The following is a 55,142-nucleotide window of genomic DNA, read 5'->3' on the forward strand; positions in this document are numbered from 1 at the left end:
CCCGGGTGGCCGAGTAGGCGGCCGTTCGCGCCTTCTCGCGGGTTGCGGGGCCGTGTCCGCCGGCGTCGAACTCGAGCGACAGGATGGCGATGCGCCGGTGGCCGAGGCCGGTGAGGTGGCGGGCGGCGAGGCGCGCGCCGGCGACGTCGTCGACGCCGAGCGCGGCGATCGTCGGGTCGTCCTGGCCGAAACTGAGCGCGACGAAGGGAAGGCCGCGCTCGCGGGCCAGGTCGACCAGGCGCGATCCGTCTTCGAGGCAGAACACGACGAAGCCGTCCACCAGCGCGCTCCGCACGTTCCAGGCCAGCTGTTCGCCATTGGCGGCCGAGACCAGCGAGATGCCGGCGCCGGTCCTGTCGCAGGCCTCGCTGACGCCCGACATGACCGCGCGCGCGAACGGGTCGTCGAAGAAATAGGAGAGGGGCTCGGCGGTGGCGACGCCGATCGCATTGACCTTGCCGGCGCGCAGCATGCGGCCACGCGGGTCCGGCCCGGCGTAGCCAAGCGTTTCGGCCGCGGCCATGACGCGTTCGCGCACCTCGTCGCGGACGACCTCCGGCCGGGAGAACACGTTCGAGGCGGTGCCGTGCGAAACGCCCGCCGCCCTGGCGACATCCGCCAGCCTTACCGGTTTGGTCTTCGATCCCACCTGAACCACCGTCAGCCTTGCCCGACCGGACCATAGCACTGTGATTGGATCGGTTCAAATTTGCTTGACGCGGTCTTTTTCAGCGCTAAAATTGAATCGATTCAAGATGCGAGAGCCGCGATGCACCCCGTCAATTTCCTGTTCGACGAAATCATGCGCAAATACTGGGGGATCCACCCCGTGCCGGAACGCCCCGAGCGGCAAAGGCGCGAGCGCCCGTTCTGGCGCCTGCCGCGCCGGCGCGGGGGCAACGAAAAGCGCTAGCGCCGCGGGCTGACGAGACAAGACCGCTTTCATCCCGCAGCGAATTGGGCCTAGATGCAGGGCGGGAGGACGGCCCGCCGGGCGGGCCGGCGACAGGCCATGGACAACGAACTGCCACGCCAGATGCGCCAGGGGCCGCTTTCGGCCAACGAGTTCGTCACCACCGTTTCGCATTTCCACCGTGCCGAGATCGCCCGCATGGCCGGGTGGCGCGACCGCATCGACCGCACCACGAACTGGGCGATCACGGTCGTCGCGGCGATGCTGTCTGTGTCGCTCTCGACGTCGAGCGCGCATCACGGCGTGCTGATCTTCGCGATGCTGCTGGTGCTTTTGCTGCTGTGGATCGAGGCGCGACGCTATCGCTTCTTCGACGTCTACCGGGCCCGCGTCCGGCAGTTCGAGCGGCACTATTTCGCGCAGATATTCTCGCCGCAGGAGGACCATGCGGCGAACTGGCTGGCCATCGTGGGCGAAAGCCTGCGCACGCCGCGGTTCCACGTCTCGCACGGCACCGCCTTCGCCCGCAGGCTGCGCCGCAACTACATCCACATGTTCACGATCCTGGTCATCGCCTGGGTGCTGAAGATCTCGACGCCGAGCCTGCAGCAAGCGACCGCCGGCGCCGGCCTCGTGCACTCGGCGGCCGAAAGCGTGAAGAACGCGACGCTGGGCCCGCTGCCGGGATGGCTGGTGGTGGCGATGACGGCGACGTTCTACCTCGCGCTGCTGGTTTCCGCCTTCGCGTTCGGACGCACCGACACCGACATCTCGGAAGGCGACGTGCACGTCTGACCGGTCAGGTCAGCGGCCACACCAGCAGGAGCGCGGGAACCGCGACGACGACGACGAGGACGGACAGCGGCAGGCCGAGCCTGGGGTAGTCCGAGAAGCGGTAGCCGCCCGGTCCCATGACCAGCGTGTTGCTCTGGTGGCCGATCGGCGTCAGGAAGTCGGAGCCGGCGCCGATTGCCACCGCCATCAGGAAGGCTTCCGGCCGGTAGCCGAGCGTCGCGGCGAAGCCGGCGGCGATCGGCGCCATCACCAGCACGGTGGCGGCGTTGTTGAGGAACGGCGTCACCGCCATGGCGGCGACCAGGATGAGCGCCAGCGCGCCGTAGCCGGGCAGCGCGCCACCGAGGTCGGCCAGCACGCCCGCGATGACGTCTGTCGCGCCGGTGCTGCGCAGCGAATCGCTGACCGGGATGAGGGCGGCCAGCATGACCAGGATCGGCCCGTCGATGGACGCGTAGAACTCGCGGACCGGGACGACCCGGAACAATAGCATCGCCACGGCCGCCGCGAAGAAGGCGATCTGCACCGGCACGAGGCCGAGTGCTGTCGCGCCCATGGCGGCGACCAGGATCAGCACGGGAACGACGCCGCGCCGCACGCTGCCGAGCCTCACCGAGCGCTCGACAAGCGGCAGCAGGCCGAAGTCGCGAAGAAACTGCGGCAGGTTGAGTTCGCTGCCCTGCAGAACGACGACGTCGCCGACCCGCAGCCGGACGCTGCTCACCTTCTGGTCGAGGCGTTCGTTGGTCCGGCTGACCGCAAGCAGGTTGATGTTGAAGCGGTCGTAGAGGAGCAGGTCCTGCGCCGACCAGCCGACGAGGCTGGAGCTCTCGCCGATGACCGCCTCGGTCGCGATGGTCTCGACGCCGCCGCCCTCGGCGACCTTGCGGTCGCCGCTGATGCTGAGCTTGGTCTGCGCCACCATGCTGTCCAGCGACTCGTGGTCGCCCTCGACCAGCAGCGTGTCGCCGACATGCAGCACCGCGTCGGGAAGCGGCGTGATGCGCAGGCTGTCGGACCGGATGATCGACGTGACGGCGACGTCGGCGCCGGTGATCTTGAGCAGGTCGGCGACCGTCTTGCCGACGATGGTGGACCCTTCGACGACCCTTGCTTCGGCGACGTAGTTCTTGATGTCCAGCGCTTCGCTGAGCGCGGCATCCTTGCGGGTGCGCTGCGGCAGGATCCAGTAGAACAGGATGAGGAAGATGCAGCCGGCGGCGGTGAGCGCCAGCCCGACCGGCGTGAAATCGAACATGGTGAAGGGCTCGCCGGTCAGGTCCTGGCGCAGGCTCGAGACGACAACGTTGGGCGACGTCCCGATCTGCGTCATCAGCCCGCCGAGCAGCGAGGCGAACGCCATCGGCATGAGAAAGGTCGACGGCGAGACCTTGGAGCGCTCGCCGAACTTGAAGGCGATCGGGATCATGATCGCCAGCGCGCCGATGTTCTTGACGAAGGCGGACAGCACAGCAACGACGATCACCAGGATCGCCAGTTGTGCGCGCACGGACGTCAGTTCCGGCAGGTATCGGTTGAGGACGTACTCCATGATGCCGCTGCGCGCGACGCCGGCGCTGACCAGCAGCGCGCTGCCGACGATGATGACGATGTCGTTGCTGAAGCCGGAAAAGGCCTCGTCGAGCGGAACCACGCCGACGGCGAGCGCGGCGAGCAGCGCGAGTGCTGCGATGAGATCATAGCGCAGCCGGCCCCACACGAACGCCGCCATCATCAGGACGATGACGGAAAACGAGAGAATCTGGGGCAATGTGAGCATGGGCACTCTTGGTTGGCGCGCCTAGAAACGCGCAACGGGCGGATTGTTTCCCTGCCGGCGTCGGTTTGCCGACGTGAACTCCGGCCGCCCTAGCCGAACAGGCGGCGCGGGAAAAGCGCGGCCAGGGCGATGCCGACCCAGCCGACGATCATCAGCAGGCCGCCTGTCGGCGCGGCCATGGCGAACAGCCGCGTGTCGAAATAGTCGCGGCTGATCATGTCGGAGGCGAATAGGGCGAGCCCGACGAAGAGGATGGCGGCGGACCAGCGCAGCACGGCGTTGAAGTCGACCATGCCGGCGACCATGAAGACCGGGGCATGCACCACCAGCAAGGTCGCGGCGTTCGCCGTGTTGGGTGAACCGCCGTGCGCGGCAACGGCCGACAGGCCGACGCCTGCCGCGCCGCAGACGCCTGCCGCAAAGATCAACAGGCGGTTGGGCATGGGCGGCGTGACCGATCGGAATGCAAACGTCTACCCCTTCAGCATCTCGGCGACCTTCGGCGCGAAATAGGTCAGGATGCCGTCGCAGCCAGCGCGCTTGAAGGCGAGCAGCGATTCCAGCATCGCCTTGTCGCCGTCGATCCAGCCGTTGCGGGCGGCGGCGGCGATCATCGCATATTCGCCGGACACCTGGTAGGCGAAGGTCGGCATCCGGAATTCGTCCTTCAGCCGGCAAATGATGTCGAGATAGGGCAGGCCGGGCTTGACCATCAGCATGTCGGCGCCTTCGGCCAGATCCTGCTCGGCCTCGCGGACGGCCTCGTCGGAATTGGCGTGGTCGAGATAGTAGGTCTTCTTGTCGCCCTTGAGCAGGCCCTGCGTGCCGATCGCCTCGCGGTACGGACCATAGAAGGCCGACGCGAACTTGGTGGCGTAGGACATGATGGCGACGTCCTGGTAGCCGGCGGCGTCGAGCTGGTCGCGGATGGCGCCGATGCGCCCGTCCATCATGTCGGAGGGCGCGATGATGTCGGCGCCCGCCTGCGCCTGCAGCACCGCGGCGGCGGCGACCTGGGCGACCGTCTCGTCGTTGACGATGATGCCGTCGCGCAGGATGCCGTCATGGCCATGGCTGGTGAACGGGTCGAGCGCGACGTCGGTGATCACGCCGACCTCGGGCGCCGCCGCCTTGATGGCGCGGGTGGTGCGGTTGATGAGATTGTCGGCGTCGAGGATGTGCGAGCCGGTCTCGTCGCGCCGCTGGATATCGACGTTCGGGAAGGTGGCGATCGCCGGAATGCCAAGCCGGGCGGCCCTTTCCGCCTCGATGGCGGCGAGGTCGGCGGTGATGCGGAAGACGCCTGGCATCGCCGCGATTTCCTCGCGCCGGTTCTCGCCCTCCATCACGAAGATCGGCCAGATGAGGTCGTCGACGGTCAGGCGATTCTCCTGCACGAGGCGGCGCGACCAGTCGGCCTTGCGCATGCGGCGCAGCCGGCGCGAGCCGGTGATTTCGTCGACCGTGCGCGCCGTGGCCTGGCGGGGAGGGGTGAACTTGTTCATGTGCTGGTCTCCGGGTAGGGCGGCTTTTACCACGCCGGCCGGTGATGACCAATGCGGCGATTTGGAGGAGGGTGGGCGGCCCGGTCGGCCGCCCAGGCCGGCGGGCGGGCCGTGACCAAGCCGCGCAAGGAGCAACCATGACCGTAAGACGCATCGTCGCCAACATCGCCACGCCAGATCCCGGCCGCGCCCGCGTCTTCTATGAGGGGCTGCTGGGTCTCGAGGTCGTCATGGACCAGGGCTGGATCCTCACCCTGGCCGGCAATGGCAAGGCTCCGCCGCAGTTGAGCTTCGCCAGCGAAGGCGGCTCCGGGACGCCGGTTCCCGACCTTTCCATCGAGGTGGACGACGTCGATGCGGTCCACGCGCGTGCCGTCGCAGCGGGCTTCGAGGTTACCTATGCGCTGACCGCCGAGCCCTGGGGCGTCCGGCGATTCTTCGTCCGCGACCCGTTCGGCAGGATCGTCAACATACTTTCCCACTAGAAGCCGGCCAACTCGGGCGACCCGGCATTGACGCGCCCATCCGCCAGCCTTTAGCACTTCAGTCCCGGGGTGGACCGGGGGAGGGATTCTGGCAGGATGGATTTCGGGGGCGGCGATCAGATCCGGTTCGAGCGGCACGGCGTCGCTGGAATCGTCACGCTGACGCGGCCGACCGCGCTGAACGCCCTGACCCACCAGATGGTGCGGGCACTGAGCGCGGCGCTGACCGCATGGGCGGACGACGTGGCGGTGCGGGTCGTCATCCTGAAGGCCGAAGGCCGCGCGTTCTGCGCCGGCGGCGACATCATGGACGTCTACCGGGCTCGCCAGGAGGGGCGCCGGCTGACCGAGTTCTTCGCCGACGAATACCGGCTCAACGCCCAGATCAACCGCTTCCCAAAACCCTACGTCTCGCTGATCGACGGCATCTGCATGGGCGGCGGCATGGGCATCTCCGCGCATGGCTCGCACCGCGTGATGACGGAAAACGCCGTCTTCGCCATGCCGGAGGTCGGCATCGGCTTCTTTCCCGATGTCGGCGCAAGCTACGTGCTGCCCAATCTGGGCGGGTGCTTCGGCATCTATCTCGGGCTGACCGGCAACAAGATCGGCCACGGGGACGCCCTGTGGTCGGGCATCGCGACGCATACGGTCGAGGCCGCCTACTTGCCGGCCCTGGTCGACGAGATCGCCGAAAGCGGCGATCCGGGCACGGAGCTGCGCGAGTTCTTCAGGGCGGCGCCGCGCAAGACCGACGAGGCGGCGCTGCATGCGATCGCACGGCATTTCTCGCTGGGGTCGCTGCCGGACGTCTTCACCAGCCTGGAGCGGGCGGCCGACGACGACGAGTTCTGTGCGGCGACGCTGGCTACGCTGCGCTCGCGCTCGCCGACCAGCCTGCACGTGGCGTTCCGCGAAATGTCCATCGGGTCGACGATGTCGATGGACGAATGCATGAAGATGGAATTCCGCATCCTCAACCGGATGCTGGAAAGCCATGACCTCTACGAGGGAATCCGCGCCGCCCTGGTCGAAAAGGGCTCGCCGCCACGCTGGGAGCCGGCGCGGCTTGCCGACGTCAGCGCACAGGTCGTCGATGCGTTCTTCGCGCCGCTGCCGGGCGGGGATCTCGCGCCATGAGCGATCTTGCAGACCGCGGCATGATGCGGCCGACGCTGGCGGAATCTGGCTTCGTCTGGTTCCAGCGCCTGATCGCCGGCTACTGCCTGCTGTTCGGCATCCTCTACTGGGTGCGGCTGATCGGCTTTTACGAGGGGCCGCTGTGGCGCTTCGACCTGATGCCGGTGCACTGGCAGATCGCCGCGGTGACGCTGGCGGTCTTCTTTCCCTTCGCGGCGATAGGCCTTTGGATGCTGTCGTCCTGGGGGCCGGTGATCTGGGCGATCTGCGCGGTCACCGAGACCGTCATGTATCTCGTGTTTCCCAGTCTCTACGGACATCGGGAACTGATCGTCGTCAGCCATCTCGTGGTTGCGCTGCTCTACACGGCCTTCCGGGTGCTCATTCACTGGCAGCACCGCAAGGCGGAGCAATACGGTTAATTTTAGCTCCGCGGGTGACCGTTCATTAAGCGTCTTGCCAAACCTATTCGGCTTAACCCCTTGTTAGTCTTGGCGTTTAAGTCGAATTTTATGCGCATTCGATAGTGTCGCGACCAAGGTGAGAAACAAAACAATCACCGGGCGACAAACGAGAGGCAAGACCATGATCAATTCGCGTCAGGCGGCGAAGACCGCCACCGTTTCCGACGATCGCCGCGAGGCGATCCGCTCGCTCTACCTGGAATCGCTCCAGCTTGTGGAACGGCTGCACCGGCGCCTGCTGGACGTCATCAAGGACGAGTTCGACCGCAACGGCCGCTCGGACATCAACGCCATCCAGGCGCTGCTGCTGTTCAACATCGGCAATGCCGAACTGACCGCCGGCGAACTGCGCTCGCGCGGCTACTATCTCGGCTCGAACGTCTCCTACAACCTGAAGAAGCTGGTCGATCTCGGCTTCATCAACCACCAGCGGTCGCGCATCGACCGCCGCTCTGTTCGCGTCAGCCTGACGCCGAAGGGGCAGGAAGTGGCGGAAGTGGTCGGCGGCCTCTACGAGCGCCACATCGGCTCGATCGAGCAGGTCGGCGGCATCAACCAGGACGAATTCAAGCAGATGAACCGCGCGCTGCAGAGGCTCGACCGGTTCTGGAACGACAGCATCGCCTACCGCATGTAGTCGCTTCGACAGGCTGCTGAACGGCCGCTGCCCGGAGGGGCGGCGGCCGTCCGCCATTTCGGATTTCACGCTCTCGTGTGTGGCCAAGGCCATGCTGCCGCCATATTCCGATGGATTACCGGTCCAGGGACGGGTCATCCGACACCCCGGATACACCCTACGCAGTCGGAGCGCCGGCCGATGCATCGGCCGGCTGCGATCGTGATGGTGGCTAATTGTTAAGCATAGCCCCATAGACTTTCGGGCGACGGGCCCGTGGCCCAGCAATGACGAGACGAGTATCCGCGATGACGATCAAGACGAGCCGACGCTCCTTCCTTTCCGGCGCTAGCACGTTCGCCGCAGCGGCGATGCTGGCCGGCCCGGCCGGCGCGCAGGACGTGATCTCCGAAATCCTGCAGTCTGAGCGCCGCGGCAACTGGGACGACACGTTCGACGCGCGCGCGAGCCAGGGCGACAAGGTCGCCTCGCACCTGCCGATCTTCTCGCCTCAGACCGTGCTGTACATCGAGCAGGCCGTTGCCCAGTACTCGAACATCGTCGCGCAGGGCGGCTGGCCGATGGTTCCGGCGACCAAGAAGCTGCAGCTTGGCGTCGTCGATCCCGATGTGATCGCGCTTCGCAAGCGCCTGATGATCTCCGGCGACCTGTCGACGAGCGCCGGCATCTCCCAGTCCTTCGACACCTATGTCGATGCAGCGGTGAAGCGCTTCCAGGCACGCCACGGCCTGCCGGTCGATGGCGTCCTGGGCAAGTACACCTATGCGGCGATGAACGTGTCGGCCGAGGTGCGCCTTGGCCAGCTCGAGACCAACCTGGTGCGGCTACGCTCGATGTCGGGCTTCCTCGGCGGCCGCTATGTCATGGTGAACGTGCCGGCGGCGCAGATCGAGGCGGTGGAGAACGACCGCGTCGTGCTTCGCCATACCGCCATCGTCGGCAAGGTGGACCGGCAGACGCCGATCCTGAACTCGGCGATCAACGAAATCATCGTCAATCCGTACTGGAACGCGCCGGAATCGATCGTCCGCAAGGACATCATCCCGCTGATGCGCAAGAACCCGCAGTACCTCACCGAAAATTCGATCCGCATCCTCGGACCGGACGGGGTCGAGATCGACCCGGCGACGATCGACTGGTCGACGGAAGACGCCGCGAAGTTCCGCTTCCGGCAGGACCCCGGCAAGATCAACGCGATGGCCTCGGTCAAGATCAACTTCCCGAATCCGCACGCGACCTACATGCACGACACGCCTTCGCAGGGCCTGTTCAACAAGCTGATGCGATTCGATTCCTCGGGGTGCGTGCGCGTCCAGAACGTGCGCGACCTGGTGACCTGGCTGCTGCGCGACACGCCCGGCTGGGACCGCCAGCATTTCGAGGCGACCATCAAGAGCGGCGAGAGCGTGCCGGTGCGCCTGGCGGAGCCGGTGCCGGTCTATTTCACCTACATCTCGGCATGGTCGACGGGTGACGGCGTGGCGCATTTCCGCGACGACATCTACGGCCGCGACGGCGTCGACGAACTGCAGCTCAGCCAGGCACTGTGACGGCCGCAGGAGGCCGGTCACCGAGTGATCTTTCGCGCGAATTAGACGCCACAAAACATTGATATAAAAGCGAAAAGGCAGCGCTCGCTCTGAAATTTCGGGCGGACGAGTGCTTGACGTCGCCCTTGACTCTGCCTGCCGATGTGAAAGAGTTCCGGCGTCTGAAACAGGTTAGGTCGGTGCGGTTGGCCCGGCCCCCGCAATGCGGGTCCTTCCATCGGTTTCGCGATGGCCCAAGACCTTGAACGCCGCGCAATCCCGCGCAGCGCATATGAGGACTTGGACATGCAGCAGCAAATCTCCGTGATCACCCTCGGCGTCGGCGACCTTGCCGTTTCACGCAGGTTCTATGTCACAGGCTTCGGCTGGACGCCGGTTTTCGAAAACGACGAGATCGTCTTCTACCAGATGAACGGCTTCGTGCTCGGCACGTTCTGGAAGCCGTCGCTGGAGAAGGACATGGGCAGGACCGGCCTCGTGGCCCCCGGCGCCGTCTCGCTCGCCCACAACGTGCCCGCGCAGGACGACGTGGCGGCCGTGATGGAGCGGCTGGTCGAGGCGGGCGGCCGGCTGATCCGGCCGGCAGATGCGCCGCCGCATGGCGGCTTTCGCGGCTATGTGGCCGATCCCGACGACCATGCCTGGGAGATCGCCTGGAACCCGGCCTGGGCGATCGACGACCGCGGTCACGTGACGTTTGGACTGTAGCCCGAGGCGCGGCCGCCCCGTCGCCCGCAGACCGGCGCATAGCGCAACCAGACGACGCCCTGCGGCGTGATACCGCTATGAATGCCCCGGGGTGATCGTGGCGACGCAGCGTCAGTTGTGTTAAGGCCGCGCCGAACCACCTTCGTTGAACACCAGCAGCATCAAGGATCGACCGCCATGGCATCAGCAACGGCCACCGCGAACCATTCCGCTTCGTTCTTCGGGACGACGCTCGCAGACGCGGACCCCGAAATCTTCGGGGCGATCGGTTCTGAACTCGGTCGCCAGCGCCATGAGATCGAACTGATCGCGTCGGAAAACATCGTTTCGCGCGCCGTGCTCGAAGCCCAGGGCTCGATCATGACCAACAAATACGCCGAGGGCTATCCGGGCAAGCGCTACTACGGCGGCTGCCAGTTCGTCGACGTCGCCGAGGAACTGGCGATCGAGCGCGCGAAAAAGCTGTTCGACTGCAAGTTCGCCAACGTGCAGCCGAATTCGGGCAGCCAGATGAACCAGGCGGTGTTCCTGGCGCTGCTGCAGCCGGGCGACACCTTCATGGGCCTGGACCTGAACTCGGGCGGCCACCTGACGCACGGCTCGCCGGTCAACATGTCCGGCAAATGGTTCAAGCCGGTGTCCTACGGCGTGCGCAAGGACGACCACCTGCTCGACATGGACGAGATCGAGCGCCTGGCCCACACACACAATCCCAAGCTGATCCTCGCCGGCGGCACGGCCTATTCGCGCATCTGGGACTGGAAGCGCTTCCGCGAGATCGCCGACGCCATCGGCGCCTACCTGATGGTCGACATGGCGCACATCGCCGGCCTCGTGGCGGGCGGCCAGCATCCGTCGCCGCTGCCGCATGCCCATGTCGTCACGACGACGACGCACAAGTCGCTGCGCGGCCCGCGCGGCGGCATGATCCTGACCAACGACGAGGACATCGCCAAGAAGGTCAATTCGGCGGTGTTCCCGGGCCTGCAGGGCGGGCCGCTCATGCACGTCATCGCGGCCAAGGCGGTGGCGCTGCGCGAGGCGCTGCAGCCCGAGTTCACGACCTATGCGGCCAACGTGGTGGCCAACGCCCGGGCGCTGGCCGACAGCCTGAAGGAAACCGGGCTCGACATCGTGTCGGGCGGCACCGACAACCACCTGATGCTCGTCGACCTCAGGCCGAAGAACGCCACCGGCAAGCGCGCCGAGGCGGCGCTCGGCCGCGCCAACATCACCTGCAACAAGAACGGCATCCCCTTCGACCCCGAAAAGCCCTTCGTCACCTCGGGCGTGCGGCTCGGTACGCCGGCCGGCACGACGCGCGGCTTCGGCGAGGCCGAGTTCCGCGAGATCGGCAAGCTGATCGCCGAAGTGCTGGACGGGCTGAAGGTCGCCAATTCCGACGACGGCAACGCGGCGGTGGAGGCCGCGGTGAAGCACAAGGTGCTGGCGCTGACCGACAGGTTCCCGCTCTACTCGTACCTGGGATAGCCAGGTCCTGGCAAAGCGCCGGAGTTCCGACCCCCGGCGCTTTGCAGGCGGCATGAAAACCTCTATGGCTTCCGGCATCCGGAATCGCCAGGTATCGAGCTTTCATGCGTTGTCCCTACTGCCAGTCCGAAGACACCCAGGTTAAGGACTCACGGCCCGCCGAGGATGGCGGCGCGATCCGCCGCAGGCGGGTCTGCCCGGTCTGCGGGGGCCGCTTCACGACCTTCGAGCGCGTGCAGTTGCGCGACCTCGTGGTGGTCAAGAAGTCGGGGCGCAAGGTGCCCTTCGACCGCGACAAACTCCTGCGTTCGGTGGAGATCGCGGTGCGCAAGCGCAATGTCGAGCCTGAACGCATCGACCGCGCGGTGACCGGGATCGTGCGGCAGCTCGAAAGCTCCGGCGAGACCGAAATCCCCTCCGCCGAGGTCGGGCGGCTGGTGATGGAAGCGCTGAAGACGCTCGACGATGTGGCCTATGTGCGTTTCGCCTCCGTCTACCGCAATTTTCGCGAAGCCAAGGATTTCCACGAGGTACTCGGCGAACTGAAGGGCGACGAGGACGCCGGCTGAGCGATGGTCCAGGACGGTCAGGAGGCGCTCCATCGGCGCTACATGGCGGCGGCGATCCGCCTTTCGGGAAAGCATGCAGGGCTGACGGGGACCAATCCGTCGGTGGCGACGTTGCTCGTGCGTGACGACGGCGCCGGCCCTGAAATCGTCGGACGCGGCGTCACGGCGATCGGCGGGCGGCCGCATGCCGAGGCCGAGGCGCTGGCCGAGGCCGGCGAAAGGGCGAGGGGCGCCACGGCCTATGTGACGCTCGAACCCTGCGCCCACCATGGCCGCACGCCGCCCTGCGCCAATGCGCTGGTCAGCGCCGGCGTCGCGCGCGTCGTCGGCGGCGCCAGCGACCCCGACCACCGGGTGTCCGGCAAGGGATATGCGATCCTGCGCGAGGCGGGCATCGAGGTGATCGAGCGGGTGCTGGCCGACGAGGCGTCCGACGCAATGGCCGGATACCTGACTCGGTCGCTGAAGAAGCGACCGGAAGTCACTGTAAAAATGGCGATTTCCCAGGACGGTATGATCGGGCGCATCGGCGAGGGCCAGATCGCCATTACCGGCGAGATCGCGCGCAGGCAGGTACACATGATGCGCGCCGCGAGCGACGCGATCCTGGTCGGCGTCGGTACGGCGACGGAAGACGACCCGGAGCTGACCGTGCGGCTGCCCGGCCTCGCGGCGCGATCGCCTGCACGCATCGTGCTGGATCCGGCGGCCAGGCTCCCTGTTACCTCGAAGCTGGTCCAGACGGCGCGCGAGGTGCCGTTGCTGGTAGCCGCCGGCGTCGACGCGGACGCGCCGCACCGGGCCGGCCTGGAAAACGCCGGCGCGAGCCTGCTCGCCATCGAGACTTTCGACGGCCGCGCCGCGCTGCCGGAACTGCTTGAGGACCTGGCCGCGAAGGGCATGTCGACCCTGATGGTCGAGGGCGGCGCGAAGACGGTGGGGCACTTCCTGGAAGAGGGGCTGGTCGACCGGATCGCGCTGTTCCGCGGCGCCGTGGTGATCGGCAAGGGGATTGCGGCGCCGTTCGACGAAGACCGTATGCCGGCTGGATTCCGGCTGCTGCGCCGGGCGGTCTACGGCGACGATCACTATTCGGAATGGGCAAGGCCGATCTGATGTTCACAGGAATTGTCACCGATGTCGGCAAGGTGGCCGCGACCAGGCAACTGGCCGAAGGCGCCGGACTGCGCATCGAAACCGCCTACGACCCCGCCACCATCGACATCGGCGCGTCGATTGCCTGCGCCGGCGTCTGCCTCACGGTGACCGGATTGCCGGAACCGGGATCGAACGCGCGCTGGTTCGAGGTCGAGGCCTGGGAGGAGGCGCTGCGGTTGACCACGGCTTCCGGCTGGCGGCCCGGCACGCGCATCAACCTCGAGCGGGCGCTGAAAGTCGGCGACGAACTCGGCGGCCACATCGTGTCGGGCCATGTCGACGGCAAGGCCACGATCGTCGCCCGCGAAGCCGAAGGAGATGCAGTGCGCTTCACGCTGGAAGCGCCGCGCGCGCTGGCCAGGTTCATTGCGCCGAAGGGATCGGTCGCGCTCGACGGCACCTCGCTGACCGTCAACAAGGTCGACGGCGCGCGCTTCGACGTGCTGCTCATCCAGCATTCGCTCGCCGTGACCACGTGGGGCGAGCGTCAGGCCGGCGACGAGGTCAACATCGAGATCGACACGATGGCGCGCTACGCCGCCAGGCTGATGGAGGCCGACCGCGACGGGCGGTGAGCCGGCTCAGCGCTTCCTGACCTTTTTCGCTTCTCCCTGGCGCTCTCCGTGGCCGGCGGCCTCGGCGTCGGGCCGGCCCGACTCCTCGCGGTCTCCGGCGGCCTCCGCGTCGTCGTCACCTCCGTCGTCCTCCAGGCCTTCGGCGCGGGCGCGCTGGCGCAACTCCTCCGCGCCGGCGGCCTTCTCCGCCTCGGTGCGGGTGTCGCTCTTCAACTCACCGCGGCTTTCGACGCCGGTTTCCTGGCCGGTGATCGCTTCGTCGGACTCCAGAATCAGTTCCCAAAGGGTCAGGTAGATTTCCTTGTACGGCGTGTCCTTGTCGTCCGGGTCTTCCTCCACGAAGGCGACGAACTTGAAGCGTGACCAGTATGTCTGGGTTGACGGCCGGTTCCAGAGGCGCTTCCTGACAGAGAACATGTAGTAGTGGGAGCCGATCTGCTTGGGTCCGCTCGCAAGGCGGGCGATCTTGTCGATGACCGCAAGCCCGATCCCGGACGCCTGGCTACCGAACGGGATGGTCGCGGTCGCGCCCTTCAGCGACGATGAAGCGGTGTCGGCGAACTCCGAGATGATCGTCTTCGCGATGGGTTCGGCCTGGTCGTAGGCGCGCACCACCAGTTCCGCCGAATAGGGGAGGAGGTTCAGATAGTCGATGCTGAATACCTCGAGCCCGATATCGTAGGTGTCGCCGAGGTCGACATTCGTGTCGGCTCCGGGGGCAGCGAAGCCGATGGCCTTTTCGTTCTTGACGCCGGCGCCGACGAACTGCGGATCTTCATCGGCAAACGGCGCCTCGTACTGCGCCATCACGGTGTAGGCCTTCAGCACGACCCTGAAGCGGGTCCATCGCTTGCTGCCGGAATAGATCGGCAGCGACACCGACTGGTTCCAGTCGATTATCCTTGGCCTGACACTGTCGAAAATACCGGTCAGCATTTCGCGCTGGGCGCGTTTGGCCCATTGGTTGAAGGCAGAGGTCTCGATGTACTTCATGACATCCCCCGTGTTCGAGAGGCCGTGAGGCGGATGTCCGACGCGTTGCGTTGCCGGGCGATGAGCCATGCACGGCGCGAGGCTGAAAATGGTACGCTTGGATGCGGGCATGTCAACCGAACCGAAACCGCTTGCGCCCCCCGCCGCTTCGGCCTAAGTCACCGCCCGACCCGGAGACCCAAATGGCCGTTACTTCAGACCACGGAAAAGCCTTCAGCCTGCCCGAGGGGAAGGTGCATCTTCTGATCGTCGAGGCGCGGTTCTACGACGATCTCGCCGACGCCCTGCTGGACGGCGCAAAGGCTGCGCTCGACGCCGCCGGTGCGACCTATGACGTGGTGACCGTGCCCGGCGCGCTCGAGGTTCCGGCCGTCATCTCGTTTGCGCTCGACGGCGCGGAGGAGGGCGGCACCGACTATGACGGCTTCGTCGCCCTCGGCACCGTGATCCGCGGCGACACCTATCATTTCGACATCGTCGCCAACGAGTCGTCCCGCGCCCTTATGGACCTGTCCGTCGAGGAGTCCGCGGCCATCGGCAACGGCATCCTGACCACCGAGAACGAGGAGCAGGCCTGGGCGCGCGCACGCAGGAGCGAGGGCGACAAGGGAGGTTTCGCGGCGCGCGCCGCGCTGACCATGATCGCCCTTCGCGAGCGGCTCGGAGGCTGATCCGGTGACGCAGGCCCCGCGCGATCATTCCACCGTACGACAGGCGAACAAGCGCGGCGCCGCGCGCCTTGCCGCGGTACAGGCGCTCTACCAGATGGACGTCGCCGGCAGCGGATTGCTGGAAATCACCGCGGAGTACGAGGCCTTCCGGCTCGGCAAGGAGGTCGACGGCGCGCAGTACCGCGAGGCCGACCCGCAGTGGTTCCGCGCGATCCTGTCCGGGGTCGTCGAGAACCAGAAGACCGTCGACCCGGTGATCCGGCAGGCGCTGACCGAGGACTGGCCGCTGTCGCGCCTGGACTCGACGCTGCGCGCGATCCTTCGCGCCGGGGTCTACGAATTGATGAAGCGCGAGGACGTGCCGGCGGCGGTCATCGTCACCGAGTATGTCGACATCGCCAAGGCGTTCTATTCGGAGGACGAACCGAAGCTCGTCAACGCCGTCCTCGACCGGGTGTCGCGTCGGCTGCGTGGCGAAGGACGCGGGCGCGACGCGTCCTAGGGCGGCCATGACGACGCCCACCGCTTCCGACGCACGGCGCACGGCGCTCATCCTCGCCGCATCGCAGGCGATCATCGGATCGGCGGCGCCGATCGCAATCTCGGTGGGCGGGCTGGCCGGCTTCATGATGCTGGGCAGCGACAAGTCGCTGGCGACCCTGCCGGTGACCGGCTTCAACGTCGGCGTCGCGCTCGGCGCCATTCCGGCGGCGGTGATCATCCGGGCTCTCGGCCAGCGCGGCGGATTCATGACCGGGACGCTGGTGACGGCGTTCGGCGGGTTCGTCGCGACGCTCGCCCTGTTCAACGCGTCGTTCTGGCTGTTCGTCGCCGGCTTGCTCGGGATCGGCGTCGGCGGCGCGTTCGTGCAGCAGTTCCGATTCGCCGCGGCGGACAACGCCCCGCCCGAGTTCAAGGCGCGGGCGATCTCCTTCGTCCTGGCGGGCGGCGTGTTCACCGCGCTGATCGGTCCGCAGATCGTCATCTTCACGCGCGAACTCATGGCTCCGGTCATGTTCGCGGGCTCCTTCGCGTCGATCCTCGTGCTCGCCGCGATCGGCGCCGTGCTCCTGTCGTTCCTGCGGGTCGCGCCGGGCGTGGCCGGCGCTGCCGGCGAAGCCGAGGCGCCGGCCCGGCCGCTCCGCGAGATCGCCCTGCAGCCGCAATTCGCGGTCGGATTGCTCTGCGCGGTCGGGTCCTATGCGCTGATGAGCTTCGTGATGACGGGCGCGCCGCTGGCGATGGTCGGCTGCGGTTTCTCGCCGGACGAGGCGACGCTCGGCATCTCGTGGCATGTGATGGCGATGTTCGCGCCGAGCTTCTTCACCGGTGCGCTGATCACGCGTTTCGGCAAGGAGACGATCGTGGCGACCGGGCTGGTGATCCTCATCGGCTGCGCGCTGGTTGCGCTTTCGGGCATCCAGCTCTGGCAGTTCTGGCTGGCGCTGATCCTGCTCGGGCTCGGCTGGAACTTCGGCTTCATCGGCGCAACGGCCATGGTGGCCGGCACCTACCGCATCTCCGAGAAGGGCAAGGTGCAGGGGCTGCACGACTTCGTCCTGTTCACCAGCGTGGCGATGGCCTCGCTGCTGTCGGGCGTGATCTACAACACCTGGGGCTGGGAGATGCTGAACTGGGTGGTGTTCCCGGTGACCGGGCTTTGCCTCGTCGCGCTCGTCGGCCTGCGTTTCGCGCGCCGCGCCCAGCCAAGCCCGATCTAGGACGGCCGCCTAGGCCCTGCGGGCGGCCGACATGGCCGTTGCTATGCTGGCGCCGAGGAACATCGCGTCGCTCGCCAGGATGAAGAAGCTGACGCCGGCGGCCGCCCATTGCGCCACGTCGTCCGCCGACGGACGGAATATGCCGGCGATCCGGCCGGCAGCCTGCGTCGCGCCGGCAATCTCCGCGATCGCCGCGTTCAGCCTGTCGCGGCCGTCCGGCCCCATCGCGCCGATCGACACGGAGAGGTCGCCGGGCCCGACGAACACGATGTCGACGCCGTCGATGGCCGCGATCTCGCGGACATTGGCGAGGCCTTCGGCTGTCTCGACCTGCACCGCAAGCACGATCTTGTCGTTGGCCGTCTCCAGATAGTCGGGGATGCGATAGCCGTAGCCCGCCGCGCGCCCGGGTCCGACGCCGCGTTCACCGACCGGCGGATAGCGCACCGCCATGACGGCTGCCCGCGCCTGGGCGGCGGTGGCGACCCTGGGCACCAGCACGCCGGCGGCGCCGGCATCGAGCGCCGCGGCGATCTGCTCGGGCGCATGGCCGGGAACGCGAACGATCGCCGGGACGCGGTGGATGTCGCTTGCCCGGACAAGGTCCTCGATCCGCTCGCGGCCGAACTGCGAATGCTCCCAGTCGATGCAGAGGAAGTCGGGACCGGCGGCCGCGGCGACTTCGACGGCGACGGGGTGCGGGATCGACGCAAAGACGCCGACCAGACGCTCGCCGCCGAGGCATTTCTGACGAAATCCGTCCATTCGGTACTCCTGTGTGGCCTACGCCTGGATTGGGCGGCCAGCTGGGCGCGAGCCCGACCGTGCCGGGATGTGTAGGGGAGATGCCCGGCACTGGCCACCGGGAAAGGCGTCTTCCGGGCTATGCCGCCACACCGAAGATGCTGCCGACGACGGACGTCGCGGCCATTGCGAGGGCACCCCAGAACGTCACCCGGGCCGCGCCCTTGACGATGCCCGCGCCGCCGGCCGATGCGCCGAGCCCGCCCAGCGCTGCAAGCGCAACGAGGGTCGAAGCCGCGACGTAAAGGGTGATGCCGTCGTCGGGAGCGAGCAGGGCGACGATCAGCGGGACGACGGCGCCGACCGCGAAGGTCAGCGCCGATACGACCGCCGCCTGGACCGGTCGTGCCGCGACCGTCTCGGAGATGCCCAGTTCGTCGCGGGCATGGGCGCCGAGCGCGTCGCGCTGCGTGAGTTGCGTAGCGACCTGGCGGGCAAGCTCCTCGTCGAGGCCGCGATCCCGGTAGATGCGGGTGAGTTCGTCGAGTTCGGCTGCGGGATCGTCGTGCAACTCCCGTGTCTCGCGGGCGAGGTCGGCCTTCTCGGAATCGGCCTGCGAACTGACGGAGACATATTCTCCCGCGGCCATCGACATGGCGCCGGCCACCAGTCCGGCGAGGCCGGCCACCAGAATTGCGTCACGCCCCGAACCGGCGGCGGCGACGCCGACGACCAGACTTGCGGTCGAGACGACGCCGTCGTTAGCACCGAGCACTGCGGCGCGCAGCCAGCCGATGCGGTGGACCATGTGGACTTCGGAGTGAGACAGACGGCTCATGGCTCGGTTCCTTCCAGTTGGGCGGGGCCGGCTGCGGTCGTCTCCGCCGGCCGGATGCGAAGCGCCCGCAGCGCGTTGAGAATAACGGCGACGTCGATCGCCTCCTGGATCAGCGCGCCCTCGACAGGCGTCAGGTGACCCAGGGCGGCGGCGATCATGCCGATCACCGACAGGCCGATGCCGGCGACCACGCTTTGAAGCGCGATGCGGCGTGCGCCGCGCGCGATCTCGATCCCGGGGGCCAGCCGGTCGACGCGATCGACCAGCAGCACGACGTCTGCGGCTTCGGCGGAGGCAGCGGCACCGCGCGCGCCCATGGCGACGCCGACGTCGGCAGCCGCCAGCGCGGGCGCGTCGTTGACGCCGTCCCCGACCATCATGACCGGCCCGTGCTTGCGTTCGCTCAGCACCAGCAGCACCTTCTGGTCGGGCGTCAGGCCGGCGCGTATGCCGTCGAGGCCGAGCCCTTCCGCCACGCGTTCTGCCACCTCCTGGCGGTCGCCGGTGGCGAGCAGGGTCCGCGTGATGCCGCCGCGCCGCAGCCGGGACAGCAGGTGGTGCGTGCCTTCGCGCAGCGGGTCGGCCATCACCAGATGGCCCGAAAGCCGGCCGTCGACGCCGACCGCCACAAGTACCGAACCGGCGGCAAGCGCCGGATGCTCCGCGGCGCGGCCGACGCGGCCGGTGACGAAGCCATGGCCGCCCACGATCACCTGACGCCCCTCCACGCGGCCGGAAAGTCCCTCTCCGGGAGACTCGCGAACCTCCGTGGGGACCGGCAGCGACAGCCCACGCTGCCTTGCCGCCGCGACGACGGCCTGCGCCACCGGGTGCTTGGTCGCCTGATCGAGGGCAGCGGCCAGCCGGAGGATCTCGTCGGGATCGGTCCCGTCATGGCTGTCGATGGAAACGATCCGCGGCCGGCCGTCGGTCAGCGTCCCGGTCTTGTCCAGGATCAGCGTGCGGGTGCGCGCCATGGCTTCAAGGGGACCCGCGCCCTTGATGAGTACGCCGAAGCGCGCGGCGCGCGACAGGCCCGCCACGAGAGCGACCGGCACCGCCAGGATCAGCGGGCAGGGGGTGGCGACCACCAGCACAGCCACCGCCCGGATCGGGTCGCCGGTGAACCACCAGGCGGCGAAGGCGATGGCGACCGTGAGGGCGAGGAAGCCGAGAGACCAGCGGTCGGCCAGTCGCGACATCGGCGCCTTGGACCGCTGGGCCTCCTCGATCAGCCTGACGATGCCGGCGTATGTGCTGTCGCGAGCCGGGCGGGTCGCGACGAGGTCGAATGCCTCGCCGGCGTTGGTCGATCCGCTCATTGCATCGCCGCCCGGGGGAACCTTGGCGGGCAGGGACTCACCGGTCAGCGCCGACGTGTCCAGGAAGGCCGAAGCCGCCGATACCACGCCGTCCACCGGCACGACGTCGCCCTGCCTTATGAGCAGGCGGTCGCCGGGCGCGATGTCATCGAGCGGAACCTCCTCAAGGCCGCCGTTGCGGTGGCGGGTCGCGGTGCGGGGCACGCGCGACAGCAGATCGCGCATCTCGCGGCGGGCCCGGCCTTCGGCAAAGCTCTCCAGGAAGGTGCCGCCGGAATACATCAGTGCGACGACGGCGGCGGCCAGCGTCTCACCGAACGCCAGCGCCGCCGTCATCGAAAGCGCGGCGACGATGTCGAGCCCCACCTCGCCTTTCCAGAGGCTTCGGGCGATCTCCACGACAAGGGCGAGGACGACGGGCAGGACGCCGGCGACCCAGGCAATCTCGGCGAGATCGTTACGGCCGGCCAGCATCAGCACGACGCCGACCGAAAGACCGGCAAGGGCGATGACCAGAACGGCGACCTTGAACCGGTCGCTGTATTCGCCGCTCATCCGCACCCGCTCCCCGACATGCTGCATGCCAATCCTCGAAATAGCGCCAGCTAGGATTCCGGCCGACCGCCGGGCGCAGGCCCGACCGCGCCTTCAGGGAAGACCAGGCTGGCCTGAAATCCGTCGTTGCGGCCCCGGGCCGGCGATATCAGCGTCAGCCGCGCGCCCATAGCCCGTGCCAGCGCGTCGGCGATGGCCAGCCCCAGGCCGGTCCCCCGTGCGACGGCGCCGGCGCGCTCGAAGGGCTGCTTCAACCGCAGCAGGGCGGCGCTGTCGAGAACCGGCCCCGCGTTGGTCACGTCGACGCCATGCGGCGTGATAAGGACGGTGACCGGCTGATCCGGCGCTCCGTGCGTCACCGCGTTCTCGATCAGGTTTCGCAGCGCGATGGCAAATGCATCGACATCGATCGCGGCGGCGAGAAACGGCCTGGCCGGGACGACATCGATCGGGTGACCGCCGGCCCGGCTCCCGGAAAATTCGTCCGCCACCATCCGCACGATCGGCTCCAGGACCACGGGGTTGGCGGCCAGGCCGATTCCGGCATCGGCGCGGGCGAGTTGCAGCAGCTTCTCGGCGAGCCTGGAGAGGCCGTGCAGGGAACGTTCGATCTGGAGGGCGCGGTCGCGCGCCGGGCCGGCTTCGAGCTCTTCGATCAGGCGCTGGGTCTGAGCGAGCGAGCCGGCGATGGGCGTGCGCAGTTCGTGGGCGCTGTTGGCGGTGAAGGACCGTTCCGCCTCGATCGTCCTGCGCAGGCGGTCGAGGAGGTCGTCGACCGAATGCGCGATCGTCGACAGTTCCGGGGGCAGCGGGCCGGGCGCCAGCGGCGCGAGGTTGGCGCCGGAACGGGCTCCGATCTGCGCGCTCAGCGCACCGATAGGCCTCAGCGCCCGCCGCACGATGGTCCACACCGCAATCACGCTCAAGGGAACAAGCGCGAGAAGCGGCAGCAAGAGCGCCTGCAGCCCCTCGCTCATCGCCTCGGCCCGGTGCGCCAGGGGATCGGCCACCTGGAGCACGATCGAACCGCTGACCGCGTTCGTGGTGAAGATCCTGTGCGTGGGCGTGTCTGCGAAGCCTGGTTCTAGCGGCGCGGCGAACGGTTCAGCCGGTGCATCGTGGGAATGCAGCAGAACGGCGCCGTCCTGGTCTCGCACCTGGAAGGTCAGGTATTCCTCGTCCTCCATACCGGGAGAGTGGGGCAGGCGCTTCGGCCCTTCGCCGGAGTTTCGGCTGAAGACGTCTTCGACCACGAGAGGCAGGAGGCGTTGGGCCGTTTCGGCCAGGCTGCTGTCGAACACCTCGTCGAACTCCTCGCGCATGATCAGCGCGCCGAGACCCGCCGTCAGCAACCAGAGGAGCACCGTGACGCCGGTCAGCCAGAGGATCAGCCGACGCGTCATGGCGCGGTCAGCCTGTAGCCGACGCCGCGCACGGTCTGGACCGCCGAAGCCCCGATCTTGCGGCGCAACCGGCTGACATAGACCTCGACGGTGTTGCTTTCGACTTCGGAGCCGAAGGCGTAGAGGGCGTCCTCGATCTGCGCTTTCGAGATGACGGCGCCCGGCCGCAGCGCCAGTCGGTCGAGCACCGCCCATTCGCGCGCCGTCAGGTCGACGGACGCGCCGTCGACGACCACGCTCCGGTTCGCCATGTCGATGACGACCGGCCCGAGCGTGAGCAGCGGGTCAGGGCGCCCGGCCGTCCGCCGCGCGACGGCGCCCATCCGCGCCGACAGTTCGCCGAGGTCGAACGGCTTCACCAGATAGTCGTCCGCGCCGTTGTTCAGGCCTTCGATACGGTCGGATATCTGGTCGCGCGCGGTGACCACGATCACCGGCATGCGGTGCCCGTCCTGCCGCAGACCCTTCAGGAAGGGCAGGCCGCTTCCATCGGGCAGTTGCAGGTCGAGCAGCACGAGCGCGTAGTCGCCGACGGACAGGTGTTCGGCCGCCGAGCCGATGGTGCGGGCCCAGTCGACGGCGTGGCCGGACGAAGCGATGTGGCTGCGCACGGCGTCGCCGATCATCTCGTCGTCCTCGATCAGCAGTACCCGCACCCGATGGCCCCCGTTGCGCGCTCATATGTCGGCGTTGCTGACGCCAGCCTGAACCCGCCGTAATTCAGATCTCCAGGCGCCGGCGCGATCCGTTCAGGTGCCTGTCAGCTTCCGCGTTGAAAAGGACGGCGTCAACGCCACCCAACGAGGACGCCATGAAGACTGTTTTTGCAATTGCCATCTCCTCCTTCGCGCTCGCCACCTCCCTGGCGCACGCCGCGGACAAGTGCACCGTTCCGATGGCCGACTGGAAGCCGCGCGCCGACCTCGAGGCCAAGCTCAAGGAACAGGGCTGGAACGTCCGCACCATCAAGACCGAAGACGGATGCTACGAAGCCTACGCCATTGATGAGAAGGGCAACCGGGTCGAGGCTTATTTCGACCCCAAGACCCTTGAGCCTGTCGGTGCGGCCGACGAAGGCTGAGCCCATGCGCCCGACGATCACCGTCTGGGATCCGCTCGTACGCATCTTCCATTGGTCGCTCGTCACGAGCTTCGCCGTCGCGTGGCTGACGGGCGACGAATGGATGTCGGTCCACGAGTGGGCGGGCTATGCCGCCATCGCGCTCGTGGCCTTCCGCCTCCTGTACGGGATCGCCGGGCCGCGCTACGCGCGCTTCTCGCAGTTCGTCCGCGGCCCCGGCGTCATTTCCGGCTACGCCGCGGACGTGGTGCGCAACCGCGAACCCCGCTATGTCGGCCACAACCCGCTCGGCGGGATCATGATAGTGGCGCTGCTCTGCGCGATTGTCGTGACGGCTACGAGCGGCTGGCTGATGACCACCGACGCCTTCTGGGGCGTCGAATGGGTGGAAGACCTGCACAAGGTCTGCGCGAACGGCATGCTGGCGCTGGTCCTGTTGCATGTCGGCGGCGTCGTCCTGTCGAGCCTGCGCCACCGCGAAAATCTCGTGCGGTCGATGATCACCGGCCGAAAGCCCGCGCCGCAGCCAGGAGACGTCGCGTGACTGCGGTGACCAGTCGCAGCCTGATCGCGTCGGCCACGCTGGAAGCCACGCCGCCGCATTCCCTGCCGCTTCCGAGGCCGCTCGACATCGACGCGAAGGCCTCGGATGCCGCCATGCCGCAACCCGGCGACCGGAATGCCGAACCGGGCATCTCGGTCGTCGTCCCCGTCTACAACGAAGCCGGGAACATCCCTGCGCTCATCGCCGAGATCGCCGCCGCCGCGGCTCTCGTTCCGATCCGCGAGATCGTCTATGTCGACGACGGCAGCACGGACGGATCGCTCCGGTTGCTGCAGCAGCGGCTGGGCGATGTCGGGATGCTGCGCATCGTCCGACATCGGAGGTGCCTGGGGCAGTCGGCGGCGTTTCTTTCCGGCGCACGAGCCGCGTCGCAGGATCTGCTCGTCTTCATGGACGGGGACCTGCAGAACGATCCGGCCGACGTCGCGTCGCTCTATCGTTGCTACCGGGCCGCCCCCCTCGGCTCCCGGCTGGCTGTCCTCGGCGAGCGGGCGGTGCGCAACGACCGCTGGCTGAGGCGGCTTTCGTCGCGACTGGCCAACCGGCTGCGCCGCGCCGTCCTGAAGGACGGTACCCGCGATACCGGTTGCAGCCTGAAGCTCATCCCCAGGCGCGACTTCCTCGACCTGCCGTATTTCGACCACATGCACCGCTTCCTGCCGGCGATGCTGCTGAGGAACGGCGTGGAGATCACGCACGTCTCCGTGTCGCATCGCGCGCGGGTCAATGGCCGCTCGAAATACGGCTTCTGGAACCGCGCCGCCGTCGGGGCGGTCGACCTGCTCGGAGCGGCGTGGCTGTCGCGGCGCCGGCTGCCCGCCGACTACGAACCGATCGAGATCAGCAAGACGGATTTCAGATGACCCAGGATTCCATCTGGCTCGGGATCGGGTTTCTCGGCCAATCCCTGTTCTTCATGCGCTTCTTCGTCCAGTGGATCGCCTCGGAGCGCAGCCGAAAGAGCGTGGTTCCGACCGCCTTCTGGTACTTCAGCATCATGGGCGGCAGCACGCTCCTGGCCTATGCCATCTACCAGCGCGACATCGTCTTCATGGTAGGCCAGGCGAGCGGGCTGCTGATCTACGTGCGCAACCTGATGCTGACCCGGAACCAGGCGGACCTGCCTGACGACGCCGTGGAATGCTGACCGCCAGCCGGGCAGAGCGCCTGCTGCCTTACGGGTTGCTGGCCGCGTTCTTCTGCGTGTCCATCCTGGTCCGCCCGCTCCTGCCGGTGGACGAGACGCGCTATCTCTCGGTCGCCTGGGAAATGTACGTGCGGCAGGACTTCTTGGTCCCGACGATGAACTTCGCGCCGTATTTCCAGAAGCCGCCGCTGCTTTTCTGGCTGATCGACCTGGCCTGGGGCGTGCTGGGCGTCAGCCGCTTCGCGGCCGTGCTGGTCATCTTCGCCATTTCTTCGCTGGTCATCGACCTCACCCGCCGGCTGGCAATTGCGCTCTTCCCCGACGCTCCGGATATCCAGCGGCGCGTTCCGTGGCTGCTGCTGGGCAGCGTCCCGTTCGTGCTCTATTCGAGCCTGATCCTGTTCGACCTGCTGCTGACCGCCTGCGTCCTCGGCTGCCTGCTGGCGCTGCTCGCCTACGATCGGCAAGGCCGCCTGCGTTTCGCCCTGCTGGCCGGCCTGCTGCTGGGGCTCGGCGTCCTGGCCAAGGGACCGGTGATACTCATCCACCTGGCCTTTCCCGCGCTGCTGCATCCACTCTGGCGGCAACCCGACACCGGCTTGTCGACCCGGCGCTTCCTGGCCGGTTTCGGCCTGGCGGTTCTTGTGTCGGCGGCGATCGTGGCCGCCTGGCTCGGGCCAGCGCTCTACAGCACGGGGCGTGACTTCGCCTACGGCCTGGTGTGGGAACAGTCGGCCGGCCGCGTCGCGGGCTCGGCGCACGGCGCGCACGCGCGTCCGTTCTATTTCTACGTTCTTCTCACGCCGCTGATGCTGATGCCCTGGTGCTTTTTCCGCGATCTGTGGGCGTCGCGACCCTGGCTGCGTTTTCGCGACGGCAACGGCGCGCGCTCGCAGGACTTGCGCATTCTGCGGTTTCTCGCGGTGTGGCTGGTCGGCGAACTGCTGGTGTTCAGCGCGATTTCCGGCAAGCAGCCGCACTATCTCTTGCCCGCGCTTCCAGTCCTGGTCCTGCTGCTCGCCTACTTCATGGCCGGCGCGCGCGTGCCGACCATCGCCCGCACCGCGGCGGCGATGCTCGGATTGTTCGCGGTCGGCCAACTCGCCGCTTCCGCGACCATCTTCTACCGCTACGACCTGTCCTCCGTCGCCGCCTGCGTCGCGGCGAACAGCGACGCCGAACTCGCCTTCGCCGGCCGATACCAGGGCGAACTGACCTTCCTTTCCAGGCTGGAGAAGCCGCTGACCATCGTCGAACCGTCGGCAAAGGACGAGTGGCTGCAGACGCATCCCGACGGCTACCTGATCGCCAACATGCGGCACTATCCGGATGCGACGCGCAGCGTGGCCTGCAGCCAGGTCTTCCGCAGCGGCCATCTCGTCGTGCTCAACGGCGACCGGGCGACGACCCTTGGAGCCGACACGCCGCCCGATCCGTCCGCCGGCGGCTAGGAGAAGACGGGCGGTCCGCAGGCGCTGGACTTGGCCGGCGAGGGAAATATTGTGGCACAGGTCCGGCCGGCGAAGGCTGGACGGATTCGCGGTGCGTCGTGCCCGGTCACACGGGCCGGGGCGGATGACGCCCTGAACCGAGACGAGCGAGGCGATGCCGGAAACCCTGACCCACGACTACGCGCAGTTGCGCGACGCCGTCGTCCTGCTTCTGGCCGCGGTTACCGTGGTCCCGCTGTTCAAGGGTTTTGGCGTCAATTCGGTGATCGGCTATCTCGTCGCCGGCGTCGCCATCGGTCCGCACGGCTTTGCGCTGGTGGGCGATCTCGAAGGCACGCATCGGCTGGCCGAACTCGGCATCGTCTTCATGCTGTTCGCGATCGGACTCGAACTGTCGGTCGAGCGGCTGCGGGTGATGGCTCGCTACGTTTTCGGCTTCGGCGTGGCCCAGGTGGCGGTCACCGGAGGCGTGCTCTTCGGCGCGGCGATGCTGATCGGGGCCGGATGGGAGCAGGCAGCGGTCATCGGCGGCGCACTGGCGCTGTCCTCGACCGCCTTCGTCCTGCAACTGCTTTCCGAGCGGGGCGAGCTGTCGACGCATTTCGGGCGCGTCATCCTGTCGGTGCTGCTTCTGCAGGACCTGGCCGTCGTGCCCGGCCTGGCGGTGGTGACGGCGCTTGGCGGCGCGCCGGACGAGCTCGTCCCGGCCTTGCTGCTCGCCGGGCTGAAGGCCGTGGCGGCGCTCGGCGTGCTCATCCTGGCCGGCAGGTTCGTGCTGCGACCGCTCTACCGCATGATCGCCAACACCCACAGTCCGGAACTGTTCGCCGCGGCCACGCTGCTGGTCGTGCTGGCGACCGCCTGGGGAACCGCCGAGGCAGGGCTGTCGATGGCGCTCGGCGCGTTCCTGGCAGGGCTGATGCTGGCCGGCACCGAATACCGCCACCAGATCGAAGCAGACATCCGTCCGGTGCGGGGCATCCTGATGGGCCTGTTCTTCATCTCCATCGGCATGCTGATGGACATGCGGGTCATCTTGCCCCGTTTGCCGGAAATCCTGGCTGTGACCGCGGGCCTGATCAGCGTCAAGGCGCTGATCATCCTGCTGACCGGGCGGCTGCTCGGCCTGCCGCTGTCGGTGGCGGCGAACGCCGGCCTTCATCTGTCGCAAGGCGGCGAGTTTGCCTTCGTGCTGTTCTCCCTCGCCATGGGAACGGCGGTTCTTCCTGTTGAAACAGGGCAGTTTCTGCTCGCGGTGGCGGCGATCAGCATGGCGTTGACGCCGCTGCTGGCTGCGGCCGGCCGGCGTGCGCAGGGCTGGCTCGATCATCGCGGCGTTGCCGGCGCCGACACGCTCGCCGCGGAAGCCGAGCAGTATTCGGGCCACGTGGTGATCGCGGGCTTCGGCCGCGTCGGCAAGACGATCGCCGAGATGCTCGACGAGCGCGGCTTCAAATGGATCGCCGTCGACCGCCATGCGGCCAATGTGGCCGACGCCCGGGCGAGGGGCCTGCCGGTGTTCTTCGGCGACGCCGCGAACGACGCGATCATGCAGGCGGCGAGGACGGACCATGCGCGCGCCGCCGTCGTCACGCTGGACGACCCGACCGCAGCCGGCGCCGTGCTCAGGGGCATCCGCAAAACCCTGCCCGACCTGCCGGTCATCGTGCGCGCCCGCGACACCAGCAACATGAAGGACCTGCTGCGCAGCGGCGCCAGCAGCGTGCTGCCGGAAACGGTGGAATCCAGCCTCCTTCTCGGCGGCGCGGTGCTGCGCTCGCTCGGCGAGGACGACGCGCAGGTCGACCAGGCGATCGAGGCGATCAAGCGCGCCACCTACCAGAAAGCGGAGCCACGCGGCGACGCCTGAGTCACGCAGGCATTGTCCGGCTTTGCCGTCGAAGGTTGATCAAAATCAAGGAAGACCCGGCGCGATCGTGGAACAGTCCGGCGGCCGTTCGCGGGACGCCAGCCGTCCCGGTCGAACGCAGTTCAGTCATGCCGGAGATACCAGCGAAATGATCCTGCCGAACAATGCCGTGGTGGCCGTAGTCGACGGAAAGCGGATGCGGCTGTTCCGCAACGCCGGCCGCGAACCGCATATCGAACTGGTCGACCTGCCGTCGCCCGAACTCGAACCCGCCAAGGCGGGCTCGGGGTCGCGCCACCGCAGTTCGTCGGCCAATCCCGACGACAGGCGCCAGGCCGAAGACGACTTCGCCGCGGCGGTGGCCGATCATCTGAACGGCGAGGCGCTCGCCGACAGGATCGAGCAGCTGGTGATCATCGCCGACCCCCGCACGCTCGGCGAACTGCGCAGGCATTTCCACGACGTGCTGGAAAAGAGGTTGATCGGCCAGCTCGCCAAGGACCTGAGCGGGCGGCCGCCCGAGGCGATCAAGGCGGCCATCGTCGACGCCTGAGCGGGCCGCTGCGACATCGACCGGAACGGCCGGGGCAACTCCGCCCCGACTTTTCGTTTTTTGGGGTGGGCCGCGGACTGCCCGACCAGGTCAGGTCGAGCCGCTGTGCCGGTGCGGCATCCTCGCGACACCGGCCCAGCCGTGCTCCACTACAACTGGTTGCGGTCGCCTCAGCGGGCCATCAGGATCGGAAGCGGCGTATCGTCGATCACCGACTGCGTCACGCCGCCGAAGATGCGTTCCCGCAGCCTCGAATGGCCGTAGGCGCCCATGACCATCAACTCGGCGGCCGTATCGACGGCATGCTGGCGCAGCGTCTCGTCAACGGTCCTGCCCTGGCTGGACAGGCGATCGACCGTCACCTTGACGCCATGCCGCGCCAGATAGGCGGCGAGGTCGGCGCCGGGTTCCTCGCCCTGTCCGTCTTCGCCGACGAGCGGATCGACCAGCACGATGCGCACGTCCTCGGCGGCTGCCAGCAGATCCCGGGCATGCGATACGGCGTTGGAGGCCTCGATGCGCGAATCCCAGGCGATCAGGATGCGTTTGGGTTTCAGCGTCGGCGACGTTCCCTCCGGCGCGAGCAACAGCGGCTTTCCGGACGAAAACAGCCCGCCTTCGACGGTCTTCGTCTTCAGGACGCCGCGCGACAGCAATTCCGGCCCGACGAAGAGCAGGTCGCAATAGCGGGCACGCCGCCCGATGACGTCGTCGGCCGCTCCCTCCTCGGCGTATTCGCTGGACACGTCCGAAGACACGCCGGAGGACGCCAGCAGTGCGGTGACCGCCGCGGCGCGCGTCTGCAGGATATCCATGTCGGCCTGCCTCTCGCTGAGCCAGTCCTGCGACACGAAGGCGGCGTATTCGCCGATCGGCGGCGGCGCGGCCAGCCCGACCACCAGGACGGCCAGATGGGCTCCTGCCTCCTCGCAAAGGGCGATCGCCAGCTTCAGGTCGCCGTCGCCGAGATCGGCGCCTGTCACGGCGAGGACGGTCTTGTAGGCCATGGAAACTACCTCCACCTGCTTGCGTTCAGGCGCTGCCGGGTACGCCGGCGCCAGTTGAGCCGGATCGGGACGGTTCCCGACCACCTGCCGACGGTATGCACCCGCCAGCCAGCCCGCGCATTGAGCAAAATCAAAGAACGGGCAGTTGTCCCTTGTCCAGCCGACATGCCATCACAACTGGAGAGCATACTCCGGGCGTGGCTGCGGAATAGCGGCTCTATACTTGCCGCCGGTCTCGTCGCCCGGCCGTTCGCAGAACAGCCGCCGTCGGCCGTAAAAAGATGGTAAGTTGTAAACAGGCAGAGGCCAGCCGCGACTGCCCGGTATGATCGTCAGGCCGATGCATGAGATTTGAAGCGTGGAGGATGACGAATGGACCCAGCCAGGTATTTCGACAGATGGTTCCAGAGCTATTGCGAGTCCGAACGCTCGCACTGGCTGAAGGGGGCCATGCGAGCCGAGTTCAAGTTGGCCGCCTACGAGGCCTTCAACGAAGGCATCGCCTTCCAGAAGACGATGGAGGATGAAGACGGCCTGTCCGATAGTTGAATGCCGAGGATCGAGCGTGTGCAGGCGCCAGGGCTTGGGCCGGCTGCGCAAAAATGATCCAGATCAAATACAGGGCCAAGACTGTGTTCTAGGGTGACCGCGGGCGCCACGACCTTTGACGTGGGCCTGCATGCTGTTCGAACGGCGATACAGCAACGCCGGTCGCGACAGATTGAACGTCGTAGGTTTGGGAAGACAGCCTGTCATTCGCATAGGCGTCGGGCAGACCGGACATCGCAGACACTACAATCCGGTACATCGATGCATGCGGAGGCCAGGCGGTCGACCCCGTCATATCAGCCATCGGCGCGCCTGGCTGGCAGTCGCGCCGCCTGAAGGAGGGAGTTGCGATGAAGCCCCGTCTTGCTGCCGTTCTGACGGTTGCCGGTTCCGTTTTTGCCATGCCTGCCTACGCGGCCGGCGACGATGTCGGCACGCTTTCTCCAGACAAGGCGGACAGGGCATTCGCCGCGAAGCCCGTCTATTCTCCCTACGCCGGGCGCAGCTTTCCGATGCGTCCACTTTTCGGCGACACGCACCTGCACACCGGCGCCTCGTTCGATGCGGGCGCCTTTGGTGCGCGGCTGACGCCGCGCGACGCCTACCGGTTCGCGCGCGGCGAGGAGATCATGGCGTCGAGCGGCCAGGCGGCCAAGCTGTCGCGGCCGCTCGACTTCCTCGTGGTCGCCGACCATTCCGACAACATGGGCATGTTCCCCGACCTCTTCGCCGGCAAGCCGGAGGTGCTCGCCGATCCGCAGGCGAAGACCTGGTACGACGAAATCAAGGCTGGAGAGGGCGGCAAGGCCGCGCTCGAGATCATATTCGCCTTCGGCAAGGGAACGCTGCCCAAGACGATGCTCTACGGACCGGACACGCGGCCGTACAAGAATGCCTGGCAGGATACGATCAAGGCAGCCGAGGAGTACAACGATCCCGGGCATTTCACGGCCTTCATCGGGTACGAGTGGACTTCGAACACGGCCGGAAACAACCTGCACCGCAACGTGATCTTCCGCGATGACGCCGACAAGGCCAGCCAGGTCGTGCCCTACACGACGCTCAAGCCGCTCGGCAGCGATAATCCGCGCGACCTCTGGAAGTGGATGCAGGCCTACGAGGACAAGACGGGCGGCAACGTTCTGGCGATCGCCCACAACGGCAATCTTTCCAACGGCCGCATGTTCCCGCTGATCGAGTCGTTCACCGACAAGCCGGTGGACAAGGAGTATGTGGAGCAGCGCGCGCGATGGGAGCGGCTCTACGAGGCGACGCAGACAAAGGGCACGGGAGAGGCGCATCCGCTGCTCTCGCCCAACGACGAGTTCGCCGATTTCGAGATATGGGATTTCGGCAATCTCGACGCCAGCGTGCCGAAGACGCCCGACATGCTGGAATTCGAATATGCGCGTTCGGCGCTAAGGAACGGGCTCAAGCTGGAGGCCGAACTCGGCACCAACCCCTACAAGTTCGGCATGATCGGCAGCACCGACGCCCATACCGGCCTGGCGGCGGTCGAGGAGGAGAACTTCTTCGGCAAGACGACGCCGCAGGAGCCGAGCCCGGAGCGGCTTACCGCTACTTTCGTCAAGGAGGAAAAGACCGGCATCACGGTGATGGACTGGACGGTCGGCGCGTCCGGCTATGCCGCCGTCTGGGCCGAGGAAAACACGCGCGAATCCATCTGGGACGCGATGCAGCGGAAGGAAACCTATGCGACCACCGGCCCCCGCATGCTGGTGCGCTTCTTCGGCGGCTGGGACTTCGAGGCGGCCGACGCGCAGACGCGCAATCCCGGCGCGGTCGGATACGGCAAGGGCGTGCCCATGGGCGGCGACCTCAGCGCGGCGCCCGAGGGAAAGGCGCCGACCTTCCTCGTCGCGGCGCTGAAGGACCCGATCGGCGCTAATCTCGACCGCTACCAGATCGTCAAGGGCTGGCTGGACAAGTCGGGCGATACGCACGAGCAGGTCTACGATGTGGCCTGGGGCGGCGATCGCAAGCCGGACGCCGACGGCAAGCTTCCCTCGATCGGCAGCACGGTCGACGTCGCAAATGCGACCTGGACCAACACGATCGGGGCGCCGGAACTCATCGCCGTCTGGAAGGATCCGGATTTCGATCCCGCGGTCAGGTCGTTCTACTACGGTCGCGTCATCGAGATCCCGACGCCGCGCTGGACGGCCTATGACGCCAAGCGCTTCGGCAACACGCCGCTCGAGGGCACGCGCATGACCGTCATCGAACGCGCCTACACCTCGCCGATCTGGTACACGCCGAAAAGTTGAACGCCGGCGGACGCCGGGCGCGAACGGCCTTGGTCGGTCGGGAATTCGGTGCTACTTTCGAGGTCGGGGCAACTACTGGCCAATACTGGCCCGCGTACCTGGAGAGCTGTCATGATTTTCCGTACACTTGCTGTCTCCTTTGCCGGCGTCCTTGTTTCGGGGCCGGTCTTCGCACAGGTCACGACCGACGCCGGCACCATCGATCCGGCCAAGATCGAGCGGTTCTTCAACCAGCCGGGGTATTCGCCCTATGCCGGCCACAACTACCCGATGCGGCCGCTGTGGGGAGAAATCCACCTGCATACCTCCTGGTCGGGCGACGCGATCGCCGGCGGCACGCGCGTCGGCCCCGACGACGCCCTGCGCTATGCCGAGGGCCACGAGATCACGTCGAGCACCGGGCAGCAGGTAAGGCTTTCGCGGCCCTACGACTACATGATGGTGGCCGACCACTCGGATGCGCTCGGCGTGATGAGCGGCGTGCTGGCGGGCGAGTCCGCGCTGATGGCGGATCCGCAGCTGAAGAAGTGGAACCAGGGCATGAATGCCGGTGGCGCGGAGGCCAGCAAGGTGATGATCGAGATCATCACGGCGCAGGGCGAAGGAAAGCTGCCGAAGCCGATGACCGACAACGACACCCAGTTCGACATGTGGCGCAAGATGACGGAGATCGTCGAGAGCCACAACGATCCGGGCCGGTTCACCGCGCTGATCGGCTACGAGTGGACGTCGAACTTCGGCGGCGGCAACAACCTGCACCGCAACGTCGTCTACCGCGACGGCAAGAGCTTCGCCGACCAGGTGCGGCCGATGACCACCTTCGACAGCGAACAGCCTCGCGACCTCTGGGACTGGATGCAGGGCTACGAGGACAAGACCGGCGGCAAGGTGCTGGCGGTGCCGCACAACGGCAATTTGTCGAACGGGCTGATGTTCTCGACCGAGACGCCGGACGGGCATCCGATCGACCAGAAATGGGTTGAGACGCGAGCCCGCTGGGAGCCGCTCTACGAGATCACGCAGGGCAAGGGCACGTCGGAGCAGCACCCGTCGCTGGCGCCGGCCGACGAGTTCGCCAATTTCGAGATCTGGGACAAGGGCAACCTGAACGTGAAGCCCAAGAAGCCCGGCGACCTGAATTACGAATATGCCCGAGAAGCGTTGAAGCGCGGGCTGAAGCTTGAGCAGGAGTTCGGCACCAACCCGTTCAAGTTCGGTTTCGTCGGCTCCACCGATGCGCATACCGGCGTCTCGTCGACCGAGGAGAACAATTTCTGGGGCAAGTTCCCGAACAGCGAACCCAGCCCCGAACGTTCGACCGGCAACGCCTTCGACTTCGAGGGGCGGACGATCAAGGACTGGCAACTCGGCGCTTCCGGCCTGACCGCGGTCTGGGCGGGTGAGAATAGCCGCGCCTCGATCTGGGATGCGATGAAGCGCAAGGAAGTCTACGCCACGACCGGCACGCGCATGTTCGTGCGCTTCTTCGGCGGCTGGGACTTCGCCGCCGAGGATGCGCTGAGGCGCGATCCCGCCGCCGTCGGCTACGGCAAGGGCGTTCCCATGGGCAGCGACCTGCCGCCTGTGCCGGACGGCGCCAAGGCCCCGAGCTTCCTCGTCGCGGCGTTGAAGGACCCGCTTTCGGGCAATCTGGACCGCATCCAGATCGTCAAGGGATGGCTCGATGCGAAGGGCGAGATGCAGGAGCACGTCTACGACGTCGTCTGGGCCGGCGACAGGAAGCCCGGAGCCGACGGCAAGGTGCCGCTCGTGGGCAGCACGGTCGATCTGCCGAACGCGACCTGGACCAACACCATCGGCGCGCCCGAACTGATCGCCGTTTGGCATGATCCAGACTTCGATCCGGCCTTGAAGGCGTTCTACTACGCCCGCGTGATCGAAATCCCGACGCCGCGCTGGACGGCCTACGACGCCGCCTACTTCAAGGAAACCTTCGCGCCGGAGGTTCCGATGGAGGTGACGGAGCGGGCCTACGCGTCGCCGATCTGGTACACGCCAGGCGGCTAAGGGCAACTGCCTTGACGCTCGCCGCAGGGCGATGGCGAGCGGTCCTGGCCGCCGCGACCGCCGCGTGCGTGGGGGGCGGCGCGCCGTCCCCCGTTCTTGCCTGCGGATACGAAAATCCGGACGCGGTGGCGCTCGGTTCGCTGAACTGGGCCTACCCCGATGCGCTCCACGTGCACACGGCGGTTTGGCAGGCGGAGGATGCGGGCATCCTGCCGCCGCGCGTCCAGCCGTCGCCGGCGGGTCCGCTCGCCTTCTATCGCGCAGCGGCCACGATGACGCGCTTTGGAGCGCGGCTTGCCGATGCGCGTGCGCCTGGAACGGAACTGGCGATCTCGGTGGTTCTCATTCCTCAGGTCATGTGGACACGCTACCAGATCGGCCCCGAGGGGACGCACACCACCACCCACGCCGACGGGCCGGCCGCGGGCGACCTAGTGGTCGTGACCGGCGAGAAGGTCATGCGAGCTATCCTCGACGGCCGGCTGAACGGGGCGGAGGCCGAACGCCTGGGACTGCTTCGCCTTTACGGTCGCGACGGACAGTCGGCTGCCGCAAGAGCGGTGATCATGCGCGCGGGCTCGCAAGACCGGGTGGCGGCCGGCGCCTCCGGAACGACCGACTTCTAGCGATGCCATGACCGGAATGCCGCTCTTGCGCCGCGACCTCCAATCATGTGACGTGCATTGTTCGTCGCGACCGCAGGTGCCTCGTGCTGAAAAAGATCGTTAGGGAACCGCTGGTTCATTTCCTGCTGCTGGCGCTTGCCATCTTTGCGGTCTACGGGCTGTTCGAAGGCGCCAGCGCGAAGAAGCCGGACAGCATCGAGGTCTCCGTTCCCAAGATCGAGCAGATGGTGTCGATTTTCGTCAAGACGTGGCAGCGTCCGCCGACGCCCGGCGAACTCAAGGGCCTGATCGACGACTACGTGAAGGAAGAAATCTACGTCCGGCAGGCGCTCGATCTCGGCCTCGACAAGGACGACACCGTGATCAGGCGGCGGCTGCGCCAGAAGATGGAGTTCCTTGCCGACGCTGAAACGCCGGTGCCGACAGAGGCCGACCTCCAGGCCTATCTCGACGGCGCGCCCGACGCGTTCCGGATCGACGGCACGGTGGCCTTCCAGCAGGTGTTCCTGAACGGGCAGCAGCGCGGCGAGGCGGTGGCGCAGGATGCCGCCGCCATGCTCGCGACGCTGACCGGCAACCCGGGCGCCGACCTCTCCGCGCTCGGCGACGCAACCATGCTGCCGCCCGAGATGCCGCTGTCCACCCAGGCCTCCGTCGCCCAGACATTCGGGCCGGAGTTCGCTGCGGCCGTGGCCAGGGCTCCCGCCGGCACGTGGACCGGACCCATCGCGTCCGCCTTCGGGCTGCATCTCGTCCGGGTGACCGATCGCGTCGAAGGGCGCGTGCCCGCTCTCGATGAAGTCCGTGAAGCCGTGGCGCGCGAATGGACCAACGACCGGCGCCGGGAACTCGAAGACGAGCGCTTCGCCGAGCTCCTGAAGAGCTACACGGTGACGATCGCGCGCCTGCCGGGCGACACCGCTTCGCAATGACGCGCCTGGCGGCCTTCCTTGCGCTGCTCGCGATGATCCTGCTCGCCGGGGCGGCCTCGGCGCACGAGATCCGTCCGGCCTATCTGGACCTGCGTGAAACCACAGCCGACACCTTCTCCGTGGCCTGGAAGGTTCCGTCGACGGGCGATATGCGCTTTGCGCTTCACGTACGGCTGCCGGCGTCCTGTGCGACCCAGACCGAGCCGACGCCGTCGATGGAGGCGGACGCCTATTTCGAGCGCTGGACCGCCGTCTGCGCGGGCGGCCTGAAGGGCGGGACCATCGGCATCGACGGGCTGGCCTCGACGATGACCGATGTGCTGGTCAGGATCGAGTATGCGACCGGCGACGCCGAGGTAAAAAGGCTGTTGCCGGATTCACCTTCCTTCGTCGCGGCGGGGACACAGACGGGCCTGGAAGTGGCCGGCACCTACTTCCTGCTCGGCGTCGACCACATCCTGTCGGGGCTCGACCATCTGCTGTTCGTGCTCGCGCTGATGCTGCTGATCCGCGACCGCTGGATGCTGTTGAAGACGATCACCGCCTTCACCATCGCGCACAGCATCACGCTGGCCGGCGCCGCGCTCGGCTATTTCAGCCTGCCGCAGGCCCCGGTCGAGGCGACGATCGCGCTCAGCATCGCCTTTGTCGCCAGCGAACTGGTCAAGTCGAGACCAGGCGAGCGCCGGCTGTCGGAAGCCTATCCATGGGTGGTCGCGTTCGCGTTCGGGCTGCTGCACGGTTTCGGCTTTGCCGGCGCGCTGAAGGAAATCGGCCTGCCGCAGTCGGACGTGCCGCTCAGCCTGCTGACGTTCAACCTCGGGGTCGAGGCCGGGCAACTGATCTTCGTGGCCGGGGCGCTGGTCCTCTGGAAGGCCGTGCAGGCGCTCGCCGAATTGCCGATCGAGCGGCTTCGCCTGTTCGGCGCCTACGCCATCGGGACGGCCGCGATGGTGTGGCTGGTCCCGCGCCTCGCCGCGCTGATCGCGTAGCGCCGTCTCGCGCTACGCCCTCGGCACGGCGCCGTGGACACGCCGTGCAGAAAGCGAGACCGTCAGTTGATCCGGATGCCGGTGCCCGCGTCGAAGAGATGGAGGCTGCCGGGCTGGGGCAGGACCGTCAGGCTCTCGCCCGGCCTTGCCGAAATGCGCTCGCGCAGCGCGATCATCACCTCGCTGCCGGCAAAGCGTGCCGCGACCTGCGTTTCCGCGCCGGTCGGCTCCACGGCCAGGATCTCTGCCGAGTGGCCCGTGCCGCTCTGTGAAAAGTGCTCCGGGCGGATGCCGAGGACCACGTCGCGCGCTCCGGCGGCGGCCGTTTCCGAGCCGAGGTCGATCCGCGTACCGTCGGCGGCGACAAACCCGCCGGCGGTCAGCGTGCCGCGCAGCATGTTCATCGCCGGCGAGCCGATGAAGCCGGCGACGAACAGGTTCGCCGGCTGGTCGTACAGTTCGAGCGGCGTGCCGATCTGCTCGACCTGGCCGTCATGCATGACGACGATGCGGTCGGCCATGGTCATGGCCTCGATCTGGTCGTGCGTGACATAGACGGTCGTGGTCTTGAGCCGGGCGTGGTTCTGCTTGATCTCGCTGCGCATTGCCACGCGCAGCTTGGCGTCGAGGTTGGAGAGCGGTTCGTCGAACAGGAACACCGCGGGATTGCGCACCATGGCGCGGCCCATGGCGACACGCTGGCGCTGGCCTCCCGACAGTTCCTTTGGCCGGCGTTCGAGATAGGGGGTGAGCCCGAGGATCTCGGCGGCGCGGGCGATGCGCTGGTCGCGTTCCCCGCGGCTCATGCCCTTCAGCTTGAGTGCGAAGGCCATGTTCTCCTCGACGGTCATGTGCGGATAGAGCGCATACGACTGGAACACCATGGCGATGTCGCGTTCCTTCGGCGCAAGGTCGTTGATGACCTGGCCGCCGATTGCAATTTCGCCGCTGGAGATTTCCTCCAGGCCCGCGATCATGCGCAGCAGCGTGGACTTGCCGCAGCCGGACGGCCCGACGAGCACCAGGAACTCGCCGTCCCGAATGTCGACGGAGACGCATTTCAGCACCTCCGTCTTGTTGTAAACCTTGCGTACGTCGCTGATCGTGACCGCACCCATCGCACAGACTCCAAAGGCTAGTAGGTGGCGCGGCCGCCTGAGAGGTCGAAGACCGATGCGGTGGTGAAGCTGTTTTCGGGGCTGACCAGCCAGCCGACCATGCTCGCTGCTTCCTCGACCTCGAGGAAGCGGCCACGCGGGATGCGGCTCAGCATGTAGTCGATGAATTCCGGCTTGAGCTCCTCGAGGATGCGCGTCTTGGCCGTGGCCGGCGTGATGACGTTGACCGCGATGTTGTGCTTGGCAAGCTCCTTGCCCAGCGCCTTGGTCATGGCGATGAGACCGCCCTTGGCCGCCGCGTAGGCCGAGGCGTTGGGGTTGCCTTCCTTGCCGGCGATCGAGGCGATGTTGACGATGCGGCCGTAGTTGCGCGCCTTCATGTGTGGCACGACGGCGCGGTTGACGTAGAACGCGCCGTTGAGATCGATGTCGATGACGCGACGCCATTCGTCGAGCTCATACTCGTCGAGGGGCGCGTTCTTGCCGGCGATCCCGGCGGAATGGACGAGAATGTCGATCCGGCCATGCGCGTCGGCCGTCTGCCTGGCGGCGGCTGCAACGGCATCGGCGTTGGCGATGTCGACCTTCAGCGTCGATGCGGCCGCACCGAGCTTCTCCCTGGCGGAGGCGAGGACCTCCTCGTTGATGTCCCAGAGGCTGACGCGGGCGCCCGATGCGACGAGGCGTGCCGCGATGGCGAAGCCGATGCCCTGGCCGCCGCCTGTGACGATGGCGACCTGGTCCTTCAGTTGGTAGTCGATCATGAGATTGGTTCTTCCAGTGTGATGTCACTTATGTCGTAGAAACGCGCGGCGTTGCCGGCGAACATGGCGAAGAGTTCGTGGTCGCCGAGATCGGCGTAGGCCGTGCGGAAGCTCTCGTAGGTCTGCCGGAAACTGGCGAAGCGGGTCACCACCGGGTGGTCGCTCGCCAGCATGCAGCGGTCGGGGCCGAAGGCGTCGAGGCAGGTCAGCAGGACCTCGCGCAGGCTCGCCTCCGTCCAGTCGGGATCATAGGCGACCAGGTCGGACACCTTGAGGACGACGTTTTGCGCGCGCGCAAGGCTGCGCAGGCCGGCCGCCCACTGCGCCATGCCTTCGGCGCTGCGGTCGAACGGCGAGCCGCAATGGTTGAGCGCGAACTTCATGCCGGGATAGGCGAGGGCAAGCGCAAGGGCGTCCTCCGCCTGCCAGGGCGAAATCAGCATGTCGAAGGAGAGGCCGAGCCGCTGCAGCGCCTCCAGTCCTCGCCGCCAGGCCGGATCGGCCATGCGATGCCGGTCGGTCACCGCCGACTTCGCGGGGTCGGGATGCCAGCTCAGGATCTGGCGGATGCCGGCGACGCGGCCATGCGCGGCCACGGTCTCCAGCAGCGCCTCGACGCCGGGATCGGCAAGGTCGGCATAGCCGACATAGCGGGATGCGATGCCGCGCGGCCGTTGCAGCCCGTCGAGCCAGGCGATCTCGCCGAGCGGGTCGGCGGGATCCCAGTTGGCCTCGACATGCACGCTGGCGACGATGTCGTAGCCGTCTGCCTCGCGCAGATAGTCCGCGGGAAGGCAGTCGCGCGCCAGCTTCGCATCGGTCTGTCCGCGCAACCACGGGTGCCGGTCGAGCGACAGGTCCCAGAAGTGGTGATGCGCGTCCACGATCGGGCCGGCATAGAGGCCGTTCCGGTCACGCATGTGCGGCACTATCGGCCCATGTGCAGGCGACGGCCGACCTGGTCGGCGAGCGTCATCCAGCGGCGCGCAATGCGGCCTTCCCGGGCGACGGCCTGCGCAAGCGCCTCCTTCTGGATCTCACCCAGCCGTTGCACGGGCAGCGCCTGCGCGCCGTCGAGCTCCTCTGCCAGCGCAACGAAGCGTTCGGCCGCCTCGGCGCCGCCGAGCAGCGGCGCCACGTCGCGCTGCATGAACTCGGCCCAGGTGAGCTCAGGATTCCAGCAGAAGCGCGCGAAGGCGAGGTAGCTGATCTCGACCGTGGCGAAATAGTCCGACGGCTCGCCCCAGACGGTCAGACCCTCCATGTTGAGCTGCTTGCCGCGCGTCGCCATGTCGGCGAAGGTCTTGGCGTTGAGCGCGTAGCGCTCGGTGCGTTCGTCGCCGTTCCACTGGCAGGCGAACTGGCAGCGCAGCACGTTGGGCTGGGTCGGCAGGGTGCTGACGTATGCGGGGTCGAGTTCCGTGCGCAGCCGCTGCCAGTAGCTGCGGTTGGCGGTATGCTGGTAGATTGCGCCGGGTGGCAGCGCCTTCTGCGCCTCGGAGGCGACCGGCTCCAGCAGGTTGTCCCACTGCATCTCGCAATAGATCCAGAGATCGGGCCGCTTGGCCTTGGCGGCATTGTAGAGGCGCGGGAAGTTCGCGGCCATGTCGGTGTGCGACCAGGAATCGCCATGGTCGTCGACGCGGCGCCTGGCCTCATCGTCATTGCCGCGACGGAGCCGGCAGCGCTCGCAGCCACAGACGCCGTAGTCGCCGCTCTCGATGTTGATGCCGCCGATCTCGAAGGTCTCGGCCAGCCAGGATACGGCTTCCTCCATCCAGTCGATGACCTCGGGCGCGCTCGGGCAGGCGCTGACGGTATAGTCCGAATGCGGGAAGTTGAGCGGGAAGGCGAGGTCGGCAAGCTGGAAGCCGACGTCCTTCTCCATGGTGGCCGCGTGCTGGGGGTTCTGCTTGAGCCAGGTCGACAGGTTGTAGCGGTGCTTGCCTTCCCAGTAGACGCCGCCATAGGCGCCGATGGCGATGCCGGGGATGATGCGCACGCCGCGCTCGTTGGCGTAGCGGCAGAGTTCCTGCGCCGCCTCGATGCCGCCGTGGCTGTCGCGCAGGAAGCCGTAGACGACGATGGCGGCGATGCGGTTTTTCGAACAGAAGTCCACGAGCTTGCGGTAGTCGTCGAGAAAGCCCTTCGGTGGCTTCTGGAACGGGTTGAAGACGCCGATCTCCTGCTGGCCGATCTGCGACAGCTCCCAGTTGGTCGAGTGGTCCCAGGTCCAGAAGGTGCGGTAGGCGAGGCCGGGCTCGCCACTGACGGGGCCGTTCGAGAATGCGGCGGGGTCGAGATGCGCGCCGGCGCGCTCGATCAGTTCCTCGACACCGTAGATCACGCCGGAGAACGGCCCGCCGCGCACGACGATCGCGTCGGCTTCGGCGGCGATCACGTACGCCCCTTCCTTCAGCCCCTCGTCGAGCTGGAGGCGCACCCGCGATTGTGCGTTCGCCGTGACCGATTGCCTGAGCCGCCGAGCCGCGTGCGGATGCCTGTCTTCGCCATCGATGATCATGCCAGTCCTTCCCTAATCCGTTTGACAGAGTAAAGCAGCGACCCTATCAAATATCAACATCATATTTCGCTGGTGATAACATCTGTCCAACCGGGGAGTTTCATGCCGTCCGATACCAAGTCCCTGATTTCCGGCCTCAGGCAAACATGGCCGATGCCTTCGAAGCCGCGGCCCATCACGATTCTGGGGGCAGGCGGAATCGTGCGCGACGGCCATCTCCCGGCCTATCGCAAGATGGGCCTGCCGGTTGCCGGCGTGTTCGACCTCAATGTCGACGTGGCGCGCCAGCTCGCCGCCGACTTCGATGTGCCCGTGGTGCACGAGACGCTTGATTCGGCGCTGGCCGCCTGCGGCACGAACGGGGTCTTCGACCTGGCGCTGCCGCCGGCTGCGATCCTGGCGACGGCCGAAAAGCTTCCCCGGGGCAGCGTCGCACTGATTCAGAAGCCGCTCGGGCCGGAAGGCGCCACGGCGCGGCGCATCGTCGACGCGCTCGATGCGCGCGCGGTGACGGCGGCGACCAACTTCCAGCTCCGCTTCACCCCCTCGATGCTGGCAATCCGGGATGCGGCGCAGAAGGGCCTGCTCGGTGACATCGTCGACGTCGAGGTCAGGCTCGCGGTCTACATGCCATGGGAGCTGTGGTCGTTCATCCCGCATCTCGATGCGGTGGAGATCCCGCTGCATTCCATCCACTACCTAGACTGGATCCGCTCGCTGATCGGCGAGCCGGACAGCGTCTACGCCAAGGCGGTCAAGCACCCGCGCTACGCCAACCAGGCCGACGCCCGCTCCAGCATCATCCTCGACTATGGCGACCGGGTGCGCTGCGCGCTTTCGCTCAACCATACCTACAACTTCGGTCCCGAGCACGTCGAGGCGACCATTCGCGTCGAGGGCACCAAGGGCGCTGCGCATCTGACGGTGGGCTACCTCGTCGACTACGTCAGGCCGGTGCCGGAACGGCTGGAAATCATCACCGAGGGCGGCCAGTGGACCGACCTGCGGCTGGCCGGCGAGCGCGTGCCGGACGCGTTCGGCTTCGTGATGGCCAACCTGCAGCGCTACGTCGCCGGCGAGGATGCCGCGCTCGACACCGACGTCCACGATTCCGTTCGCACCATGGCGCTGGTCGACGCGGCGCTGAAGTCGAGCCGGATCGGTGGCGTCGTGCCGGATTCTGTGTGAGCAAATTATCGTATACGAAAATGTGCTTTCATAAATCAAAGTTCTCGTGTTAGCTGTCGATCGATGGGCGCCGGGGGACCGGCGACCCCGTCTGACGGAGAGGGCCGCTCCCGATGGGGCGGTGGACAAAATGGGAGCGTTACGATGAACAGCATTTGGAACAACTCGGTATCGACCATGTCGCTCAGGGCGGGCTGCGTCGCCGCAGCCTTCGCGGCGGCGGTGTTCGGCGCCGTTGCGCCGGCCTCGGCCGAGGACGTCACGATCAAGGTGCTCAACTGGCAGCCGGGCGGCCCGGACTACTGGACGGCGCTGGTCAAGGCCTTCGAGGCCGAAAACCCGGGCATCAAGGTGGAACTGGAAACGGTCCCCTTCGACCGCTATCCGGAAGTGCAGGGCCCCTACATCGCCACCAAGAGCGGCCCCGACGTCATGCAGAACAATTCGGGCCTCGAGCTTTACGATCGCCGCTCGGCCTACATGCAGCTTCCGGCCGACCTCGTCACCAGCGCCGGCACGGACCTGATCACCTACAGCGGCGGCTGCCTGAACTTCGACCTCAACCAGGCCTGCTACGGCTTGCCCTTCGGCTACCAGGGCAACGTGATGTACTACAACAAGGCCGTGCTCAAGGAAGCGGGACTCGATCCGGCCAGCCCGCCCAAGACCTGGGACGAAATGGACGCGGCCTGCAAGGCTGTGTCGGCGATCGGCAAGACTTGCCTGGCGCATGGCATGACCGGCGTCTTCCCGACCTACTGGAACTTCCCAGAGGTCGCACGCAACTACCTGACCGAGGATGACATGCGCGCCGTGCTTGCCGGCGACATGCCCTGGACCGACCCGAAGATGAAGAGCATCCTCGAGGCGATGGCGTCGATCGGCAAGCGTGGCTGGATCAACTCCAACTCGCCGTCGATCTCGATGCTGCCCGACGGCGCCGATATCTTCTCCAGCGGCAACGCCGCCTTCGCCAGCACCATCATCGCCGACGCCGTCAACTGGCAGGCTTTCGGCGCGGCGCTGGGCGACGAGAACGTTGGTGCGATGCGCTGGCCCGTGCTGGTCGCGGATGCGCCGCTCGCCGACCGCTTCAGCGGCGTCGAAAGCGCGGTCTTCGGCGTTGCCTCGTGGTCCGACAAGCAGGACGCCGGGCTGAAGTTCGTCAAGTTCATCGCCGGCAAGACCAACGGCGACCTTCTCACCTCGCTCGGCGGCGGAATCCCGCTCAACAAGAACGTCGACCAGAGCCTGTTCCCGAAATCGGCGGCGCTCGAGCAGATCCGCGAGATCATCAAGTCTCCGACGCTGCATGTCGGCGTGCTTCTGAGCGGCCAGGAAGCCGACGCGCTCGCCCGCGGCTGGCAGGAAGTGACGCTCGACCGCATGACGGTCGACGAATGGGTCGCGCGCATGCAGGTCGCTCTCGAGGAGAGCCCCGGCAAGAGCGACGAATAGGCGGCGCCGACGCGCCGGGCGGGGCCGCGACAGGCCCCGCCATGCTCCAGCCGAGGCATGAGACGATGACGTTGCAGACCCCAGCAGCCCCGAGAGGCGGAGCGGCGCGCAAGCGCCGAGGCAGCATGCCGTGGCTGGCGCTCGCGCTGGTTCTTCCCGGCGTGGCGCTCGCCGTGCTGTTCAAGCTTGTGCCGCTCGTCCATGCCTTCTGGCTCAGCCTGCTGCGCACGCGTGGCTTCGAGGACCCGACTTTCGGCGGCATGCGCAACTACATCTCGGCGTGGAACGACCCCGCCGTCTGGCAGGCTTTCCGCAACGCCGTGATGGTTTTCCTCACGCTGCCCGTCTGGGTCTTCCTGCCGCTGATCATCGCGCTCCTGCTGTTCCAGCGCACGCCGGGCTGGAAGGTTTTTCGCGCGGTCTATTTCCTGCCCTACATGATCGCCCCGGTCGTGGTCGGCATCATGTTCCGCCAAATCCTCGCGCCCGAAGGGCCTCTCAATGCGCTGCTGATCAACATCGGGCTGGCGCCGCTGGCCATCGAGTGGCTCAACGGCCCCAACAGCGCGCTGTTCTCGCTGACGGCCGTGGCGCTGTGGGCCTTCTTCGGCCTCGGCGTGCTGACCTACCTTTCCGGCCTGGCGACAATCCCGCAGGATATCGTCGAGGCCGCACGGCTGGACGGGGCCGGCTTCTTCCGGCTGATGTTCAAGATTGCGATGCCGCTGATCAAGCCGGTCGTCGGCTATTGGACCGTGCTGTGCATGTCGAGCATGCTGATCTGGATGTTCCCACTGATCTACGCGTTGACGCGTGGCGGACCGGGCAGCGCCACCATGCTGCCGGAGTATCTCGTCTTCACGACCACGTTCGAGTTCATGAATCGCGGCAAGGGCGCGGCCATAGGCATGGCGCTGTTCGTCTTCGCCGCCGTGATATCGGCGTTCGTCGTCCGGCGCATGTACCAGGAAGGGAAGGGGAGATCGTCATGAGCGCCGATGCGATGATCCCGCGCCGGCGCCGCCGGGGCAGCCGCGCCCTGCGCAGCCTTGGTAAGTGGCTGGTGACCTTTGTGCTCGTGGTGATCGCACTGGGGGCGCTCTATCCGCTTCTCTTCACCATCATCAACTCGCTGAAGTCGCGCACGGCCTATGCGCAGGACCCGCTCGGCCTGCCCGATGCGATCAGCCTCGACAACTACATCGACACCTTCAACCGCATGCAGGTGCCGCAGTTGCTGTTCAACAGCGTCGTCACCACGGCGGGCGGGCTGCTGCTCTCGACGGTGGCCGCGCTGTTCATCGCCTATGCGGTGACGAAGCTGCGCATGCCGGGCGGCAACCTCGTCTTCCTCTTCGTGATCTCGATGCTGGTCATTCCGAGCCAGGTGGTGATCTACCCGCTCTACGAGACCATCCTGGGCCTCGGCCTTGGCGGCACCTACCAGGGACTGATCCTGTCCTATGCCGCCTTCGGCCTGCCGATGAGCACCTACCTGCTGGTCGCCTATTTCCGGGCGATCCCGGACGAACTCATCGAGGCGGCGCGGCTCGACGGCGCCGGCGACATGCGCATCCTGTTCCAGGTGCTGCTGCCGGTTTCGACGCCGGCAATCGCCGCGCTCTCGATCCTCAACTTCGTCTGGATGTGGAACGACCTCCTGCTGCCGCTGGTCATCATGGGCGGTTCGGACAAGACCACGCTGATGGTCGGGGTGGCGCTGGTGTCGGGGCAGTACGACGTCTCGATACCGCTGATCAGCGCCGGCCTCATCGTTGCGCTGCTCCCGGTCATGATCGTCTACCTCGTGTTCCAGCGGCAGATCCTGAACGGCGCCATCGCGGGAGCGGTCAAGTGAGCCGCGGCCGCCCCGGCGATGCCGTGCTGTTCGTCTACCGGCTCAAGCCGGGCATGGGTCCCGAGTATGACCGCGCCCACCGCGCCGTGTGGGCCGAGATTCTGGACCTCATCGATGAGGCCGGCATCTACGACTACCAGATCTGGCGTCGAGGCGACCTCGTCGTCTCGCGCATGCGCACCCGCCACGGTTACGACCATGCGCGCGCCGTGACCGGCGCGAGCGCGGTGCAGAAGCGCTGGACGGAGTCGCTCGGCCATGTCTTCGACGAGATCGCGGACGCCGAAGGCGAGCCGCTCTGGCTGGATGAGGTCTTCAGCCACCCGGTCGTCGGCGAAGGCGGGTCGTCATGAGCCCCAGTGCGCCCAGTATCATCGGCGCCGGCTCAGGTATGCCGTGCCGGCGGCCGCTTCTCGCGGATCGGCGCCAGCGGGAAGTTCGGCTCCGGCAGCGTGCCGTCGAACGCCTCGGTGATGGCGCGCGCCGCTCTGAACAAGGTCCGGCACGCGTTTTCAAAACTCACGCGCTCCCTGGCGGAGGGCAGGTAGGGCATGGTCAGCACGGCGGTGGCGTGGCCTTCGGCGTCGAGGATCGGGAAGGACACGTCGGTGATGCCCTGCAGGCCTTCGCCGGCGATCATCTCGTAGCCGCGCCGGTGGATCGCCTCGATGCGCTGCTCCAGCGCCTTGGCGGTGTCCTCGGACACCGTCCTCTCGATCTCGCGAAACGCCCAGTCCTTGATGGTCGGGCGCTGGAAGGCGATCAGCACACGGCCGGAAGCCGTCGCAGCCGCCGGGTTTTGCGTTCCCACGCGCAGGCGGAAACCCAGAGGCGCGGGGCTGTCGACCTGCGCCACGACGCGAATGTCGAGATGGTCGAGAACCGCGATGTGCATGGCCTGGTAGGCCTCGACCGAGGCCGTGTTGATGATCGGCAGCGCGATGTCCAGGAGGCGGCGCATCGGCGGATAGCGGTTGGAGAGGTCGTGCAGCCGGTTGGAGAGAAACAGCCCGTCGTCGTCTGGCCGGCGCTGGATGTAGCCGCGCCGTTCCAGCACCATGACGACGCGGTAGACCTCCTGCAGGGAGCGGCCGAGCAACTGGGCGATTTCGCTCTGGGTCACGCCGCGGGACATGCCGGCCATCAGTTCGAGGATGTCGAGCCCCTTCTCGAGCGCCGGCGCGCCGTAGGCCTGCTTGGCGTCGGCGGTCGCAGCGGCCTTCTTGCCCTTGCGGGCGATGCTGGTGCTTGTGTTCTTCGGCATGGCGCACGGTCCCCTGGAACGGCTTCCCTGAAAACGGCGCCGTCTATCATTCAGGAAATCACATTTCCATATATAAAATCAAATGTCGTGTACGGAAAGTTGTCCGCACGCGCCGCCCATCGTCCCTACCCAGCATGAAGAGTAGCCAATGGAACGCAATATAACCCAACAGCTGACGCCCGCCACGGTGGATTTCGACAAGCCGGGAAAGCAGATCGGCGTGTTCCATGTGCCACTTTCGTCGCATGACGACGCCTGGGGCGTGATTCCGGTGCCGGTTGCCGTCATCAAGAACGGGGAGGGCCCGACCGTCATCCTGGAAGGCGGCAACCACGGCGACGAATACGAAGGTCCGATCACGCTCGGCGAGCTGATCCGTGGCCTCGATCCGGCCGAGGTTTCGGGCAGACTGATCTTCATCCCGGCGATCAACCAGCCGGCCGTGGTTGCCGGCCGCCGCGTCTCGCCGATCGACGGGCTCAACCTGAACCGCACCTTCCCGGGCGACCCGCTGGGAACGACAACCCAGCAGATCGCGGCATTCGTCAACGACGTGCTGTTCCCGATGGGTGACGTTTTCGTCGACCTCCATTCCGGCGGCTCTTCGCTCGACATCATTCCGAGCGCCGTCATCGAGCCGGGCAAGACGCCCGAGCAACACGAGGCGAACGTGAATGCGGCGCTGGCCTTCGGCGCGCCTGTCACCGTCGTCATCGACAACCGAGGCGATCCGCGCACGGCGACGGCGTCGGCGGCTCTCGCCGGCATGACGGCGATCGGAACCGAGATGGCCGGCGCCGGCACGGTCTCGATCGATGCGCTGGCGCTCTGCCGACGCGGCGTGCGCAACGTGCTGGCGCATGTCGGCGTGCTGCCTGGCGAAACCGTGGTTGCACCCGAGGCGCCGTCGCGGCTCTACGAGCTCACCGGCAAGGCGCATCTGATCGCCGAGGACGACGGCGTATTCGAACCTATCCACAAGCTCGGCACCGAGGTTCGCGCCGGCGAACTCGCCGGGCGAATCCATTTCCTGACGCAGCCGGGCCGCACGCCGATCGAAATGCATTACCGCGCCGACGGCATCGTCTATGGTCGCCGGCAGCCGGGCAGAGTCCGCCCCGGAAACTGCTGCCTGGTGGTGGCCTCGCCCTATGAAAGGAAGCCGGCATGATTTCCATCGACTGCATCAGGGCTGCGGCCGGCCAGATCGCCCCGCACGTCCGCAAGACGCCAACCATCGCCGTCGAGGCGGTGTCGGAGCCGGTGACAGACGCCCGCCTGATGCTGAAGCTCGAATGCCTGCAGGCGACCGGGTCGTTCAAGGCGCGCGGCGCCACCAACAAGCTGCTCAGCATGCCCCGAGAGGCGATCGCCAACGGCATCGTCACAGCCTCGGGCGGCAACCACGGCCTGGCCGTGGCCCGCGCGGCGCGCATCGCCGGCGTGCCTGCCCATGTCTTCGTGACCGAGAGTGCGACGGCCGAGAAGCGCGAGAAGCTGAAGCGCTGGGGCGCCGAAGTCAGCGTCCTCGGGGCCATCTGGAACGAGACCAACGAAGCGGCGCTCGCCTTCGCCGAGGAGGAGGGCGCGGCCTACTTCCATCCCTTCGCCGACCCCGCTGTGGTGGCCGGGCAGGGCACGGTCGCACTGGAACTCCTCGATACCGTGCCTGATGTCGACACCGTGCTGGTGGCCGTCGGTGGCGGCGGGCTGATCGCCGGCATGTCGGTGGCGCTTAAGGCGCTGAAGCCATCGGTCCGCATCGTCGGCATCGAACCCGTCGGCTCGCCCACGCTGAAAGCCTGCCTCGATGCCGGCCGCCTGGTGCGGCTCGACAGCGTGACCAGCCGCGTCGCCACCATGAGTTGCGGCATGACCGACCAGAAGATCTACGAGACCGTGCGCGACCACGTGGATGACATCGTTCTGATCGACGACGAGGCCATGCTGGAGGCTGCGCGCTGGCTCTGGTTCGAACTCGGCATCGCCTCCGACCTGAGCGGCGCGGCGGCGATCGCCGCCCTGAGGTCGGGCAGAGTGACGTTCGGGCGCGACGAAACGGTTGGCGCGCTCGTCTGCGGCGCCGGTCCCGACGGTATCGCGTAGGCGCGGCCGAAGCGGTCCGGCGTTCGCCAAGAAAAAGACTCTCCCGCGTCGCAGGCCCGGGAGAGCCGACGACCACGGATCCCTTGCACTTGGCACCGGCAACCGGCTTGCCCGAACCAGCTACCTGACGGACCTCGGCTGAGGAGCCGCAAGGCAGACCCCGTTCAACGATCGAACCGCCCGGTGCGGGTGTTCTTCTTCAACCTGTCGAACGGAAAGATCCGACCGTTCATTGCACCCCAGACGCCGTGGGGCAGGATTTGGGCCGCGATGATGGCGCCGCCCAGGTTGAAGGGGCCGTCCGAAGCGCCGAGGGAAAAAGGCCGCATCGCACCCGTCAGAACGACCGTCTTGTCGGAAACCCGGGGCCCGAGAAAGCGCGCGGTTCGATCCATCGTTCCCGTGCCGTGTGTCACGACGACGGACTTTTCGGGCGCCGCTTCAACCGCGGCCGCGATCGCCTGCCGATCCCTGTCTTCGAACTCGAGACTATCCTTCTGCATCAGAATCTCGACGACGGGATGTTCACATCGGGCCTGTTTCAGCAACTCGGGGATCTGCGATCTCCCGGGCCCCGAAAAGCCCAGGGTTTCGGTCAAGATATCGTGCACCTTGTCGATGGTTCCGCCGGTGACAATGATCCGAACGCTTTGCATGCAGATGTTCCATGGTGGCGCGATCGCCGATCCATCCTCGTACACAAATGAGGTGCCGTCGAGCATCCGTCGCAGCATCCTCTCGGTGAGCCGCGCCACGGGATTGCCGAAGCTGTTGAACGCAAGCGCGCCGATATAGGTCTTCGAACCTCGGCTGCCCGTCAGAATGCTGTCGTGACCGCGCTCACCATGACATAGTCATCATCGACCACCGGAATGAACCGCCACTTGTCGAGTGTCAGGCAGGGGTGGGAGATCCCGAAACCGATCATGTCCCCGACCTCGAGCGAAGAATCGGCTGGAACCTTGAGGAAGAGATGCTGGTCGTTCATCTCGATGGCCACATGCTTGCCTTCGAGCGCCACAGGCAGGCTGTCCCTTCCAGGCCGACACATCGCAAACGGCACCGGGAAGCCGGCGTCATAGCTCGCATCGCGTTTGCCCAGGCCGACAATGACGTGGTCCGGTTGCGGGCGCGAAACCACATGCGCCCAGACCTCCAATGCCGGACGCCAGGTCTCGCCGAGCGCCGCAAGGTCCGGACGCCGCGCCTTCATCTCCGCCATGAAATTCCGCAGCATGTGGGAATCGTGGGTCAGGTAGCAGCCGGGACGCAGGACGGTGCGGGTCGGCTGGCGCAGCTTCAACGCGCCGAAGCGGGATGCGACGATGTCGAAATAGGCCGATCCGCCGCCGCTCAGGATCACTTCGCCGTCGGCGAACAGCCCTTCGTCTTCGCAACGCCGGGCAATCTCGCAGAGGAAGTCGATGAAGCCGGTGACGGCTTCCTGCCGCCTGGCCGGGTCGGGGTTGTTCACGACGCCCTCGAAACCCTCGACTCCGCGCAGCGCCGTGTAGGGCGCATTGCGCGAGACCGCGCGGGCGACGTCGAGTGCGGCGTCGAGCGTCCGGCAGCCCGCACGACGCTCGGCGATACCGGCCTCGACAAGCATCTGCACCGGCCGGGTCATGCCCTTTTCCCTCGCCAGTTCGGCGATTGCCTCGACATTGGTCGAACTGTCCACGAGGCAGAAGAAGTCGAACTCAGGGTCCTTCTCGAGTTCCTCGAGCACGTACCGAATGGCGCCGCGACCGACCAGTTCGTTTGCCAGAACGATCCGCTTGAGGCCGAAATGCCGCCCGACCTTGAGCTGGTGGATGTTCGACAGCGTCATTCCCCATGCGCCATCCGCCATCTGGCGGCGGAACAGCTGCGGGCTCATCGAGGTCTTTCCATGGGGCGCGAGCGACGTGCCGGTCAGTTCCAGGAAACTCGTCATCCAGGCGCTGTTGTGGTCCAGGGCAGACTGGCGCAGAACCAGCAGCGGCAGCGGGATGTCGTCGGACAACACCCGGATGCCCAAGTTTGCGACTTCACGGATCGTCGCCGGCCCGATCCCCGGGGGCAGGCCCTTTTCCAGCGCATCGATCACGATCGAGTCAATGAGCGCATCGTCCATCAGAAAATCCCTTCAGAGTTCCGCTGCCGGCAATTGCGGATCGAGCCGGCGCACCGGTCAGCGGCCCGCGGCGTGCTGTTCCACCGGAGCCACGCTCCACGGATCGGGCACCCGCGGCCAGATCGGACGGGTCACCTTGAGGTATTGCGTCCTGCTGGGATCCGTGGGGTATGACGTCTGCGCGGACACGTAGATCACCTCGGCGGCGATGGGCGCAAAGCCGGCGTAGAAGTGATTGGTCGACTTGACGACCAGGATGTCCTTTGCAAACGGATCGATGCCCATGTTCGAGAAGATGTCCGGTTCGTAGGCCTGCGTCCGGTTGGCGTTGAGAATGATGTCGATCTCCGTGCCCTCGATCCGGACGACCGCGGCCGGGCCAAGGGTGACGCGGCTCTGTCCGAAACTCTGCCAGCCTTCGGCCGCGACCTTCATCACGCGAACGCTGGCGTCGACGGGCTCGCCGGCCGACGCTCCCGCCTTTCCGCCAAAGCGCAGCTGGATGCTCGCGCCTTCACCGGCTGCATGGCAGAAGGTCACGGCGACCGGGTCCCAGATCGTGGCAAGGCCGACGCGGTCGATGCCACGTTCCATCATCCTCCGCAGGATGGCGGTCCCGTCGCCGGCGACGCCGCCGCCGGGGTTGTCCCAGACATCGGCGATGACGGCCGGCTTCTGCGGGTTGGCGCTGTGCGCGGCCAATGCCCGATCGATGCCTTCATCAGGATCGACCATCGCCATCAGCGTCTGCTCGCGCATTGCGTATAGTTCCATGCCCAGCTCTTGCGCCAGCGCATCGCCCTTGGCCCTGTCGTTGTCGGTAACGACGACGATGCGGGCGCCCATATCCGGCACGTCGGCCGCCATGAAACCGTGAATGACGGAGATCGAAAGTATCCCGTCCTTGCCGTGCAACGCCTTGATGCGGTCTACAAAGGAGCGCATCGGCTCGCGGCTTGTGGGCAGGACGGTAATCATCCGGCAATCGAACGTCGAAATCGCCGGGCGGATCTCCCCGCGCAGCGTGGCGAGGCTCAAATCCACCAGATGTTCGCCGCGCTCGTAGAAATCGGTATGCGGGTACTCGAGGAATGCCGCGATGAGGGTGCAGGCATCGACACGTTTCCGCGTCAGATGGCTGTGCGGATCGAACTCGCAGGCGACGACGATATCCGGCCCCACGATTGAGCGGATGCGCGCGAGAAGGTCGCCCTCGCAATCGTCGTAGCCGTGCGCCACCATAGCGCCGTGCAGGCCGAGAATGACCGCGTCGACCGGCATGGCTGCGCGCAGTTGGTCCAGAATCTCGTCGCGCAGGCTTTCATAGGCCTGCTGCTGGATGAGCCCTCCAGGCTCGGCCCATGCGGCCGTGCCTTCGATCACGTCGAGGCCTTCCGTCCGCGCCAGCTTGCGCAGGACCACGACCGGCGACGAGCAGAGGGTCGGAGTGTCGGGATGAGCCCCGGGAAGGGCGAAGAACCCGGCCTCGAACGACTTGCGGTCTGTCGGGACCGGGGAAAACGTGTTGGTTTCAGTCGCCAACGATGCTGTGAAAATTCGCATGCTCAAGACACTGCCGCTTCCGTGCTTCCGAACGGATGTGTCGACCAGGAGTGCGAACATGGGCGCCGAAGCGCCGTGCGAGCCATCGAAAATGGATGGGAGGCGCGACCGCCATGGCGGCTTGCTGCGCTAATCATTTGGCATTCTCATCTGTTCGCTCAAATTACATCGAGGCGGGGTATGGAGCGGGCGTGACGGTTTCCTACATAGACGCCGACAAAAATGCCAGCAAGTGATTTAGTTGTTGCTAAGCTACTTTTTTCTATCTATGCGGTGCCGAGCGATCCAGAAGAATTGAGGCGAAAGTCGAATGGTCGGAAGCGGGTTGGCGGGCAAGACCGTTGTGATCACCGGCGCGAGCGGAGGGCTGGGCGCGGCGCTGGTGTCGGCTTTCGCGGACAAGGGTGCGCGTGTCGTCGGTTGCGATGTCGCGCTCGACGCGATGGCCGCGCTTCCGCTCGAGCAGAAAATCGCTTTTGACCTTCTCGACACGCAATCGGTCGCTGACGCGGCACAGCGGATACTAGAGACGTCAGGCTGCCCCGATGTGTTGGTCAACAACGCTGGCTGGACCCGCGCCGAGACGGTGGCGGACCTGACGCCGGCGGCCATCGAGAGGGAGGTCGACCTCAATCTGACCGGCGTGATGTGCTTTACCAATCCCCTATCCCGCGCGATGGCCGCGCGGGGGCAGGGCAGCATCGTGTTCGTCTCTTCGGTCAATGCGCTCCTGCACTACGGCAATCCCGCCTACGCCTCGGCCAAGGCCGGCATCAATGCTTATGCGCGGTCTCTGGCGGTGGAACTCGGTTGCAATGGGGTTCGGGCGAACGTCGTTGCGCCCGGATCCATCCGCACGCCTGCGTGGGACCACCGGCTGGCGAAGGACGCGGACATTCCGGCCAAGCTCAAGCGTCTTTATCCGCTCGGACGCCTCGTCGACACCACGGAAGTGGCCGAGGCGGTGGCCTTCCTGGCGTCCGACCTGGCGTCTGGCATTACCGGGACGGTGTTGCCCGTGGATGGCGGATTGACCGCCGGGTGCCTCCCTTTCATCAACGACATCCTCGGATAGCGGCCGGCCGTTCGCCCTTGTCTCCGCCGATGCGCGGGGGCGGGGAGTGAGGGACTCGTAGCCTTCGGCGGCTGGCTGCCGATGTGCCTCAGGCCAGTGACCTGCCGGAGGTGTTGAGGCCTGGGCCGAACGAAGATGTGAACGCCCGGCACAGCGCCGTTGCCGGCAACCGGAGCGAACTGCATGACATCGACGCCAAACCCGTTTGCCGGAGATCCCGACAGGGCCTTCATCTGGGAAATGCTCATGCCGCGCGATTTCAAGGCATTTGCGACGCAGGACTGGTCGATGGTCGCGCCCGACTTCGACGAAGGCAGATTCTTCGGCATTGACGCGAACAAGTCAGCCAGCCCGGACGACTGGAAACCGGCATTTCCGACGCTTGCGATCTATCGCGAGGAATGGCTGCGCCAGGCCGCCGAAGCCGCGCGACACGTCTACAAGGAACCGTTGGTCGACACGTTGCTGAAGATCGTCAGGCTCGACCAGATCGACATCCGCGGCACGGCCGCCATCGCACACAAGAAGTTCAGCGGCGACATCCTGCGCGCCGACGGCTCGCGCGAGACGCTCGCTTTCCAGACGCTCTATTTCTGCGGCCATGCCGGCGATCGCTGGCGGATTACGGGCTTTGCCGGCTACCTGTTCCATGCCGGCGCCTGAGGCCCTGCCCTGGTAACGGGGCGGCAGGCCAGGTTGCGCGCGGCTAGTCGCCGAGCGGCCAGTAGCGGTTGCGTCCCTTGAGCTCGCTCAGGGTCAGGCGGACCCGTCGCATCCGTTCGATCGATGCGTCGTCCAGATATTCGATGGTCGCCATGGCGATCAGGTCGACGATCGCCATCAGCCCATAGCGGACCGACGCCGGCTTCTTGACGTTGTCGTATTCGCGGGGCTCGAACACGACGTTGATTTCGGACGCCTGCGCAAGCGGCGATTTCCCGGGCGCGATCGATATGGTGCGCGCACCGTAGCGCCTTGCGATTTCGGTGGCTGCGACCGCCG

General features: G+C 66.8%; 57 protein-coding genes (2 of these 57 running past the window's edge). 37 read left to right on the plus strand and 20 right to left on the minus strand.

What is annotated here, in order from left to right; genetic code table 11:
- A protein-coding gene (locus ABUE31_RS19730; protein ID WP_367725449.1) for a LacI family DNA-binding transcriptional regulator crosses the window boundary here: on the minus strand, positions 1-649 show its 5' portion. It extends 422 nt beyond the left edge of the window; only the first 649 of its 1,071 coding nucleotides appear in the window; the start codon lies at positions 647-649; its stop codon lies beyond the left edge, outside the window.
- Positions 650-709: 60 nt separating this feature from the next.
- Between ABUE31_RS19730 and ABUE31_RS19735 the strand changes: the two genes are divergently transcribed.
- Positions 710-913: a hypothetical protein gene (locus ABUE31_RS19735; RefSeq protein ID WP_367725450.1), complete on the plus strand. Its 204-nt coding sequence runs from the start codon at positions 710-712 to the stop codon at positions 911-913.
- Between the two features lie 99 nt (positions 914-1,012).
- Positions 1,013-1,708 carry a DUF2270 domain-containing protein gene (locus ABUE31_RS19740; RefSeq protein ID WP_367725451.1) on the plus strand — a complete coding sequence of 232 codons (696 nt, stop codon included), beginning with the start codon at positions 1,013-1,015 and terminating at the stop codon, positions 1,706-1,708.
- A gap of 4 nt (positions 1,709-1,712) precedes the next feature.
- Here the strand turns inward: ABUE31_RS19740 and ABUE31_RS19745 are convergent, their stop codons facing one another.
- The 3 genes from ABUE31_RS19745 to hemB form a co-directional block, all read right to left on the minus strand.
- Positions 1,713-3,488, minus strand: a complete 1,776-nt coding sequence (locus ABUE31_RS19745) for an SLC13 family permease (protein ID WP_367725452.1) — start codon at positions 3,486-3,488, stop codon at positions 1,713-1,715.
- An 89-nt stretch (positions 3,489-3,577) separates the two neighbouring features.
- A complete protein-coding gene (locus tag ABUE31_RS19750) occupies positions 3,578-3,931 on the minus strand; it encodes a DUF423 domain-containing protein (protein WP_367725453.1) in 354 nt (117 codons plus the stop codon).
- Positions 3,932-3,961: 30 nt separating this feature from the next.
- On the minus strand, positions 3,962-4,993 hold the full coding sequence (gene hemB, locus ABUE31_RS19755) for a porphobilinogen synthase (protein WP_367725454.1): 1,032 nt from the start codon (positions 4,991-4,993) through the stop codon (positions 3,962-3,964).
- A 137-nt stretch (positions 4,994-5,130) separates the two neighbouring features.
- On the opposite strand from hemB, the gene ABUE31_RS19760 reads away from it, so the two are divergent.
- The 10 genes from ABUE31_RS19760 (at position 5,131) to ABUE31_RS19805 (ending at position 13,770) form a co-directional block, all read left to right on the plus strand.
- Positions 5,131-5,478, plus strand: coding sequence for a VOC family protein (locus tag ABUE31_RS19760; protein WP_367725455.1), 348 nt, complete (start codon positions 5,131-5,133; stop codon positions 5,476-5,478).
- A gap of 96 nt (positions 5,479-5,574) precedes the next feature.
- Positions 5,575-6,618, plus strand: coding sequence for an enoyl-CoA hydratase/isomerase family protein (locus ABUE31_RS19765; protein WP_367725456.1), 1,044 nt, complete (start codon positions 5,575-5,577; stop codon positions 6,616-6,618).
- Entirely contained in the window at positions 6,615-7,040 is a 426-nt protein-coding gene (locus tag ABUE31_RS19770; RefSeq protein ID WP_367725457.1) for a DUF6163 family protein, read from the plus strand. Before ABUE31_RS19765 ends, ABUE31_RS19770 begins: the two co-directional genes overlap by 4 nt.
- Positions 7,041-7,203: 163 nt before the next feature.
- Positions 7,204-7,719, plus strand: a complete 516-nt coding sequence (gene ldtR, locus ABUE31_RS19775) for a transcriptional regulator LdtR (protein WP_367725458.1) — start codon at positions 7,204-7,206, stop codon at positions 7,717-7,719.
- Positions 7,720-8,012: 293 nt separating this feature from the next.
- Entirely contained in the window at positions 8,013-9,269 is a 1,257-nt protein-coding gene (locus ABUE31_RS19780; RefSeq protein WP_367725591.1) for a L,D-transpeptidase family protein, read from the plus strand.
- Between the two features lie 285 nt (positions 9,270-9,554).
- Positions 9,555-9,977 carry a VOC family protein gene (locus ABUE31_RS19785; protein ID WP_367725459.1) on the plus strand — a complete coding sequence of 141 codons (423 nt, stop codon included), beginning with the start codon at positions 9,555-9,557 and terminating at the stop codon, positions 9,975-9,977.
- Positions 9,978-10,154: 177 nt separating this feature from the next.
- The gene (glyA, locus tag ABUE31_RS19790) at positions 10,155-11,468 is read left to right on the plus strand and encodes a serine hydroxymethyltransferase (RefSeq protein WP_367725460.1); all 1,314 of its coding nucleotides are present in this window, start codon (positions 10,155-10,157) and stop codon (positions 11,466-11,468) included.
- 104 nt (positions 11,469-11,572) lie between these two features.
- Positions 11,573-12,037: a transcriptional regulator NrdR gene (gene nrdR / locus ABUE31_RS19795; RefSeq protein ID WP_367725461.1), complete on the plus strand. Its 465-nt coding sequence runs from the start codon at positions 11,573-11,575 to the stop codon at positions 12,035-12,037.
- A gap of 3 nt (positions 12,038-12,040) precedes the next feature.
- Positions 12,041-13,153, plus strand: coding sequence for a bifunctional diaminohydroxyphosphoribosylaminopyrimidine deaminase/5-amino-6-(5-phosphoribosylamino)uracil reductase RibD (gene ribD / locus ABUE31_RS19800; protein ID WP_367725462.1), 1,113 nt, complete (start codon positions 12,041-12,043; stop codon positions 13,151-13,153).
- Entirely contained in the window at positions 13,153-13,770 is a 618-nt protein-coding gene (locus tag ABUE31_RS19805) for a riboflavin synthase (RefSeq protein ID WP_367725463.1), read from the plus strand. Before ribD ends, ABUE31_RS19805 begins: the two co-directional genes overlap by 1 nt.
- Before the next feature lie 6 nt (positions 13,771-13,776).
- Here ABUE31_RS19805 and ABUE31_RS19810 read toward each other — a convergent pair whose 3' ends face one another.
- Positions 13,777-14,763, minus strand: coding sequence for a hypothetical protein (locus ABUE31_RS19810; protein WP_367725464.1), 987 nt, complete (start codon positions 14,761-14,763; stop codon positions 13,777-13,779).
- Between the two features lie 182 nt (positions 14,764-14,945).
- On the opposite strand from ABUE31_RS19810, the gene ribH reads away from it, so the two are divergent.
- From ribH to ABUE31_RS19825, 3 genes are read left to right on the plus strand one after another with little or no spacing between them, the layout of a single operon-like run.
- A complete protein-coding gene (gene ribH / locus ABUE31_RS19815; RefSeq protein WP_367725465.1) occupies positions 14,946-15,434 on the plus strand; it encodes a 6,7-dimethyl-8-ribityllumazine synthase in 489 nt (162 codons plus the stop codon).
- 4 nt (positions 15,435-15,438) lie between these two features.
- Positions 15,439-15,936, plus strand: coding sequence for a transcription antitermination factor NusB (gene nusB / locus ABUE31_RS19820; protein ID WP_367725466.1), 498 nt, complete (start codon positions 15,439-15,441; stop codon positions 15,934-15,936).
- A gap of 7 nt (positions 15,937-15,943) precedes the next feature.
- Positions 15,944-17,155 (plus strand): MFS transporter, encoded by a 1,212-nt coding sequence (locus ABUE31_RS19825; RefSeq protein ID WP_367725467.1) that lies wholly within the window; start codon positions 15,944-15,946, stop codon positions 17,153-17,155.
- 9 nt (positions 17,156-17,164) lie between these two features.
- Here ABUE31_RS19825 and ABUE31_RS19830 read toward each other — a convergent pair whose 3' ends face one another.
- The 5 genes from ABUE31_RS19830 to ABUE31_RS19850 form a co-directional block, all read right to left on the minus strand.
- Positions 17,165-17,920, minus strand: coding sequence for an HpcH/HpaI aldolase family protein (locus tag ABUE31_RS19830; protein WP_367725468.1), 756 nt, complete (start codon positions 17,918-17,920; stop codon positions 17,165-17,167).
- Between the two features lie 118 nt (positions 17,921-18,038).
- On the minus strand, positions 18,039-18,737 hold the full coding sequence (locus tag ABUE31_RS19835; protein WP_367725469.1) for a VIT1/CCC1 transporter family protein: 699 nt from the start codon (positions 18,735-18,737) through the stop codon (positions 18,039-18,041).
- Positions 18,734-20,614, minus strand: coding sequence for a heavy metal translocating P-type ATPase (locus tag ABUE31_RS19840; protein WP_367725470.1), 1,881 nt, complete (start codon positions 20,612-20,614; stop codon positions 18,734-18,736). The genes ABUE31_RS19835 and ABUE31_RS19840 overlap by 4 nt, the downstream gene beginning before the upstream one ends.
- A gap of 50 nt (positions 20,615-20,664) precedes the next feature.
- Complete coding sequence (locus ABUE31_RS19845; protein WP_367725471.1) at positions 20,665-22,017, minus strand: sensor histidine kinase; 1,353 nt, start codon at positions 22,015-22,017, stop codon at positions 20,665-20,667.
- The gene (locus tag ABUE31_RS19850; protein ID WP_367725472.1) at positions 22,014-22,673 is read right to left on the minus strand and encodes a response regulator; all 660 of its coding nucleotides are present in this window, start codon (positions 22,671-22,673) and stop codon (positions 22,014-22,016) included. The genes ABUE31_RS19845 and ABUE31_RS19850 overlap by 4 nt, the downstream gene beginning before the upstream one ends.
- A 155-nt stretch (positions 22,674-22,828) precedes the next feature.
- Between ABUE31_RS19850 and ABUE31_RS19855 the strand changes: the two genes are divergently transcribed.
- The 7 genes from ABUE31_RS19855 to ABUE31_RS19885 all read left to right on the plus strand — a co-directional run bounded on the left by ABUE31_RS19855 (position 22,829) and on the right by ABUE31_RS19885 (position 28,684).
- A complete protein-coding gene (locus ABUE31_RS19855; protein WP_367725473.1) occupies positions 22,829-23,098 on the plus strand; it encodes a PepSY domain-containing protein in 270 nt (89 codons plus the stop codon).
- Between the two features lie 4 nt (positions 23,099-23,102).
- Positions 23,103-23,642, plus strand: a complete 540-nt coding sequence (locus ABUE31_RS19860) for a cytochrome b/b6 domain-containing protein (protein ID WP_367725474.1) — start codon at positions 23,103-23,105, stop codon at positions 23,640-23,642.
- Positions 23,639-24,526, plus strand: coding sequence for a glycosyltransferase family 2 protein (locus ABUE31_RS19865; RefSeq protein ID WP_367725475.1), 888 nt, complete (start codon positions 23,639-23,641; stop codon positions 24,524-24,526). The genes ABUE31_RS19860 and ABUE31_RS19865 overlap by 4 nt, the downstream gene beginning before the upstream one ends.
- Positions 24,523-24,810: a lipid-A-disaccharide synthase N-terminal domain-containing protein gene (locus ABUE31_RS19870; RefSeq protein ID WP_367725476.1), complete on the plus strand. Its 288-nt coding sequence runs from the start codon at positions 24,523-24,525 to the stop codon at positions 24,808-24,810. The genes ABUE31_RS19865 and ABUE31_RS19870 overlap by 4 nt, the downstream gene beginning before the upstream one ends.
- Complete coding sequence (locus ABUE31_RS19875) at positions 24,804-26,261, plus strand: ArnT family glycosyltransferase (protein WP_367725477.1); 1,458 nt, start codon at positions 24,804-24,806, stop codon at positions 26,259-26,261. The genes ABUE31_RS19870 and ABUE31_RS19875 overlap by 7 nt, the downstream gene beginning before the upstream one ends.
- A 154-nt stretch (positions 26,262-26,415) precedes the next feature.
- Positions 26,416-28,131 (plus strand): monovalent cation:proton antiporter-2 (CPA2) family protein, encoded by a 1,716-nt coding sequence (locus tag ABUE31_RS19880; protein ID WP_367725478.1) that lies wholly within the window; start codon positions 26,416-26,418, stop codon positions 28,129-28,131.
- A gap of 148 nt (positions 28,132-28,279) precedes the next feature.
- Positions 28,280-28,684: a host attachment protein gene (locus ABUE31_RS19885; protein ID WP_367725479.1), complete on the plus strand. Its 405-nt coding sequence runs from the start codon at positions 28,280-28,282 to the stop codon at positions 28,682-28,684.
- A gap of 170 nt (positions 28,685-28,854) precedes the next feature.
- Here the strand turns inward: ABUE31_RS19885 and ABUE31_RS19890 are convergent, their stop codons facing one another.
- On the minus strand, positions 28,855-29,691 hold the full coding sequence (locus tag ABUE31_RS19890; RefSeq protein ID WP_367725480.1) for a universal stress protein: 837 nt from the start codon (positions 29,689-29,691) through the stop codon (positions 28,855-28,857).
- Between the two features lie 372 nt (positions 29,692-30,063).
- On the opposite strand from ABUE31_RS19890, the gene ABUE31_RS19895 reads away from it, so the two are divergent.
- The 6 genes from ABUE31_RS19895 (at position 30,064) to ABUE31_RS19920 (ending at position 37,106) form a co-directional block, all read left to right on the plus strand.
- Positions 30,064-30,240: a hypothetical protein gene (locus ABUE31_RS19895; protein ID WP_367725481.1), complete on the plus strand. Its 177-nt coding sequence runs from the start codon at positions 30,064-30,066 to the stop codon at positions 30,238-30,240.
- A 401-nt stretch (positions 30,241-30,641) separates the two neighbouring features.
- The gene (locus ABUE31_RS19900; RefSeq protein ID WP_367725592.1) at positions 30,642-32,528 is read left to right on the plus strand and encodes a DUF3604 domain-containing protein; all 1,887 of its coding nucleotides are present in this window, start codon (positions 30,642-30,644) and stop codon (positions 32,526-32,528) included.
- A 111-nt stretch (positions 32,529-32,639) separates the two neighbouring features.
- Positions 32,640-34,556, plus strand: coding sequence for a DUF3604 domain-containing protein (locus tag ABUE31_RS19905; RefSeq protein ID WP_367725482.1), 1,917 nt, complete (start codon positions 32,640-32,642; stop codon positions 34,554-34,556).
- A gap of 11 nt (positions 34,557-34,567) precedes the next feature.
- Positions 34,568-35,182, plus strand: a complete 615-nt coding sequence (locus ABUE31_RS19910; protein WP_367725483.1) for a hypothetical protein — start codon at positions 34,568-34,570, stop codon at positions 35,180-35,182.
- Positions 35,183-35,265: 83 nt separating this feature from the next.
- Complete coding sequence (locus tag ABUE31_RS19915; protein WP_367725484.1) at positions 35,266-36,114, plus strand: peptidyl-prolyl cis-trans isomerase; 849 nt, start codon at positions 35,266-35,268, stop codon at positions 36,112-36,114.
- On the plus strand, positions 36,111-37,106 hold the full coding sequence (locus tag ABUE31_RS19920) for a HupE/UreJ family protein (protein ID WP_367725485.1): 996 nt from the start codon (positions 36,111-36,113) through the stop codon (positions 37,104-37,106). Before ABUE31_RS19915 ends, ABUE31_RS19920 begins: the two co-directional genes overlap by 4 nt.
- A 62-nt stretch (positions 37,107-37,168) precedes the next feature.
- Here the strand turns inward: ABUE31_RS19920 and ABUE31_RS19925 are convergent, their stop codons facing one another.
- From ABUE31_RS19925 to ABUE31_RS19940, 4 genes are read right to left on the minus strand one after another with little or no spacing between them, the layout of a single operon-like run.
- Entirely contained in the window at positions 37,169-38,224 is a 1,056-nt protein-coding gene (locus ABUE31_RS19925; protein ID WP_367725486.1) for an ABC transporter ATP-binding protein, read from the minus strand.
- Positions 38,225-38,241: 17 nt separating this feature from the next.
- On the minus strand, positions 38,242-38,988 hold the full coding sequence (locus ABUE31_RS19930) for an SDR family NAD(P)-dependent oxidoreductase (protein ID WP_367725487.1): 747 nt from the start codon (positions 38,986-38,988) through the stop codon (positions 38,242-38,244).
- On the minus strand, positions 38,985-39,908 hold the full coding sequence (locus tag ABUE31_RS19935) for an amidohydrolase family protein (protein ID WP_367725488.1): 924 nt from the start codon (positions 39,906-39,908) through the stop codon (positions 38,985-38,987). Before ABUE31_RS19935 ends, ABUE31_RS19930 begins: the two co-directional genes overlap by 4 nt.
- An 8-nt stretch (positions 39,909-39,916) precedes the next feature.
- Positions 39,917-41,512 carry a beta-N-acetylhexosaminidase family protein gene (locus tag ABUE31_RS19940; RefSeq protein ID WP_367725489.1) on the minus strand — a complete coding sequence of 532 codons (1,596 nt, stop codon included), beginning with the start codon at positions 41,510-41,512 and terminating at the stop codon, positions 39,917-39,919.
- 153 nt (positions 41,513-41,665) lie between these two features.
- Here ABUE31_RS19940 and ABUE31_RS19945 point away from each other — a divergent pair, with 153 nt between their 5' ends.
- The 5 genes from ABUE31_RS19945 (at position 41,666) to ABUE31_RS19965 (ending at position 46,369) form a co-directional block, all read left to right on the plus strand.
- On the plus strand, positions 41,666-42,700 hold the full coding sequence (locus ABUE31_RS19945) for a Gfo/Idh/MocA family protein (protein ID WP_367725490.1): 1,035 nt from the start codon (positions 41,666-41,668) through the stop codon (positions 42,698-42,700).
- A gap of 144 nt (positions 42,701-42,844) precedes the next feature.
- Positions 42,845-44,158 carry an ABC transporter substrate-binding protein gene (locus ABUE31_RS19950; protein WP_367725491.1) on the plus strand — a complete coding sequence of 438 codons (1,314 nt, stop codon included), beginning with the start codon at positions 42,845-42,847 and terminating at the stop codon, positions 44,156-44,158.
- A 65-nt stretch (positions 44,159-44,223) separates the two neighbouring features.
- Positions 44,224-45,150 carry a carbohydrate ABC transporter permease gene (locus tag ABUE31_RS19955; protein ID WP_367725492.1) on the plus strand — a complete coding sequence of 309 codons (927 nt, stop codon included), beginning with the start codon at positions 44,224-44,226 and terminating at the stop codon, positions 45,148-45,150.
- Positions 45,147-46,016: a carbohydrate ABC transporter permease gene (locus ABUE31_RS19960; protein ID WP_367725493.1), complete on the plus strand. Its 870-nt coding sequence runs from the start codon at positions 45,147-45,149 to the stop codon at positions 46,014-46,016. The genes ABUE31_RS19955 and ABUE31_RS19960 overlap by 4 nt, the downstream gene beginning before the upstream one ends.
- The gene (locus ABUE31_RS19965) at positions 46,013-46,369 is read left to right on the plus strand and encodes an L-rhamnose mutarotase (protein WP_367725494.1); all 357 of its coding nucleotides are present in this window, start codon (positions 46,013-46,015) and stop codon (positions 46,367-46,369) included. The genes ABUE31_RS19960 and ABUE31_RS19965 overlap by 4 nt, the downstream gene beginning before the upstream one ends.
- 32 nt (positions 46,370-46,401) lie before the next feature.
- Here the strand turns inward: ABUE31_RS19965 and ABUE31_RS19970 are convergent, their stop codons facing one another.
- Positions 46,402-47,280 carry an IclR family transcriptional regulator gene (locus tag ABUE31_RS19970; RefSeq protein WP_367725495.1) on the minus strand — a complete coding sequence of 293 codons (879 nt, stop codon included), beginning with the start codon at positions 47,278-47,280 and terminating at the stop codon, positions 46,402-46,404.
- Positions 47,281-47,428: 148 nt separating this feature from the next.
- Between ABUE31_RS19970 and ABUE31_RS19975 the strand changes: the two genes are divergently transcribed.
- Positions 47,429-48,451 carry a succinylglutamate desuccinylase/aspartoacylase family protein gene (locus ABUE31_RS19975; protein WP_367725496.1) on the plus strand — a complete coding sequence of 341 codons (1,023 nt, stop codon included), beginning with the start codon at positions 47,429-47,431 and terminating at the stop codon, positions 48,449-48,451.
- Positions 48,448-49,386, plus strand: coding sequence for a threonine ammonia-lyase (locus ABUE31_RS19980; RefSeq protein ID WP_367725497.1), 939 nt, complete (start codon positions 48,448-48,450; stop codon positions 49,384-49,386). Before ABUE31_RS19975 ends, ABUE31_RS19980 begins: the two co-directional genes overlap by 4 nt.
- Before the next feature lie 164 nt (positions 49,387-49,550).
- Here ABUE31_RS19980 and ABUE31_RS19985 read toward each other — a convergent pair whose 3' ends face one another.
- The 3 genes from ABUE31_RS19985 to ABUE31_RS19995 all read right to left on the minus strand — a co-directional run bounded on the left by ABUE31_RS19985 (position 49,551) and on the right by ABUE31_RS19995 (position 53,065).
- A complete protein-coding gene (locus ABUE31_RS19985) occupies positions 49,551-50,108 on the minus strand; it encodes an asparaginase domain-containing protein (protein ID WP_367725498.1) in 558 nt (185 codons plus the stop codon).
- A 95-nt stretch (positions 50,109-50,203) separates the two neighbouring features.
- Positions 50,204-51,502, minus strand: a complete 1,299-nt coding sequence (locus ABUE31_RS19990) for an amino acid deaminase (protein ID WP_367725499.1) — start codon at positions 51,500-51,502, stop codon at positions 50,204-50,206.
- Positions 51,503-51,559: 57 nt separating this feature from the next.
- Entirely contained in the window at positions 51,560-53,065 is a 1,506-nt protein-coding gene (locus tag ABUE31_RS19995; protein WP_367725593.1) for a M81 family metallopeptidase, read from the minus strand.
- A 310-nt stretch (positions 53,066-53,375) separates the two neighbouring features.
- Between ABUE31_RS19995 and ABUE31_RS20000 the strand changes: the two genes are divergently transcribed.
- Positions 53,376-54,140, plus strand: a complete 765-nt coding sequence (locus ABUE31_RS20000) for an SDR family NAD(P)-dependent oxidoreductase (protein ID WP_367725500.1) — start codon at positions 53,376-53,378, stop codon at positions 54,138-54,140.
- Positions 54,141-54,323: 183 nt separating this feature from the next.
- Complete coding sequence (locus ABUE31_RS20005; RefSeq protein WP_367725501.1) at positions 54,324-54,803, plus strand: hypothetical protein; 480 nt, start codon at positions 54,324-54,326, stop codon at positions 54,801-54,803.
- A 43-nt stretch (positions 54,804-54,846) separates the two neighbouring features.
- Here the strand turns inward: ABUE31_RS20005 and ABUE31_RS20010 are convergent, their stop codons facing one another.
- A protein-coding gene (locus tag ABUE31_RS20010; RefSeq protein WP_367725502.1) for a MurR/RpiR family transcriptional regulator crosses the window boundary here: on the minus strand, positions 54,847-55,142 show its 3' portion. It continues 775 nt past the right edge of the window; the window shows 296 of its 1,071 coding nt (coding positions 776-1,071); the start codon falls outside the window, past its right edge — the gene reads right to left on this strand; its stop codon occupies positions 54,847-54,849.

The organism is Mesorhizobium marinum, from assembly GCF_040813675.1.
In the GTDB taxonomy this organism is placed as follows: Bacteria; Pseudomonadota; Alphaproteobacteria; order Rhizobiales; family Rhizobiaceae; genus Mesorhizobium_K; species Mesorhizobium_K marinum.

What these genes read in the sequence shown, in the direction of transcription:
- ABUE31_RS19765 (WP_367725456.1), top strand. Translation starts at nt 5,575, where the DNA reads ATGGATTTCGGGGGCGGCGATCAGATCCGGTTCGAGCGGCACGGCGTC.
- ABUE31_RS19870 (WP_367725476.1), top strand. Translation starts at nt 24,523, where the DNA reads ATGACCCAGGATTCCATCTGGCTCGGGATCGGGTTTCTCGGCCAATCC.
- ABUE31_RS20000 (WP_367725500.1), top strand. Translation starts at nt 53,376, where the DNA reads ATGGTCGGAAGCGGGTTGGCGGGCAAGACCGTTGTGATCACCGGCGCG.
- ABUE31_RS19895 (WP_367725481.1), top strand. Translation starts at nt 30,064, where the DNA reads ATGGACCCAGCCAGGTATTTCGACAGATGGTTCCAGAGCTATTGCGAG.
- ABUE31_RS19970 (WP_367725495.1), bottom strand. Translation starts at nt 47,280, where the DNA reads ATGCCGAAGAACACAAGCACCAGCATCGCCCGCAAGGGCAAGAAGGCC.
- ABUE31_RS20005 (WP_367725501.1), top strand. Translation starts at nt 54,324, where the DNA reads ATGACATCGACGCCAAACCCGTTTGCCGGAGATCCCGACAGGGCCTTC.
- ABUE31_RS19825 (WP_367725467.1), top strand. Translation starts at nt 15,944, where the DNA reads ATGACGACGCCCACCGCTTCCGACGCACGGCGCACGGCGCTCATCCTC.
- ABUE31_RS19905 (WP_367725482.1), top strand. Translation starts at nt 32,640, where the DNA reads ATGATTTTCCGTACACTTGCTGTCTCCTTTGCCGGCGTCCTTGTTTCG.
- ABUE31_RS19900 (WP_367725592.1), top strand. Translation starts at nt 30,642, where the DNA reads ATGCCTGCCTACGCGGCCGGCGACGATGTCGGCACGCTTTCTCCAGAC.
- ABUE31_RS19955 (WP_367725492.1), top strand. Translation starts at nt 44,224, where the DNA reads ATGACGTTGCAGACCCCAGCAGCCCCGAGAGGCGGAGCGGCGCGCAAG.
- ABUE31_RS19835 (WP_367725469.1), bottom strand. Translation starts at nt 18,737, where the DNA reads ATGAGCCGTCTGTCTCACTCCGAAGTCCACATGGTCCACCGCATCGGC.
- ABUE31_RS19855 (WP_367725473.1), top strand. Translation starts at nt 22,829, where the DNA reads ATGAAGACTGTTTTTGCAATTGCCATCTCCTCCTTCGCGCTCGCCACC.
- ABUE31_RS19980 (WP_367725497.1), top strand. Translation starts at nt 48,448, where the DNA reads ATGATTTCCATCGACTGCATCAGGGCTGCGGCCGGCCAGATCGCCCCG.
- ABUE31_RS19745 (WP_367725452.1), bottom strand. Translation starts at nt 3,488, where the DNA reads ATGCTCACATTGCCCCAGATTCTCTCGTTTTCCGTCATCGTCCTGATG.
- ABUE31_RS19885 (WP_367725479.1), top strand. Translation starts at nt 28,280, where the DNA reads ATGATCCTGCCGAACAATGCCGTGGTGGCCGTAGTCGACGGAAAGCGG.
- ABUE31_RS19770 (WP_367725457.1), top strand. Translation starts at nt 6,615, where the DNA reads ATGAGCGATCTTGCAGACCGCGGCATGATGCGGCCGACGCTGGCGGAA.
- ABUE31_RS19890 (WP_367725480.1), bottom strand. Translation starts at nt 29,691, where the DNA reads ATGGCCTACAAGACCGTCCTCGCCGTGACAGGCGCCGATCTCGGCGAC.
- ABUE31_RS19940 (WP_367725489.1), bottom strand. Translation starts at nt 41,512, where the DNA reads ATGATCATCGATGGCGAAGACAGGCATCCGCACGCGGCTCGGCGGCTC.
- ABUE31_RS19810 (WP_367725464.1), bottom strand. Translation starts at nt 14,763, where the DNA reads ATGAAGTACATCGAGACCTCTGCCTTCAACCAATGGGCCAAACGCGCC.
- ABUE31_RS19740 (WP_367725451.1), top strand. Translation starts at nt 1,013, where the DNA reads ATGGACAACGAACTGCCACGCCAGATGCGCCAGGGGCCGCTTTCGGCC.
- ABUE31_RS19950 (WP_367725491.1), top strand. Translation starts at nt 42,845, where the DNA reads ATGAACAGCATTTGGAACAACTCGGTATCGACCATGTCGCTCAGGGCG.
- ABUE31_RS19930 (WP_367725487.1), bottom strand. Translation starts at nt 38,988, where the DNA reads ATGATCGACTACCAACTGAAGGACCAGGTCGCCATCGTCACAGGCGGC.
- ABUE31_RS19875 (WP_367725477.1), top strand. Translation starts at nt 24,804, where the DNA reads ATGCTGACCGCCAGCCGGGCAGAGCGCCTGCTGCCTTACGGGTTGCTG.
- ribH (WP_367725465.1), top strand. Translation starts at nt 14,946, where the DNA reads ATGGCCGTTACTTCAGACCACGGAAAAGCCTTCAGCCTGCCCGAGGGG.
- ABUE31_RS19990 (WP_367725499.1), bottom strand. Translation starts at nt 51,502, where the DNA reads ATGGACGATGCGCTCATTGACTCGATCGTGATCGATGCGCTGGAAAAG.
- ABUE31_RS19925 (WP_367725486.1), bottom strand. Translation starts at nt 38,224, where the DNA reads ATGGGTGCGGTCACGATCAGCGACGTACGCAAGGTTTACAACAAGACG.
- ABUE31_RS19935 (WP_367725488.1), bottom strand. Translation starts at nt 39,908, where the DNA reads ATGCGTGACCGGAACGGCCTCTATGCCGGCCCGATCGTGGACGCGCAT.
- ABUE31_RS19920 (WP_367725485.1), top strand. Translation starts at nt 36,111, where the DNA reads ATGACGCGCCTGGCGGCCTTCCTTGCGCTGCTCGCGATGATCCTGCTC.
- ABUE31_RS19805 (WP_367725463.1), top strand. Translation starts at nt 13,153, where the DNA reads ATGTTCACAGGAATTGTCACCGATGTCGGCAAGGTGGCCGCGACCAGG.
- ABUE31_RS19880 (WP_367725478.1), top strand. Translation starts at nt 26,416, where the DNA reads ATGCCGGAAACCCTGACCCACGACTACGCGCAGTTGCGCGACGCCGTC.
- hemB (WP_367725454.1), bottom strand. Translation starts at nt 4,993, where the DNA reads ATGAACAAGTTCACCCCTCCCCGCCAGGCCACGGCGCGCACGGTCGAC.
- ABUE31_RS19995 (WP_367725593.1), bottom strand. Translation starts at nt 53,065, where the DNA reads ATGCGAATTTTCACAGCATCGTTGGCGACTGAAACCAACACGTTTTCC.
- ribD (WP_367725462.1), top strand. Translation starts at nt 12,041, where the DNA reads ATGGTCCAGGACGGTCAGGAGGCGCTCCATCGGCGCTACATGGCGGCG.
- nrdR (WP_367725461.1), top strand. Translation starts at nt 11,573, where the DNA reads ATGCGTTGTCCCTACTGCCAGTCCGAAGACACCCAGGTTAAGGACTCA.
- glyA (WP_367725460.1), top strand. Translation starts at nt 10,155, where the DNA reads ATGGCATCAGCAACGGCCACCGCGAACCATTCCGCTTCGTTCTTCGGG.
- ABUE31_RS19860 (WP_367725474.1), top strand. Translation starts at nt 23,103, where the DNA reads ATGCGCCCGACGATCACCGTCTGGGATCCGCTCGTACGCATCTTCCAT.
- ABUE31_RS19830 (WP_367725468.1), bottom strand. Translation starts at nt 17,920, where the DNA reads ATGGACGGATTTCGTCAGAAATGCCTCGGCGGCGAGCGTCTGGTCGGC.
- ldtR (WP_367725458.1), top strand. Translation starts at nt 7,204, where the DNA reads ATGATCAATTCGCGTCAGGCGGCGAAGACCGCCACCGTTTCCGACGAT.
- ABUE31_RS19785 (WP_367725459.1), top strand. Translation starts at nt 9,555, where the DNA reads ATGCAGCAGCAAATCTCCGTGATCACCCTCGGCGTCGGCGACCTTGCC.
- ABUE31_RS19975 (WP_367725496.1), top strand. Translation starts at nt 47,429, where the DNA reads ATGGAACGCAATATAACCCAACAGCTGACGCCCGCCACGGTGGATTTC.
- ABUE31_RS19945 (WP_367725490.1), top strand. Translation starts at nt 41,666, where the DNA reads ATGCCTTCGAAGCCGCGGCCCATCACGATTCTGGGGGCAGGCGGAATC.
- ABUE31_RS19750 (WP_367725453.1), bottom strand. Translation starts at nt 3,931, where the DNA reads ATGCCCAACCGCCTGTTGATCTTTGCGGCAGGCGTCTGCGGCGCGGCA.
- ABUE31_RS19960 (WP_367725493.1), top strand. Translation starts at nt 45,147, where the DNA reads ATGAGCGCCGATGCGATGATCCCGCGCCGGCGCCGCCGGGGCAGCCGC.
- ABUE31_RS19840 (WP_367725470.1), bottom strand. Translation starts at nt 20,614, where the DNA reads ATGAGCGGCGAATACAGCGACCGGTTCAAGGTCGCCGTTCTGGTCATC.
- ABUE31_RS19760 (WP_367725455.1), top strand. Translation starts at nt 5,131, where the DNA reads ATGACCGTAAGACGCATCGTCGCCAACATCGCCACGCCAGATCCCGGC.
- ABUE31_RS19845 (WP_367725471.1), bottom strand. Translation starts at nt 22,017, where the DNA reads ATGACGCGTCGGCTGATCCTCTGGCTGACCGGCGTCACGGTGCTCCTC.
- ABUE31_RS19985 (WP_367725498.1), bottom strand. Translation starts at nt 50,108, where the DNA reads ATGCTCGACGGCACCTCATTTGTGTACGAGGATGGATCGGCGATCGCG.